The following is a 55485-nucleotide window of genomic DNA, read 5'->3' as shown; positions in this document are numbered from 1 at the left end:
ACCGCGACCGGGCGGACCTGGGCAAAGTGTCCGACGCGATCAGCCAGGCCGAGCGGCGCGCGATGGAGGCCGAACGCGACACGATCGACCGCTATGTCGCGGCCTGGCTTTCCGGCCGGGTGGGCGAGACGTTCGATACCCGCATCACCGGCGTGCAGCCGTTCGGCTTTTTCGCCACGATCGAGGGGCTGGGCGGCGACGGGCTGGTGCCGGTTTCCACCCTGGGGGCAGAGCATTTCGGTTACGACGAGGCCGCGCAGACGCTCGTCGGGTCGGACAGCGGGACGCGATACGCCCCGGGCGACCGCATCCGCCTGCGCCTGGGCGAGGCCAACCCGCTGACCGGGGCGCTGAAGTTCGAGCTGCCCGATGGCGAAGGGCAGATCGAACCGCGCGGCGAACGGCCCGCCCCGCGCCGCAGGAGCCACGCGCGGCAGGGCCGGCGCGGACGGCCCGCCAATATCCGCCACCAGGGGCGCGGCAAGCCTAAGCGGTAGCCGCCCCTTGCGCGAGATCGGCCAGGATCGCGCGCGAGGCCTCGTCCGAAGGGAAGAAGGCCTCGATCGCCAGTTCCGACAGGGTGATGTCCACCGGGCTGCCGAAGACGGTCGTGGTCGATATCAGCGACAGGCGGCCCTGCTGCAGGTCGAGCACGAGCGGTACGGCGATCGCCTGGCCGCTGCCTGCCGGCGCGGGGCCGGCCGTGCGCGGCAGCGGCAGTGCCCGCAGTTCCCGCTCCAGCGCGGCCAGCGCCGGGTCGCCGCTCGCGTCGACCTGCGCCGAAAGGCGTGCGAGGAGATGGGCCCGCCACTCGGCGAAATTGGCAATGCGCGGCGCGATCCCGCCGGGGTGAAGCGCCAGGCGCAGGACGTTGACCGGCGGCGCCAGCAGCTCGCTCTCCACGCCGGACAGCAGCGGGGCGAGCGCGGCATTGGCCGCGACGAGGTTCCACGCCCGGTCCACCGCCAGCGCCGGATAGGGCTCGTGCCCGGCGAGCAGGCGCTCGACGATCTCGCGCGCCCCGGCGAGCTGCGGGTCGTCCAGCGGACGCTCGCGATGGGCGGGCGCGAACCCGGCCGCCATCCGCAGGACATTGTGCGCCCGCATCGGCATCGCGAGTTCGCGGGCGAGGCGGTCCACCACCGCCGGGCTGGGCGCGCTGCGGCCGGTTTCGATGAAGCTCAGGTGGCGCTGCGAGATCTCGCTCGCGAGCGCGAGGTCGAGCTGGCTGACTTTCCGCCGCGCGCGCCATTCCTTCAGGATCACGCCGGGGCGCGCCGCCTCGCCCGCGGCATCGGGGTGGGGGAGGGTTGCCTGTTCCATGGTTGCGATCCTAGCCGCCGGGGCCGGGAAAGCCATTACCTGCGGGGTAATCGACCCGCCGCAGCCGCGCTGCGAGGCTGGTCTTCGTCACTTCAACGGAGAAAGACCATGCCGAAAATATCCCTGCGAACCGCCCTCGTCCTCGATGCCGCCAGCTGCGCGCTGTTCTTCGCGCTGTGCGTCGGGCTGACCGGCGCCGTTGCCGCCATCCTCGGCCTGCCGGCCGGCCTGGTCGCGATCGCCGGGTGGATCTGCCTGCCGGTGGCCGCGATGCTGGCTCTCCTCGCGATCCGCCCCGTCGCGCCGCTGCTGGGGCTCGTCGCGCTGGGCAATGCCGGCTGGGTCCTGGCGAGCCTGGCGGTCTGGCTGACGCATTTCGGCGCGCTTACCGCCGCCGGCCACGCGGTGATCCTGGCCCAGGCCGTCGCGGTCGAGATCTTCGCGGTGGTGGAATGGCGCGGGTGGAAGAACCTGCGGCACGTGCCGGCGAAGGCTAGCTGAGCTGGTCGATCGCCTCGACCGGCAAGCCGCCGGGAATCACGAACAGCGGGCAGGGCAGGGAGCCGGAGTGAGCCGAGAAATGGGTCACCAGCGGTCCCGGCCCGCCTTCCGGCGCCGACCCCAGGACGAGGGCGGCGACCTCGGGGTGTTCGGCCAGGTATTCCTTGATCACCGCCTGCCCTTCGCCCACGCGCACCGCGATCGTGGGCATTCGCCCGCTTTCGGAATAGAGGTTGCCCGCGGCGCTGCTGGCCATGACTTCGGCCCGGTCGCGCGCCTCCTGCTCGATCGTCGCCTGGACGCCGCCGAAGGCGTTGAAGCTCTGCGGCTGGACGAGCGCGAGGATATGGACCGCGCCCCCGGTCGCCTGCGCGCGGCGCGCGGCGAAGCGCAGCGCTTTGCGCGCTTCTTCGGTCTCGTCCATGATCACGAGGTAGACCCGCATCCCGTATCCTCCGCGCCCGGGTATCCGATGAAATCGTATTCCGCGCAAGGACCTTGCCCGCGCGCGCCAAATTGGCCACAGCGGGCCGCGCAAACTCGCGAGGACCCGACGTAAACCATGCCCACCCCGATCAAGATGCCCGCCCTTTCGCCGACGATGGAAGAAGGCACTCTCGCCAAGTGGCTCGTGAAGGAAGGCGATCAGGTCAGTGCCGGCGACATCATGGCCGAGATTGAAACCGACAAGGCGACGATGGAGTTCGAGGCCGTCGACGAAGGCACGATCGTCGCCATCGACGTGCCCGAGGGCACCGAAGGCGTGAAAGTCGGCACCGTGATCGCCACGCTCGCCGGCGAGGACGAGGACCCGGAAGAAACCAAGGCCGCCGCCGGCAGCGATGCCGCGAGCGAAGACACGAACGAAAGCGCGAACGAAAGCGAAAGCAAGGATGCCGCGCCGGCCGATTCGCCCGCCGGCGCAGGCGGCGACGAGGCGCCGGCCAGCGGCAATGGCGGCAATGGCGCTGCCACGTCCGCCCGGCGCGATCCGGCCAAGGCCCCGCCGGTGCCCCGCGCCGATGGCGAGCGGGTGATCGCGTCACCGCTGGCGCGCCGCATTGCCGAGCAGAAGGGGATCGACCTGTCCTCCGTCACCGGCAGCGGGCCCAATGGCCGGATCGTCAAGGCCGACGTCGAACAGGCCGAAAGCGCGGCCCCGGCCGCCGCGGCGCCTTCGGCCGCGCGCGAGGCCCCCGCCCCCGCCGCCCCGCAGCAGCAGGGCGAGTTCGGCGCGCCTTACGAGGAAGTGAAGCTCAACAACGTTCGCAAGGTCATCGCCCGCCGCCTGACCGAGGCGAAGCAGTCGATCCCGCATATCTACCTGACGGTGGACGTGCGGCTCGACGCGCTGCTCAAGCTGCGCGGCGAACTCAACGCCAGCCTCGAGGCGGATGGGGTCAAGCTGTCGGTCAACGACCTGCTGATCAAGGCGCTTGCCCGCGCCCTGCAGCGGGTGCCGCAGTGCAATGTCAGCTTCCAGGGCGACGCGCTGCACCAGTACCAGCGGCAGGACATCTCGGTCGCCGTCGCCGCGCCGAGCGGGCTGATCACGCCGATCGTCACCGATGCCGGGCGCAAGGGCCTGGCCCAGATCTCGACCGAGATGAAGGAACTGGCCGGCAAGGCGCGCGAGGGCAAGCTGCAGCCGCACGAATATCAGGGCGGCACCGCTTCGCTGTCGAACCTCGGCATGTTCGGCACCAAGCAGTTCGACGCCGTGATCAACCCGCCGCAGGCGATGATCCTGGCCGTCGGCGCGGGCGAGAAGCGCCCCCATGTGATCGACGGCGCCCTGGGCGTGGCCACGATGATGACGGCCACCGGCAGCTTCGATCACCGCGCGATCGACGGGGTGGACGGGGCCCAGCTGATGGACGCGTTCCGCCAGCTGGTGGAAAACCCGATGGGATTGCTGGTCTGACGTGGGCCTGCTGCCTGCCATAGCTCTTGCGCTTCAGACGGTCGGCCCTCCCGCGCCGGACGCCGCCCCGGTCAGCAACGTTCGCGTGCCGATGATCGGGCTCGAGGGCCCCGCTTTCGACGCTTGCGGCGGAATTGCCCGCGTCGCTACTTACGATGGAGAGGAGCCGGTGCGCGAGAGGCCCGAGGCCGGCGCGCTGGAAAGCGATACCCTGCCGCACCGCGCGCTCGTGTGGCTATGCGACGCGGAAGGGGAATGGCAGGGGATCGTCTATCCTTCGGGCGAATTCCAGGAGCTCGGCGATTGCCGGGTCAGCAGCCCGGTCGCAGAATCGCGGCCCTACGACGGGCCCTGCCGCCACGGATGGGTCATGGCGGTGAACCTCCAGCTGGTGGCGGGGTAGGGCGATGGCGGAAACGCGCGAGCCGACGATCCGGGTCACGGCCATGCCGGCCGATACCAATCCCTATGGCGGCGTGTTCGGGGGCTGGTTGATGAGCCAGATGGCGCTGGCCGCCGGATCGCTGGCCAGTCGCACCGGGCGCGGCAAGGCGGTGGTCGTTTCGGCGAGCGATTTCGCCTTTCCCGGGGCAATGGCGGTCGGCGACGAGCTGTCGGTCTATTGCGAGATCGCCGCCACCGGCACGACGTCGCTGACGATCGCGGCGGAGGCGATCGCGCGCGAACGCAACGGCGAATCGCAGGTGAAGGTGGCGCAGGGCCGGTTCAAGTTCGTCCTGCTCGACGAGAACGACCGCCCGCGCGCGGCCGCCGCACCATCGAAAAGTTTTCACCCGAGGTAGTCCAACGGCGCCCGATTTCATGCTTTCCTACACGGCCATCGCCGCGGCAAGGGACCGGACGCGCCACAATTTTCTGCGAGGCATTTCGACCCATGGCTGACAACAAGTACGACGTCATCGTTCTCGGCTCCGGCCCCGGCGGCTATGTCGCGGCGATCCGGGCGGCCCAGCTGGGCCTGAAGACCGCGATCGTGGAACGCGAGCTGCTGGGCGGCATCTGCCTCAACTGGGGCTGCATCCCGACCAAGGCCCTGCTGCGTTCGGCCGAGATCTTCCACTACATGCAGAGCGCCGGCGACTACGGGCTGAAGGCGAAGGAAATCGAGGCCGACCTGGAAGCGGTGGTGAAGCGCAGCCGCGGGGTTGCCAAGCAGCTGAACCAGGGCGTCACCCACCTGATGAAGAAGAACAAGATCGCCGTTCACATGGGCGAGGGCACGCTGACCGGCCCGACCAGCCTGACCGTGAAGGGGGAGAAGGGCGAGGAGAAGCTCACCGCCAGGCATGTCATCGTCGCGACCGGCGCGCGGGCGCGCGACCTGCCTTTCGCCAAGGCCGACGGCAAGCGCATCTGGACCTATCGCCACGCGATGACGCCGCCCGAAATGCCGAAGAAGCTGCTGGTGATCGGCAGCGGCGCGATCGGGATCGAGTTCGCCAGCTTCTACAACGACATGGGCGCCGACGTGACCGTGGTCGAAATGCTCGACCGGATCGTGCCGGTCGAGGACAAGGACGTTTCCGCCTTCCTCGAGAAGTCGCTGGCCAAGCAGGGCATGACGATCATGACCGGGGCCGGGGTGGAAGACATCAAGGCCTCTGCCAAGGGCGTGAAGGCGAAGATCAAGGCGAAGGACGGCACGGTTTCCGAAACCGAGTTCACCCATTGCATCGTCGCCATCGGCATCGTTCCCAACACCGAGAACATCGGGCTGGACAAGCTGGTGGAGATGGACCGCGGGTTCATCCGGATCGATCCGTTCGGCCGCACGAAGTCGAAAGGGCTGTGGGCGATCGGCGACTGCACCCCCGGCCCCTGGCTGGCGCACAAGGCCAGCCACGAAGGCGTCGCCGCGGCCGAGGCGATCGCGCAGGAACTGGGCAACAAGGACGTCCACCCGCACCCGCTCGACCGCAACAACATCCCCGGCTGCACCTACTGCCACCCGCAGATCGCCAGCGTCGGCATGACCGAGGCCGCCGCGCGCGAGGCCGGGCGCGAGGTGAAGGTCGGCACTTTCCCGTTCATCGGCAACGGCAAGGCGATCGCGCTGGGCGAGGCCGAGGGCTTCATCAAGACCGTGTTCGATGCCGCGACCGGCGAACTGCTGGGCGCGCACATGATCGGCGCCGAAGTGACCGAGCTGATCCAGGGCTACACGATCGGCAAGACGCTGGAGACGACCGAAGCCGAACTGATGCAGACGGTCTTCCCGCACCCCACGCTGTCGGAGATGATGCACGAGAGCGTGCTTGGCGCCTACGGCCGCCCGCTGCATATCTAGCGCGATCGCCGGAAGGAGGGCGAGATGACCGATTTCCTTGTTCTCGCCTTCATCATCATGGTCGCCGGGGTCGCGGCGGTGCCGCTGGCGACCCGGTTCGGGCTCGGCTCGGTCCTCGGCTACCTCCTCGCCGGCATGGCGCTCTCGCCGTTGCTCTCGGCCCTGCGCGTGGACGTGGAGGGGCTGCAGGTCTTCGCCGAGTTCGGCGTTGTCATGATGCTGTTCATCGTCGGGCTGGAGCTGGAACCGCGCAAGCTGTGGGACATGCGGCGCCAGCTGCTGGGCCTGGGCGGGGGGCAGGTCGTGGCGACGACGCTGGTTCTCGCCGGCGCGGTCTACCTGGCGGGCGAGGAATGGCGCACGGCGCTGGCCATCGGCATGATCCTCGCGCTCTCCTCCACCGCCATCATCGTCCAGACCCTGACGGAAAAGGGCCTGCTGAAGAGCGAGGGGGGCGAATCGAGTTTCTCGGTCCTCCTGTTCCAGGACGTGGCCGTGATCCCGATCCTCGCGCTCCTGCCGTTCCTCGCGCTGCCGGAAATCGCCGCGACGGCCGGCGCCGCCGCGGGCGAGGCGGCCCACGCCCACGCGGGCATCGACCTGACCGAGGGGATGCCGGTGTGGCTTTCGGGGCTGGTCACCCTGGCCGCGATCGGGGCCGTGGTGCTGATCGGGGCCTACCTCACTCGCCCGGTCTTCCGCTTCATCGCCGCCGCCCAGCTGCGCGAACTGTTCACCGCGGCCGCGCTCGTCTTCGTGATCGGGATCGCCCTGCTGATGACGCTGGTGGGCCTGTCGCCCGCGCTGGGCACTTTCCTCGCCGGCGTCGTGCTGGCGAACAGCGAATACCGCCACGAGCTGGAAAGCGACATAGAGCCGTTCAAGGGCCTCCTGCTCGGCCTGTTCTTCATCACCGTGGGGGCGGGAGTCGATTTCGCGCTGGCGATCGCGAACTGGGCCACCGTCCTGGGCTGGGCCCTGGCCATCATCGCGATCAAGGCCGCGATCCTCGCCATCATCGCCCGCATCGCCGGGCTGCGCCGCCAGTCGGCCTGGCTCTTCTCGCTCAGCCTCGCCCAGGCCGGTGAATTCGCCTTCGTCCTGATCAGCTTCGCGGTCGCGAACTTCGTGCTCGACGGCGAGACGGCGGACATGCTGCTGCTGATCGTGGCGCTGACCATGCTGGCGACGCCGCTGCTGTTCATCGTCTACGACAAGCTGATCGCCGCCGCCTATTGCCGGGGCGAACAGCGCGAGGCGGACACGATCGACGAGGACAACCGCATCATCATCGCCGGGCGCGGCCGCGTCGGCGGGATCGTGGACCGGATGCTCGATGCCGCCGGTTACCGGGCGACGGTGATCGATTACGATTCGACTCACCTCGAACACCTGAAGAAATTCGGGGTCAAAAGCTATTTCGGCGACGCCACCCGGCCCGACCTGCTCGCCTCGGCCGGGATTGCACGGGCGCGGCTGCTGATCGTCGCGCTCGACGAGCGCGAGCAGATCGACAAGCTCGTGCGCTATGCCATCCGCAACTTCCCGCAGCTGCACGTGATCGCGCGGGCGATCGATCGCGACCACGTCTATCACCTCTGGGCCATGGGCTGCCGCGACGTGATCCGCGAGACTTACGACGCCGCGCTGCGCATGGGCCGTTCGGCCTACGAGGCGCTGGGCGCCGACCGCCAGGCGGCGATCGCCATGCGCGACGCGTTCGAGGAGATGGATCGCAGCTCGATGCGCGAGGTCGCCGAACTCTATCGCGAGGATATGCCTGCCTGGGACAACGAGCCGCTCCTCGCCAAGGTCAGGGAGCTGCGCGCCGAGTGGGACCCGAAGCTGCGCGAGATGATGGACGACATCATCGGCCGCGGGCGCTAGCCGGGCGCGCACCGCTCGGCGCGAATTCCTCCCGGCCCGGCGCGCACCGGCGCACCCTTCGCCCGTTTCCGGCGTTCTTCATCCGAAGGAGAGGCCGGATGAAATTCGAGATCGACGACGACCCGCAGGGCGAAACGGGCCTGTGCGAAGGCGACCGCACCGGCGGCGTGCGCGAAGACCACCTGCTGCGGCGGCGCCCGCGCGAGATCGTCAACGATGCCGGCCGGGGCCGCTTCGGTTCCCCGGGCCGCCGTGTGGTGCCGTCCGGCCCAGGCGTTCCAGCGTCCGTTCCTCCCGCCGCCCCGCGAACCACGCATCCAGCACGGCGGTGAACGCGGGCGCGGGTTCGACCGCCTCGAATAGCGTCAGCGACGACCAGAGGCGCATCGTGTCGCAGGGACCGAACAGGCAATAGGGCGGCTTCGCCAGGTGCGGGGCAAGTTCGCCCACGCACCGGCGATAGCGCGCGCCCAGGACCGCGTGTTCGAGATAGGCCGCCGCCTCGTCGATCGAGCGCAAGGCAAATCGCTCGGTCGTCTCGTCGCGGCTCAGCCCGGCGAGGGGCGGGAAGATCGCGTGGGTCCAGTCTGCGTGGCAGGTGCCGCGCCGAAGACGTTCCACCGCGGTGTCGTAGACGCAGCCCTGCGCCCGCAGGAAACGGCACAGCCCGTGCGGGTCCTGCCCGGTCATGCCCCCGGCTCCGGCGCGCGCAATGGCCCGCCGCGCGCGCGACGGGCAGAACCGTTCCGGGCAGGGGCAGCGGCAGGGGCAGGGGCCAACATGTCTCGGCCCCCGAACGCCTCCAGCCATCAAATGTAAAGCGTAGTACTACGGCACGGGGCTTAACCCGCACCCGACCCCCGCGCCCTATGGAGGGCCGTGGAGGGTGGGTAACTTGCAATGTTTCAAAGCCTTGAAGCCGATTCGATCGAAGATCTGAACCGGATCATCGACGTCATTCCCAATCCGGTCATCGTGAAGAACCGCGATCACCGGATCGTGCTGCTGAACGAGAGCGCATGCCGGTTCTTCGGCCATTCGCGCGAGGTCGTTCTGGCCTTCACCGATTACGACCTCTTCCCCGATGCCGAGGTCGCGGTGTTCCATGCCGCGGACGACCGCGTCTTCGCGACCGGAGAGCTCGACGAGATCGAGGAACGGATAACCGATGCACGCGGTCGCACGCGCACGGTCGTGACGCGCAAGCAGCGGGTCCGCATCCGCGGCGAGGACCACGTCGTCGCGGTGATTACCGACGTCACCGCCTATCGCGAGGCGGAAGCGCGCAGCCGCTACCTCGCCTTTCACGACGCGCTGACCGGCCTGCCCAACCGCACCCTGCTGAACGAACGGCTCGACCAGATATTGCTGCGGGCGCCGCGCCGCCCCGAACCCGGTGCGCTGATCTACATCGACCTCGACCGCTTCAAGGAAGTGAACGACACTTACGGCCACCAGGCCGGCGACGAGCTGGTCCGGCAGTTCGCCCAGCGGATCGGCGGGCTCGTCCGCGCTTCCGACACCGCCGCCCGGCTGGGGGGTGACGAGTTCGCCATCCTCCTCCACGGCGCAGACCCGGGCTTCAGCCCTGCCGAAGTCTGCCGCCGGATCCTCCTCGCCGCCGAACGGCCTTTCGCGCTGGACGAGGGGCAGGCCTACGTCAGCGCCTCGATCGGGCTGGTCGAATGGAGCGAACCCGTGATCGGCCGGACCGAGCTGCACCAGCGCGCGGACATGGCGCTGTACCAGGCGAAACGCGACGGGCGGGCCTGTTTCCGGGTGTTCAACGCGGCGCTCGATGCGCGGATGCGGCGCCGGCGCAGGCTCGAGGTGGACCTGCGGGCCGCGCTCGCGGCGGGCACGGGCCTCGAACTCGCCTATCAGCCGCTGTTCGCGACCCAGGGCGAACAGCTGGTCGCGTTCGAGGCGCTGGTGCGATGGCAGCATCCCGAGATGGGGTATCTCCAGCCGGCCGACTTCCTCGACGTGGCCGAGGAAAGCGGGCTGATCGTCCCGCTGGGCGAATGGGTGCTGGAAGAAGCCTGCACCAGCCTTCGGGCCACGCCCGACATCTCGCTGGCGGTGAACCTCTCGCCCGCCGAACTGGGCAGCGAACAGTGCGTGCCGCGCATCCTGGCGGTGCTGGAACGGACGGGCTTCGACCCGGCGCGCCTGCAACTGGAAGTGACCGAGCACACGATCCTCGACCTGCGGCTGGCGGTCGAGCGGCTGCGCGCCTTGAGGGATGCCGGCATCAAGATCGTGCTCGACGATTTCGGCACCGGCTATTCCAGCCTTTCGCACCTCCAGCGGCTGGCGATCGACAAGGTCAAGATCGACCGCTCCTTCGTGCAGGATTTCCTCAACTTCGACGAATCGCGGGCCATTGTCCGGGCGATCGCGCGGCTCGGCCGTTCGCTGGGTGTCTCGGTTACCGCCGAGGGGGTCGAAACCGAGGAACAGCGCACGTTCCTGCGGCGCCTCGGGTGCGAAGAATTGCAGGGATTCCTGCTTTCGCGACCGTTGAGCACGTCCGATGCGATAGCACTGCTGCAATGTCGCTCCGAACAATCCGCGTCAATTGGCGGCCTGTCCGCCGCACCGTCTTAGGAACATTTTTACCACTCCGCCCATTCTCTCGAAGACCGATAGTAGAGAGAGGACGGTGAGTTTGGCGTGACTGGCAGAGCCGAGCGAGCCTATATTGTCGACGACGACGCCGGGATGCGCCGGTCGTTGCGGTTCGTTCTGGTATCGGCCGGCTACGACGCCCGCCCCTTTCTCTCCGGCGAGGACCTCCTCGACGAACTGCCCCACCTCCAGCCGGGGATCGTGCTGCTCGATGTCAGGATGCCCGGGATGGACGGGCTGGAAGTCCTCGCCCGCCTGCACGAGGATGCGAAACGCTTTCCCGTTATCGTGATGACGGGCCACGGCGACGTGCCCACCGCGGTCAAGGCGATGAAGCTGGGCGCCGCGGACTTCCTGGAAAAACCTTTCGTGGACGATGCCCTGCTGCAGGCGCTTGCTCACGTCCGGCAGCGGCTGGCCGCGGACGAGGCCTACGAACGGCGCCGGGCCGAGGCGGAACGCACGGTCGCCGAACTGACGGTGCGCGAGCGCGAGGTCCTGCAAGGCATTGCGGCCGGCTATGCGAACCGGCAGATCGCCGAAACGCTGGGGCTGAGCGTGCGGACGGTCGAATCCTACCGCGCCGACATGACCGAGAAAGTGGGAACGACCGCGGTCGCCGACCTCGTCCGGCTCGCGCTGCTCGTCAACCTGCCTCCGCTGGAGGGGGAGGAGAGTCCGCCGGCGCGGCAGGAACGGTAAAGGCGAAGACCGCGCCGCGCCCTGGCGCGGGTTCGGCCCAGATCCGCCCGCCGTGCGCCTCCACGATCGTCCGGCAGATCGAAAGACCCACGCCCAGGCCGCCCGCCTTGGTCGAAGCGAAGGCCGAGAACAGCCGATCGCTCATTTCCGGGGCAATGCCGCGGCCGGTATCGGAAACGCGCAGGCAGACGTCGCGGCCCGTGCGCTCGGCCTCGATCGTGATCGCTTTCTCGGCGCAGCCGCGCATGGCATCGGCGCTGTTGCGGATCAGGTTGAACAGGACCTGCTGTAACTGCACGGGGTCGGCCAGGACCTCCATATCGGGCGGGACGGCAACCGTCAGCGCCACGTCGGCCGCCTGTGACAGGGCAAGCCGCGCGGCTTCCCGGACCGGCTCCGCCAGGCGGACGGGCCGGGTTTCGGCGCTGCCGTGTTCGACCAGTCGCCGCAGCCGCCGAATGATCTCGCCCGCGCGGGTCACCTCGGCGTGCGCCTGGTCGATGCCGGACTGCACGGCCGCGAGGTCCGGCTCGCCCCCGGCCATGATCCGCCCCAGCCCGAGCAGGTAATTGCCCGCGGCGGCGAGCGGCTGGTTGATCTCGTGCGCCAGCGTCGATCCCATTGCTTCCATCGCGCTGACGCGCGAGATCTGGACCAGCTGCGCCTGCAGGCGATTGATCCGTTCCTGCGCCTCGATCCGGGGGGTGATGTCGCAGATCGCCCCGATCATCCGCGTCGGCGTGCCGTCGTCGTCGCGTACCAGGTATCCCCGGTCGAACACGATCCCGTGCGACCCGTCGGCCCGCCGGAACCGGTACTGGCGTTCCCAGCGCTGGTCGCCGCTTTCCAGGAAGCGCAGGATGCCGTTCACCACGTCCTCGCGATCGTCGGGATGGATGCGATCGCTCCACCAGTCGAGCGAATTGCCGGGTTTCTCGCCGGTCAGCGAGGCGGAGGAACTGCTCCATTCGATCGTCCCGCGCCGCAGGTCCCACTCCCAGATGGCGTCTTCGGTGGCGAGGGCGGCGAGGCGGAAACGCTCCTCGCTTTCGCGCAGGGCGGCCTCGCTCTTCACCCGCTCGGATATGTCGCGCGATATCGCGATGATCCCGCGGATCTCGCCGTCCCGCTGCCAGGGCACCTTGATCGTCTGGAACGTGCGCGTGCCTTCCGGCGCTGGGAACCGCTCTTCCACCACCAGCCGTTTTCCGCTGGAGATCACTTCGTCGTCCTCGGCCCGGAACCTGCCGGCTTCCTCTGGGAAACGGTCTCCTTCGTGTTCGCCGGGCATCACGCCGAATTGCGATCGCATGCGCTCGTTCGTCAGCACGAACCTGCCCTCGGTGTTCTTGACGAAGATCAGGTCCTCGGCGCTGTCCACCACCGATTGCAGGAGCGTGCGCGTCTCTTCCGCGCGCTGCTGCGCCTCCATTTCCTCGGTGATCTCGCGCGCGACCACGATCGTCGCCGGCTCCTCGGCTTCGCAGTAACGGACGAAGGACACCGCGACCGAACACCAGATCACCTCGCCATCGGGCCGGATATAGCGCTTCTTGATGTAGAAAGGCGTTTCCGTTTCCCGGTGCTTTGCCAGGATCGCCGCGCTCCACGGGATGTCGTCGGGATGGGTGAAGGCCTCCATCGGCAGGCCGTCCAGCTCCTCGCGCGTGCGGCCGAGAATCCGACAGAACTGTTCGTTGATCACGACCAGCCGGTGATCTTCGGCATAGTGCATGATGCCGACCCTGGCGTAGCTGAGCACGGTGTCGAGCTCGTTGTAACGCTGCAGCAGCGCCTCCGAGGCGCGCTTGCGCTTGGTCGTGTTGCGGAAGAACACCACGATCATGTCGTGAAACGGCACCGCGTGCACTTCGTACCAGGCGTCGAGCGGGTCGGGGTAATAGGCTTCGAACGTCTCGCTTACCCGGTTCTTCGCGACCCGGCGATAGACTTCCTCGAACGTCGAACCGGCGGTGTCGGGGAAAGAGGTCCAGATGGTCTTGCCCAGCAGGTCCTGGGTATCGAGCTCGTCCTGGGATCGCTCGTTGAAATAGATGAACCGCCAGTCGCGATCGAGCACCAGGACGCAATCGGTCGTCGCCTCGAACAGCGCGATCGGCAGCGCCCCGGCCGCCGTGCCCGTGGTATCGATTCTTCCGGAAAGTGCCGATCCGGCCATGAAGCAGCGATCCCTGCGAGGAAGCTATGGGGCAAGGTGCGCCGTTACGACCCGCATCGGAACGGCCACCATCTCGAACAGGGCAATAGCGAGGAACCCGCACATGACAATCGCGAAGGTCAGCGTCGAAAGCCACTGGAACAACCGCGCGAGATAGCGATGCGGCAGGGCGGCCGGGCGGCTTCGGCCGCTGCGGCGACCGCGCCGCAGCAAGGCATGGCGGATGAAACGGTCGCACCGGCGATCCCTTGCCACGAGGGCGGCCTTGGCCACCGGGTGCGTGCCGACCATGCCGAAACGGCCGTTCTTGCGCCAGATGACGCGGCCCTCCGTCGCGACGGGGCCGACGCGGATGATCACCGCCGCGCCCACCGGCGGGGGAATGGCGGTTTCCACCATCATCCCTTTCGACGACACGTTGCGCACGCAGGCGAGGCGCTTGCCGCCGCGATCGTGCAAGGTCGCGGGCAGGGCGACCGCGGACCGCGGCTCGCGCGCCCTGGGGGTGCCGGGGCGGGTACGGGGCCGCGACAATGCGTTCATCGCGGCCCCGTGTGCGGCCCGGCCGGGGTCAGCCGGGCGCACGGCTTCATGCCTCGGTCGACGCATTCGCCGGGCCGAGCGTGGCCAACAGCGTCGATCCTTGCCAAAGCTCGCCGGCAAGCTCGGTCGTCACCGCCTCGCCGTAAGCTTCGGCGCTGTGCAGGTCGCCGCTGATGAACTCGATCGATGCGAGCTTGCGCCCGCGTTTCGGATCCTTGAAGACCAGTTTGTATTTCAATGTTTTTCCACCCTCCGTGCTCGGCTCTGTTCGAGCTCTTCGCGCCAGCCCGGGTGAAGAGAGTGACTCTTGCGCCCACCTCCCGATCCCCCCTGCCGGCCTAGCCAAAGCGATCTTTCCGGAAGGCGAAGCTGAAAACCGTAGTCCTACGGTCAAACAGGCAGCGCCCCCGCCTTTCAGGGGAGGAGGGGCCTGGCGAGCACCGCGCCGAGATAGAGCCCACCCCCGAACACGAGGTGCGATGCAACGCTTTTCGCACGGGCCACGGCAGGGCGCGGCGCGCGCGACGCCGCCATGCCGAGGCCGAGCGCAGGCTGGAGCACGAGGAACGGCGCAGCGACCGTCGCGACGCCGAAGGCGAGGGCGGCCACCGGCGAGGGCGCGCGCGCCCATTCCCGCCCTGCCGCGGCCAGGAGCAACGCGGCGAACGCCACGCCGATCGCATAGTGGAGCAGCCAGCCCACCTGCCGCTCGCCACGGCGGGCAGGGGCCTTCGCGATCCCGTCGTGCACGAACCTGCCGGCCGGCATGGCCAGCACCCAGCGACCGACAAGGGCATAGTCCAGCGGGACCAGGCCGAGCAGATGCCTCGCCCCCAGGGCCCAGAGATCCATGACGAGCGTGGCGGTAACGCCCACCACCAGAATCCACGCGAACTCGGCCATTGTCTGCTCCTCAGGCCCGGTCGCCCTGGCTTGCGGGCGACGATTCGCCTAAGGAATGCCACTTCAAGCCGGCTTGAGGTAAAGGGCAATGCGACCACCCGACATAGCCGAGGTCGCCCGGCACTCGGGCGTCCCGGCATCCACGCTGCGGTACTACGAGGAAAAGGGCGTCATCGAATCGATTGGGCGCCGGGGCGCGCGGCGGATATTCGGGCCCGGGATCTACCAGCAGCTGGCGCTGGTCGCGCTGGGGCAGGCGGGCGGCTTCTCGCTCGACGAGATCGCGGAAATGTTCGCCCCCGACGGCCGCCCGCGGATCGAGAGGGCGAAAGTGGAAGCCAGGGCGCGCGAGCTCGAACGGACCATTCGCCGGCTCCAGGCAACGCGCAAGGCCCTGCTCCACGTCGCCGCCTGCCCGGCGCCGAGCCACATGGAGTGCCCGTCCTTCACCCGAATGCTGAAGATTGCCGCCGCCGGCCGCCTGAAGAGCGAGCGGCGATCGCGTGGCCGCTAGCTCTCACCGCCGCGCCGACCGCCGGTTCCGTCGGCTATGTGGCGCCAGAGCCGCTGCGCGACCGGCCGGACAGATTTCGCCCAGCACGAGGCGCAAGTGGACCAGCGTGGGACCGGCGACACCGCTGGCTCGCGCCGAGGCGGGGCGCCTGTCGTCCACGACATGCCCGGCGATCGAATGGAGCGCAAATTCAGCCGGACAGACTAACGGCGCCGGCACTCCCGCGTCAGGTCATCCACCATGGCGCGGGTGAGGGTCGAGAGATCAATCGCCATTTCGGCGAAGTAGCGCGTGCTGGACCCTTCTCTGGTCCTGACCTTGACCTCGAGGGGAACGTCTCTCGCCCGGGCCCGCCCTATCAACCTTCTTATCATGCGGTTGAAGTAAGGAAACGCTGTGGCAACGCCGGTGTCGCTCGTGTCACGATCGAAGAGTGTACCGGAAACCTTGCCGTCGATAAAGAACTGGACTTCGACCTCGCCCCCCTTCCTCAGGGGGATGGAGCCGCGCTTTGTTATGACGACGAAATCGAAGGAGCCGTATTTCGGCCTCACTGCACTGCAGACCACGCCAAAGGCCATTTCCCCGTTCTCTGCCATCATGAACGGGTGTTTTCCGCGGTCGTTCCACTCGAGCGGAACAGCCTTTTCTGCTTGGGCGGGCGCGCTGCCCGCCAAGGCTGCGGCGGCTAGACCATAGAGCCAGGATCTCACGTACTTTCCTCCCTGTCTGGATCCGGGAGCATAGCTGGAATCTGCCTGAGTTCCACCCGTCCCCAGCGCACATTGTGCCAGCTACGGCTTCTCCGAATGCAGCGATGCGGCAGACGACGCGCGTATGCGACCGCTTACGGTCCAGGCTGGTTTCTCTTCCCTATGTTCCCGCATTTTCTCGATCGGGCGACGATGGAGCGACAGGACAGTGAGGAACGATCTCGGCAGGCAAGCCCGGTGAAACACCGGCTTCTTCCGGAAGCCATCGCAATGCTAGCCGCAGGGGATAAAGCGGTTCCTCTACGATGGCGATGCGCTGATCTGGTTTGAGGGAAGCGCGGCTACCGCCGCTGCTCGTCGCTATCTGCATGGCGATGCGCGTGGCTCGATCGTGGCGGTGACCAATTACCAGGGCACCTCGATTGCCACCAACAGCTACGATGAGTACGGCATCCTCGACAATGCCAGCATCAACAGCAACGACATCGGGGCCAAGGGCCGGGAATGACTATTCCAAAGTGTCGTCTCAAACTGCCGGCACTCTTGAGGATGGACGAAAAGTTGAAATACATGGCTATCGAAACGAGGTCACCGGCGCACTGTTTGATGAAAAGATAAAGCTCCGAGGCAGGCCAAAGTTTTGATTATTTATATATTACAATAAATGGTCAGTTATGTCTATAAACGAGGATAAAATTGTTTCAGCGAAGCGCTCTTTGATTAATGCATTGAGTCGTAGTCCAGAAAATGGGCTGGAACTTTATCAGATATCCCGCGATATCATCTCTAGTGCAATTGGCGCTCGCATCGATTACACCCATGCTAGCTTCAATTCTATCGTTGGTATTGAGAGCGAGTTATCCAGCGACAATGGCGCTGGGCTCGAAGTCCAAGATGTCTTATTCCAAAAATACGCGATCTCTCTTCAGAGAGCCCAATCCGCAATACTTGAACTTCTCAAGAAAAATGGATTTGAAAATAGAGAATAAGTTGGCCTGAGCTCTGCCCGAGAGCGCCGGCCTTATAAGTTGCTCGTTTGCCGAAAGAGGTCGGCTCATTGCATGCGCAACGTCATCTCCGCCCATGCCAGCCCAGTGGGCAGATGGTATTTGTAATGGTAGTGCTCTGCCACCTGAAAACTGGACCATTCGCAGTTAGAGTTCTCCACCGTAGATATCCTTGGCTGGGGAGGGGTGATGTCATGCACCATCAGGATGGCCACGCCCAAACAACTAAATCGGGAGCTCCAGAGAATTATAACATAGGTGTGTTCGCGAATCCCGAAGCACCGATATTTTAGATCGGCGGCTATCACGCGGTCGATTCATCGACAGAACGAACAACAGAAGTGGGGCCCACAATGGGACCGATGCTCATGCTAGTTGATATTCGTAAATTTAATCAATGGATTAAGCCATAATAGTGGCGGACAGGGTGGGATTCGAACCCACGGTGGGCGTGAACCCACGGCGGTTTTCAAGACCGCTGCCTTAAACCACTCGGCCACCTGTCCGCGTTCCCCGCAGCTAGCGTCTGGCGCGCCGCTTGTCATCAGGGCAGCGCGCGCCGGGCCTTCGATCCGGCGCCGGACTGGCCGCAACCGTCGAAAACCGTTTGCGGTTCTCGGCCGAACTGCCAGACTGGCCGCATGACCATACGGACCTTGAGCTTCCTTCTCGCCGCCATCGCCGCCGTCCTGACCCCGCCGCCCGCCGCGGCGCAGGACATGTCGTTCGATGCCTATCTGCAGCTCCTGATCGCCCGTGCGCGGGCCGAAGGGGTCAGCGAGCCGACGATCCAGCGGATGACCCGCGGTCTGGAACCCAGCCAGCGCGTGATCGAACTTGACCGCGCGCAGCCGGGCACGCCGACGCGCAGCGGCTATCCCCGGCTGGCGCCCTATATCGCGCGCCATGTCGATGCGGCGCGGATAAACGGGGGGCGAAGCGCCCATGCCTCCTCGCTCGGGACGATCCGCGCGATCGAGCGCGAATATGGCGTCCCGGGCGAGATCCTGGTCGCGATCTGGGGGCACGAGACGGCCTATGGCCGGGTGACCGGCGGGTTCGACCTGGCGCAGGCGCTCGCGACGCTGGCCTGGGAGGGGCGCCGGCGGGAGCTGTTCTCGGCCGAGTTCGTCGATCTGCTCAAGGTCGCCGACAAGGGCTTTTCCCGCTCGCAGCTCAAGGGCAGTTGGGCCGGGGCCTTCGGCAACCCGCAGTTCCTGCCGAGCGTCTACCTGCGCCTCGCGACCGACGGCGATGCCGACGGGCGGGCCGACATCTTCGGCAACAGCGCGGACACGCTGGCTTCGATCGCCAACTATTTCCGCGACGCGGGCTGGCGGCAGGGGCAGCCGTGGGGCGTGCGCGCCTCGGTTCCGGGCGGGTTCGACTGGAGCGCGGTCGAAAGCCGCATAGTGTCGCCGGTGTGCCACCGCGTGCACGAACGCCACAGCCAGTGGCGCACGGTGGGCGAATGGCGCGCGCTCGGCGTCCAGCCTCAGCGGCCGCTGGCCGAGGACGTGATGGCCTCGCTCTTCCAGCCCGACGGGCCGGGAACGCCGGCCTGGCTCTTAACCACAAATTATAGGGTCATCCTCGAATACAACTGCTCGAACTACTACGCGATGAGTGTGGGGTTGCTTGCAGATGAGATTGCCCGATGATCGTTCAGGCGCGCCGCTCGCGCTGGCGCTAGGCCTGGCCCTGGCCGGCTGCGGCGTTGTCGGCGGCGGCGAACGCCCTGCCGCCACGGCCGCCGCGAACCCGGCCGATGTGGCCAACGGCCCGGCGGCCGACTATCCCGTCGTCCTGGGGGAGCCGTTTACCATCGAGGGGGTCGAACATGTCCCTTCCGATGCGCTCAACCACGACGAGGTCGGCTTCGCGACCGTCGATCGCGAGGCGCAGGCAGGCGTCACCGTCGCCCACAAGACGCTGCCCCTGCCGAGCTATGTCGAGATCACCGCGCTCGATACCGGGCGGACGATCCTCGCACGGGTGGAGCGTCGCGGACCGATGACCAACGCGCGCGTCGTGGCCCTCTCGCCCGATGCCGCGCAGCAGCTCGGGGCTGGGGAGGGTGCTGCCGTGCGCGTGCGGCGGGTCAACCCGCCCGAGGTCCAGCGCGCCGAACTGCGCGCCGGCCGGACCGCGCCCCTGCGGATGGACACGCCGGAAACGCTGCTCGGCGTACTGCGGCGAAAGCTGCCGGCCGCAGGCTCGGCAAGCCTGGCCGACGCGCGCAAGGCGCCGGTGCCGTCCGGCGTTCGCCCTGCCGCGCCGGTTGCCGGCGTCGAAGCGACCCGTACGCCAGCGCGATCGAGCGCCCCTGCCGCCGCCGCTGCGGGTGCCCCTGCCGGTTATGCCCTCGCGCCGCTCGACGGGGCACCCGCGACGCGGCCGGAAGAGGCATCGCCGCCGGCCGCGGCAGTGCAGGGCGGTCTCGTCGTGCAGGCCGCCGCCTTTGCCAACCGGGCCAATGCCGATCGCGCGGCCAGGGCGCTGGGCGGCTTCGTCTCGCGCGCCGGGCGGTTCTACCGTGTACGAACCGGGCCGTTCGCGACGCGCGCCCAGGCGGAAGCCGCGCTCGCCAAGGTCCGCGCTGCCGGTTATAGCGACGCGAAAATCTTCTCAGCAGGTTGAACCGCCGGCTTTCGCCCGGCGGGCGGGAGCGCAATTGACCAGGTATCTTCGACATCTCGCCGTCTTGCCGGCGCTCGCCCTCGCCACCGCTTCGCCCGGCGCGGAGGTGGCGCCGGCGGCAAGCGACGAACCTTTCGCCGAGGCGCCGATCGCACTCCTGCTCGATATGTCGTCCGGCCAGGTCCTGTTCGCGCGCGACGCCGACCGGCGGTTCATGCCCGCTTCCATCACCAAGGTCATGACGCTGTTCCTCGCGTTCGAGATGATCGAGGAAGGCAAGCTTTCGCCCGGCCAGTCCTTCGCGATGAGCGAGCAGGCCCACCGCGACTGGTATGGCCGCGGCTCGCGCATGTTCCTCGAACTGGGCGAAGCGGTGACGGTGGAGACGCTGCTGCTGGGCATCGCCAACGTCTCGGCCAACGACGCCTCGGCCGTTCTCGCCGAGGGGGCGGCCGGATCGGTGGAAGACTGGGTCTCGCTGATGAACGCCAAGGCGCGCGAGATCGGCATGGACGATACCCATTTCGGAACGCCGAACGGTTGGATGGACGAAGGGCGCACGTTCACCACCGCCCACGACCTCGCGCTGCTGGCGCGCGAGATGATCTCGCGTCATCCGCAGCTCTACCGCTATTATCTCGGGCGCGAAGGGCTCGCTCACCGGGGCATCGCACAGGCGAACCACGACCCGATCCGCGGCAAGGTGGAGGGGGCAGACGGGATCAAGACCGGCTTTACCAACCAGGCCGGGTTCGGCTTCCTCGGCAGTGCCGAGCGCGACGGGCGGCGGCTGGTCATGGTCGCGGCGGGGGCCGGTTCCAGTCGCGAGCGGGCGAAAGTCTCGATCGCGCTGATGGAATGGGGTTTTGCCGCGTTCGATACCCGCAACCTCTATGACGCGGGGGCCCATGTCGGCCACGCGCTCGTCCAGGAAGGGGCGCAGCGCACCGTCCCGCTGGTTGCGGCGGCGCCGATCAAGGCGACTTTCCCCAGGGGCGCGGCCGGCACCCCGACCCTGACGATCCGCTACGAGGGGCCGCTCCAGGCGCCGCTCGAAGCCGGCGAGCCCGTGGCCGAGCTCGAAATCGCGCTGGGCGACGCGCCACCCTCGCGCGTTCCTTTGCTCACCGGCGCGGCCGTGCCGCAGGCGAACGAATGGCAGCGGCTGCTCAACGGCCTGGCGAGCCTGTTCCAGTGACGCGGGGCCGCTTCATCGCCTTCGAAGGGGGGGAGGGGACCGGCAAGTCCACCCAGGCCCGGCGCCTCGCCGAATCGCTCGCCGCGCGCGGGATAGACGCCGTGCTGACGCGCGAGCCCGGCGGCACTGTGGGAGCCGAGGCGATCCGCAGTCTCCTGCTATCCCCGCCGGGGGAAGGCTGGGACGCGCCGGCCGAGGCTCTGCTGTTCGCAGCGGCCCGGGCCGACCACGTGGCGCGCCTGATCCGCCCCGCGCTCGCGGCTGGGCAGTGGGTCGTGTGCGATCGCTTCGTCGATTCGAGCCGTGCCTACCAGGGCGGGGCAGGGGGCATCGGCGACGAGGCCGTGCAGCAACTTCACGCGATCGGCAGCGGCGGCCTGCGGCCCGACCTGACGCTGCTGATCGAGGTGCCGGCCGAGGTGGCGGCGGAGCGGATCGCCCGGCGCGACGGTTCGCGCACCGACGCGATCGGGGGGCGCGATGCCGATTACCATGCCCGCGTGGCCGATGCCTTCCGCGCCATCGCGGGCCAGGCCCGCTCCGTCCGGGCGATCGACGGCAATGCCCCGGCCGACGAAGTGCACGACCGCGTGCTGCGCGCGATCGAACCGCTGGTGGAGGATAGCGGCCGATGAGCCTGCTCGGGCACGAGAACGCGTGGCGACAGTGGCGCGAGGCCCTTCGCGGGCAGCGCATGCACCACGCTTGGCTGCTTGCGGGGAAGCGCGGGCTGGGCAAGATGACCTTTGCCCTGGCGGCCGCGCGCGAACTGTGCGGTGCCGACGCCGGCGATCCCGCCCCGCATCCCGACATCCACGTCCTGACCCGCCAGCCCAAGGACGACAAGGAAGAACGCAAGCGCGACGAAGGCAAGCCGTTCGAAACCCGGCGCAACATCGCCGTCGCGCAGATCCGTGCCATGCAGCAGCGCCTGACGACCCGCCCGACGATGGGCGCGCGCCGGGCAGTGATCATCGACCCGGCCGACGACCTTGAGCCGAGCGCGTCGAACGCCCTGCTGAAAAGCCTGGAGGAGCCCCCTGCCGGGACATATTTCCTCCTCGTCGCGCACCGGCCGGCAAAGCTCCTGCCGACGATCCGTTCGCGCTGTCGGCTCCTGCGCTTCGCTCCGCTGGACGATGACGCGCTCGACCGGTGGCTGGCGTCGGAGGCGCCGGAAGCGGACGCGGCGACCCGTGAAGCCGCCGTGCGCGCCTCGGGCGGATCGCCGGGGCTGGCGCTCGATTTCCTCCAGCGCGACCTCGGTCCGCTCGACACGCTGATGGCGCGGATCGTGCGCGAAGGCGACCCGGGCTTTACCTTGCGCGGCCAGCTGGCCGAGGCGGTGGGGGCACGCCCGGACCGCGAGAGGATCGCCGCGATCCTCGACCTCGCGCGCTCGGTGCTGGCTACCGAGATGAATCGGGCCGGCGAAATCGACCGTGGGCGGCGCGTAGGCTGGGCTGCCCTGGTCGATGCCCATTCGCGGCTGGTCCAGCTCGCGGGGCAGGCGCCGACCTACAACTTCGACCCCGGACTGCTGGTGATGGAAATCGGCACCTTGCTCGCCTCCGCGGCGCCCGCTAGCGAGCGGGCCGATGTCTGAACCATTCTATATCACCACCGCGATCAACTATCCCAACGGTCGCCCGCATATCGGCCATGCCTACGAGGCGGTGGCCGCCGACGTCGTCGCGCGCTTCCAGCGGGCCATGGGGCGCGAGGTGCGCTTCCAGACCGGGACCGACGAGCACGGCCTGAAAATGGCCCGCAAGGCCGCCGAGCAGGGGCGCACCGCACGCGACCTTGCCGACGAAATGTCCGGCTATTTCAAGGAAATGGCCGATACATTGAACATTTCCTACGATCGTTTCATCCGCACGTCCGACAGCGACCACCATCGCGCCAGCCAGGCGATCTGGCGCGCCATGGAGGCCAAGGGCGATCTCTACCTCGACCGGTACGAAGGATGGTACTCGGTTCGCGACGAGGCCTATTACGACGAGAAGGAACTGGTCGCGGGGGAGGGGGGCGAAAAGCTCTCTCCGCAGGGCACGCCGGTCGAATGGACGGTGGAGGAAAGCTGGTTCTTCCGCCTTTCCCGCTACCAGGACCGGATCCTCGAACTGCTGCGCAGCCCCGGTTTCTGCGAGCCCGAAAGCCGCCGCAACGAGATGATCGCCTTCGTTTCCGGCGGGTTGAAAGACCTCTCGGTCAGCCGGACGAGCTTCGACTGGGGCGTTCCCGTGCCGGGCAGCGACGGCCATGTCATGTACGTCTGGGTCGATGCGCTGACCAATTACATCACCGGGCTCGGCTACCCCGACGAGACCGATCTCTGGCGCAAGTTCTGGCCGGCGGACCTGCACCTGATCGGCAAGGACATCGTCCGGTTCCATACCGTGTACTGGCCGGCCTTCCTGATGAGCGCGGACTTGCCGCTGCCGCGGCAGGTCTTCGGCCACGGTTTCCTGCTCAACCGCGGGCAGAAGGAATCGAAGTCGCTCGGCAACGTCACCGATCCGCTCGACCTTGCCGCGCGTTTCGGGGTCGATCCGCTGCGCTATTTCTTCCTTCGCGAGATCGCTTTCGGACAGGATGGCAGCTATTCGGCGGAAGCCATCGTCACCCGCTGCAACGCGGAACTGGCCAACAGTTTCGGCAACCTGGCGCAGCGGACCCTGTCGATGATCTTCAAGAACATGGACGGCCGGCTTGCCGCCTGCGCGCTGGATGCGGCCGACGACGCCCTGCTGGCCACGGTGAAAGAGGCATGCGCGGTCGATCTGCCGCGCGAGTTCGGGCGGCTGGCGTTCTCCGCCGGGCTCGAGGCATGGATGCGGGCCGTTTTCGCCTGCAACCAGTACGTTGACGAACAGGCGCCCTGGGCGCTGCGGAAAACCGACCCGGCGCGGATGGAAGCCGTGCTGATGACCCTGCTGCGCTGCGTCCGCGACCTGGCGATCGCCGTGCGCCCGGTCGTGCCGGGCGCGGCGGACGCCCTTCTCGACCAGGTTGGGGCTGCACGCGAAGAGCGCGATTTCGCGGCGATCGGGAACGAGGCGTGGTTCGCCGCGCTGGTGGAAAGCGGGTTCGCGATCGCAAAGCCGGTCGGCGTGTTCCCGCGCCTGGAACTGCCCGAGGGCCCGGAAAGCGACGCTGCCTGATGCTGATCGATAGCCACTGCCACCTCGAATACGACGGCCTGGCCGAACGCCAGGGAGAAGTCCTCGCGCGGGCGCGCGGGGCGGGGGTGGCCGGGTTCCTCAACATCTCGACCCGCCGCAGCGAATGGGATCGCGTGGTCGGCACCGCGCGGCGCGAAGGGGATGTCTGGGCCAGCGTCGGCATTCACCCGCACGAGGCCGACGGCCACCACGACATGGGCGCTGCCGAACTGCGCGAGGCGGCCGAAGGCGCGCGCGTGATCGGGATCGGCGAAACCGGCCTCGATTACTATTACGACAAGTCCGACCGGGCGGTGCAGCAGGACCTGTTCCGAATGCATATCGGCGTGGCGCGGGAAACCGGCCTGCCGGTCATCATCCACACCCGCGATGCAGAGGCCGATACCGCGGCGATCCTTGCCGACGAGATGGCGCGCGGGGCCTTCCCGGCGCTGATCCACTGTTTCACCGCGTCGCGCGACTTCGCCCGGACGGTGCTGGACCTCGGCCTCTCAATCTCCCTGTCGGGTATCGTGACCTTCAAGAACGCGGCTGAACTACAGGAAATCGCGAAGGAATTGCCGCGCGACCGGCTTCTGGTCGAAACCGACAGCCCGTTTCTCGCCCCGGTCCCGCATCGCGGCAAGCCGTGCGAGCCGGCCTTCGTGCGGGACACGGCGCAATTCGTGGCCGACCTGCGCGGCGAGACTCTGGAGGAACTGGGCGAGGCGACGACGGCGAACTTCTTCCTCCTGTTCTCGCGAGCGGCGGCATGAAGTGCATCGTCCTCGGTTCGGGGACATCGACCGGCGTTCCGCGGATCGGCGACGACTGGGGCGACTGCGATCCGGACGAGCCGCGCAACCGCCGCACGCGGGTTTCCATCCTGCTCGAAAGCGCGGAAGGCCGCCGGATCCTCGTCGATACCTCGACCGACTTGCGCCAGCAGCTCCTGGCCAACCGGATCGATGCGATCGACGCGGTGTTCTGGACCCACGATCATGCCGATCACTGCCACGGCATCGACGATCTGCGGGTCCTGCGATACGGGCGGGGCGGCTCGATCCCGGGCTACGCCTCCGGCTTTACCGTCGAACGCCTGCGGCGGCGGTTCGACTATGTCTTTGCCGGGCAGCACGGTTACCCGACGATCGTTTCGCTCGAGTCGCTCGATCGCCTGAGGCTCTGCGCCGGCTTCGCCGTCAACTGGTGCCAGATGCCGCACGGGCCGGCGCAATCGACCGGTTTCCGGTTCGAATGCGACGGAAAATCAGTCGCCTATGCGACGGATTTCAGCGAGATCCGCGACGAGATGGTCGACACCTTCTACGGCGTGGACCTTCTCGTCACCGACTGCCTTCGCCGCGAGCCGCATCCGACGCACGCGCACCTGGCCATGGCGCTCGAACTCGCCGAGCGTTGCCGCGCGCGCCAGACCGTTCTGACCCATCTCGACAAGAGCATGGACTATCGCACGCTGGCGCGCGAGATACCGGACGGCGTAATGGTCGGTTACGACGGGCTGGAGGTGAGACTGTGAGCGAGTTCGACGGTGTCAGGCTGGTCGCGCTGGTCGGTTGGCTGATCCTCGCGGCCAGCGCCTTTGCGTCCTACCGGCTCGACTGGAAGAAGGGCCTGCGCCTGGCGCTCGTCTGGATCGCGATCTTCACCGGGGCCGCGCTGCTGTTCGGCCTGTTGCTGCCGTAGCTCCACGCCTGTCCGCCCACCCCGAACTTTACATAATATATATTATCATTTCTAGATGACCCAGCAACTTCACCGCCTCCTCGACATCATGGCCACCCTGCGCGACCCCGCCCGGGGATGCGAATGGGATCGTGCGCAGACGTTCGATACGATCGTTCCGCACACGATCGAGGAAGCCTACGAGGTCGCCGACGCGGTCGAACGCGGCGACCCGGCGGACATTCGCGACGAGCTCGGCGACTTGCTGTTCCAGGTCGTGTTCCAGGCGCGGATCGCCCAGGAAGCCGGCCTCTTCGCGTTCGACGACGTCGCCGCGGCAATCGCCGACAAGCTGGAGGCGCGCCATCCGCACATCTTCGGCGATGCGGACATGCCCGGCGGCATGCGCGAGGAACGCTGGGAAGCGATCAAGGCGCAGGAACGCGCATCGCGCGGGGCGCAGAGCGCGCTCGACGGCGTGGCGGCGGCGCTGCCGGCGCTCTCCCGCGCGGAGAAGCTGCAGAAGCGCGCGGCCCGCGTCGGTTTCGACTGGCCGGACACCGCCGGTCCGCGGGCCAAGGTGGTCGAGGAACTGGACGAGCTCGAACAGGCCACGCCCGAGGAACGGCTCGCCGAAGCGGGCGACCTGCTGTTCGCCGCGGTCAACCTCGTGCGCGCGCACGGCCTCTCGCCCGAAGACGCCTTGCGTGCCGCCAACCGGAAGTTCGAACGCCGTTTCCGCGCTATGGAAGACCTGGCCGAAGGCGGGTTCGAAAGCCTGTCGCTGGAAGAGCAGGAGGAGCTCTGGCAGCGCGTCAAGCGCGGCGAAGCGGCTGGCGAAGGCGACTAGTCCGCGAGGCTTTCGAAGCGGCCGAATTCCTTGGGGGTCAGGCGGACGAGCAACCTGCGTCGTGGCCCCTCGCCGCCTTCGGCCTCGACATCCTCCAGCACCTGGCCGTGGGCGTGGAGCCAGGCGATCTTCTGTCCTTCGCCAGCGTCGAGCACGAACTCGTGCACTTTCGCGCCGGCCGTCAGCAGCCGATCGACCCGGGCAAGAAGCGCATCGACGCCCTCGCCCGTCATGGCCGAGATCGGCACGATCGTATCCTTGCCCTCGGCCGCCTCGCGCAGCCGCTCGCGGTCGGGCTCGGCCAGGAGATCGAGCTTGTTCCACGCCTCGACGATCGGGATCGTGCTTTCGCCCCCCTCCCCTTCGACAAGGCCCAGTTCGCCGAGCACCGCCAGCACTTGCGCCTTCTGCGCGGCGGCGGCCGGGTTCGCCATGTCGCGCACGTGGACGATGACATCGGCGCCGGTCACTTCTTCCAGCGTGGCGCGGAAAGCCGCGACAAGCTGGGTCGGCAGGTCGGAGATGAATCCGACCGTGTCCGACATGATCGCCTTTTCCACGCCCGGCAGCCGGATCGCCCTCATGGTCGGGTCCAGCGTCGCGAAAAGCAGGTCTTCCGCCATGACAGATTCGCCCGTCAAGCGATTGAAAAGGGTGGATTTTCCTGCGTTGGTATAGCCGACCAGCGCGATCACGGGCCAGGGCGCCCCCCCCCGCCGTTCGCGGTGCAGGGCCCGGGTCTTGCGAACCTGCTCAAGTTCCTTGCGGAGGCGTGCCATGCGCTGGCGGATCATCCGCCGGTCCGCCTCGATCTGCGTCTCGCCAGGGCCGCCGAGGAAGCCGAAACCGCCGCGCTGGCGTTCAAGGTGGGTCCACGACCGGACGAGACGGCTCTGCTGGTAATCGAGATGGGCCAGTTCGACCTGGAGGCGCCCTTCCGCCGTCGCCGCCCGCTCGCCGAAGATCTCGAGGATCAGGCCGGTGCGGTCGATCACCTTGCGCCGCAGCGTTTCCTCCAGGTTGCGTTGCTGGATCGGCGATAGCGCGCCATCGACCACGACCAGTTCCGCCTCGTGCTGTTCGCAGGCAATCGCGATGTTTTCCACCTGGCCCGCCCCGAACAGCGTGCCGGGCCGCACCTGGCGCACGGGCACGATCGTCGCATCGGCGACGACGATGCCGATCGCCAGCGCCAGGCCGCATGCCTCCTCAAGCCGCGCCCCGGGATCGAGGTCGTGCTTCTGCCCGCGGATATCGGGGCACACGACGAGGGCCCGCGCCCCGCGCGAGACCTCGCCCAGGAGGTTGTCGTCGAAGCTCAGTCGCCCTCGCCTTCCCAGTCGTCGCTGAGATCGACCGGCGTCGCAGGCTGGATCGTCGAAACCGCGTGCTTGTAGGCGAGCTGCACGTAGCCTTCGCGTTCGAGCAACATGCAGAACAGGTCGTAGGCCGCGATCGCGCCCTGCAGCATCACGCCGTTGACGAGGAACATCGTCACTTGCGCCTCCGCATCGCGCACGCGCGAAAGGAACACGTCCTGCAAGAGGCGCTGCTTCTTGCTCGAATCCTGGCTCGCGAACTGCTTCGCATCCATCGGCTGGGCCGGCATGATGGTGGAGATCGCGTGCTTGTAGACAAGCTGCGACTGCCCGTCGCGGCGCAGCAGGATCGAGAAGTTGTCGAACCAGGTCACGATGCCCTGAAGCTTGACGCCCTTGACGAGAAACATCGTGACCGGCGTCTTGTTCTTGCGCAGGATATTGAGAAACGCGTCCTGCAGGTTGGGCTGGCGTCCCTGTTTCGGCTCCTCGGCCGGCTTGGGCTTGGGACGCGCGGAAAGTGTCTGTCCGCTAGGCATGTCTGCTTCCTTCTTGTTGGCGGCCGCCCTTGCGGTCCGCATTCTGGCGGGCGCTTTCGAGCCCGCCGGATAGTCAACCGATTATGCCGCGCTTGGTGCCCGCGGGCAACGATATTTGATCGCCCCTGCCGCGGGCGCCGGCATCAGCCCTTGCGCTCCGCCGTGCTGCGTTCGCCCATGCCCAGGAGCTTGAGCTTGCGATGAAGCGCCGACCGCTCCATCCCGATGAAGCTCGCCGTCTTCGAGATATTGCCGGAGAAACGCCGGATCTGGATGCTGAGATATTCGCGTTCGAAGGTCTCGCGCGCCTCGCGCAGCGGCACGCCCATCAGCGACGACAGGCCGTTCGCCGCCCCAAGCTTGCCCCCGGTCACCTCGCTCGGCAGCATGTCCGCTTCGACCGTGTGCAGGTCGTCGCGGGGGGACAGGATCACGGTCCGCTCGACCACGTTGCGCAACTGGCGCACGTTGCCCGGCCAGTCGTAAGCCTGGAGCGCGGCCATCGCCTCCTCGGAAATCTCGGGCGCGGGAATGCCCTGTTCGGCCGCGTAGCGGGTGAAGAAATGCTGCGTCAGCGCGGGAATGTCGTCGCGCCGCTCGGCCAGCGACGGGATCGCCACCGGAACCACGTTGAGCCGATAGAACAGGTCCTCGCGAAAGCGGCGATCCTCGATCTCTTGCGCGAGATCGCGCGACGTGGACGACACGACGCGCACGTCCACCCCGATCTGCCGGTTGCCGCCGACCCGCACGAAGCTCTGCTCGGTCAGGACGCGCAGGATCCGGGCCTGGGTGGAAAGCGGCATGTCGGCCACTTCGTCGAGGTAGAGCGTGCCGCCATCGGCCAGCTCCAGCAAACCGGGGCGCACGAGCTTTCCGTCGGCCTCCTCGCCGAACAGTTCCTGTTCGAACCGCTCGGGCGTGATCCGTGCCGAGTTGACGATCACGAACCCGCCGTCGGCCCGCCCGCTCCAGCTGTGCAGCAGGCGCGCGGCGACTTCCTTGCCCGCGCCTGCCGGGCCGCTGATCAGCACGCGGCTGCCGGTGCCCGCCACGCGCTTGAGCGTCGCGCGGACCTGGTTGATGACCGGGGAGTTGCCGGTGAATTCCTCGCCCCCGGTGAAGCCCTGGCGCAGGCGCGTGTTCTCCCGCCGCAGGCGCTCGGTCTCGGTCGCGCGGGCGACGAGGTGGAGCAGCTTTTCCGCCTCGAACGGCTTCTCGATGAAGTCCATCGCCCCGCGCCCGACCGCCGAAACGGCGGTGTCGATATTGCCGTGACCCGAAAAGATGATCACCGGCAGTTCCGGCTCGCGCTTCTTGATCTCGTCCAGCACCTCGAGCCCGTCCATCGGGCTGCCGTGGAGCCAGACGTCGAGCAGGACCAGGCTGGGGCGGCGCTCGTCGATCGCGGCCAGGGCGGAGCCGCTGTCGCCGGCGGTGCGACATTCGTAGCCCTCGTCGCTGAGCACGCCGGAGACGAGTTCGCGAATGTCGCGTTCGTCGTCCACGACGAGAATCTCGAGGGTCATCGGCAGTTCTCCTTGCAAGCTGTCATTCGGCGGCCTCGCTTCCCTGCGCCCCGGGCTTGCGGGCGAAGCGAAGCGTCACCCGCGTTCCGCCCCCGGCCGTGGTAGCGAAAGCCATTTCCCCCCCGTGTTCCTCGACGATCTTGTTCACGATCGCGAGGCCGAGCCCGGTGCCTTTCTCGCGAGTGGTGACATAGGGTTCGACGATCCGGTCGCGATCCTGCGGCAGGCCGACCCCGTTGTCCTCCACCACGACCGTCACGTCGTCGGCCCCCGGCGCGATCGACACGGCGATCCGGCCGCGGAAATCCGCCTCGGCATCGCGGGCGCGCGCCTCGACCGCCTCGACCGCGTTCTTCAGCACGTTGGTCATCGCCTGCCCGACCTGGTGGCGGTCGCAGGCCAGTGGCACCGGGCCCTGGGTGGCGGAGGCGAAGCGGAAATCGATCTCCGGGTGGGCGACTTCCTGCAGGAACAGCGCCTGGCGCACGAGGTCGAGCACGTCCTCCTCGCGGAAGACCGGCTTGGGCAGCCGCGCGAAGGAGGAGAACTCGTCCACCATCTTGCGCAAGTCCCCCACCTGGCGGACGATCGTGCTGGTCAGTTCGTCGAACAGTTCGCCGTCGCTTTCGATCTGCGATCGGTAGCGGCGCTTCAGCCGCTCGGTCGCGAGCTGAATCGGAGTCAGCGGGTTCTTGATCTCGTGCGCGATCCGCCGCGCCACGTCGGACCAGGCCGCCTGCCGCTGATCGAGCAGCTGGCGGGTGATATCCTCGAACGTGATCACCTTGCCTTCGGAGAAGTCGGCGATCTTGACCGCCAGGGTCAGCAGTTCGCCGCCGACCGTCTGGTTGACGATGCCGCGATCGATCCCGCCCCGCAGGAGGGCCGCGATGGGCGGGGTAAGCGCCTCCAGCGTCAGCCCCACCGGCGGCGGCGAGCCTTCGTCCAGCAGCAGCGCCTGGGCCGATCCGTTCATCAGCAGGACCTGCCCGTCCTGGTCGACCGAGATCACGCCGGCGGTCACCGATTCGAGCACGGTCGCCATGAAGGCGCGGCGGTTTTCCAGCTGGCGATTGGCGGCAACGAGGGCGTCGGTCTGCTTCTCGATCTGGGCCGTCATCCGGTTGAACGCACGGTTGAGCAGGCCGATTTCGTCGGGGCCGGTGCGCCCTTCCACGCGCAGCGCGAAGTTGCCCGCGCCGACCTGGCGCGCCGCGCCGACGAGATCGGTCAGCGGCTCCACCTGGCGATCGGCGAAGCGCAGCGCGAACCACACCGCCAGCGCCAGCAGGCCGAGCGAGACGACGAACAGCGCCAGGTTGAACCGCAGCTGGAGCGCCCGGCCCCGCTGGGTCAGCGCGGCGTAGTTGGTCGAAAGGGCATTGGCGCGATCCCACAGGTCGAACGCAAAAGCCTTGGAGTTGCGGGCGTTGTAGAGGAATATCCCGCTCTCGCGATCGATCGCGGCGACCGCCTCGATCCGTTCGGCCTGGCCCTGGACCACGACCGGCTCCTCGCCCCCGATGGCGTCGAAGATCGCCGGGTCGAGCTCGGTCGGATCGTTGTCGGTCATCAGGCCGAACATCGCCGCGGTGCGCAGGCTGCCGTCGGCCACCCGCTGCAGGATCGCCGATTCGTTGATGTTCCGCCCTTCGGCCTGGTAGCGGTAGAAATCCTCGAACCCGCCGTCGGTCAGCGTGCCGCGTTCGAAGTAATAGCGCAGATCGCCCGCCATCGCGATCGTGTGGTTGGCGACTTCCAGCTGGTTTTCCTCGTAGTAACCGCGCGCGAACTCGTCCGCGTTGCGCATCAGGCCGCGCGAATCGTCCGAGAACCAGAAATCGACCCCGGACTGGAACAGGACGGCGGCGAAGGCGGCGACGAGCAGGGTCGGCACGGCCGCCACGAGCGAGAAGAAGAACACCAGGCGCACGTGGAGGCGCGCGGTGCTGCCCGCGGCCCGACGCAGTGCGAGACGCCGCCCGAACAGGACGACGAGGGCCATGGCCGGCAGCAGCGTGCCGATCAGCAGGCTCGCCACCTTCCCCGCCGGCACCAGTTGCCCGTCGCCGGGGGCGTTGTTGAAGGTAAGCCAGGTGGTGAGAACCATCGCCGCCAGCGCGAGGGCCGAGGCGATCTCGAGCAGGCGGAAGAAATTTGCGCGGCGCGAGGCGACGACGAAGCGTCGCCACCAGCGCGGACTGCGCCTCGTCAGGGAAAGTGTCGATTCCGCCACAGTTGCAATACTACAACTGCGCTGTTGCGGATTTGCAAGGGGCAATCCGTCCAAGGGAGGAATTTGTCGGACGGGCGGCTATTCGGCGCGCGCGAAGCTGTCGGCGTTTATCTGCAACTCGCCCAGCCGCTTGCGCAAGGTGTTGCGATTGATGCCCAGCAGCTTGGCCGCCCGCAACTGGTTTCCGCCGGTCTGGCCGAGGGCATATTCGAACAGTGGCCGCTCGAAGGCGGAGACGGCGCGGTGATAGAGCGTTCCGTGGGCCGGCGCATTGTCGCCCAGCCACGCCGCCAGGGCGGCGCCCAGCGCGTCGTCGCGCCCGCGCATGACCGCTTCCGCCGGGTCGCCCAGTACCGCGGTGACCGTGCCCGCGTCGATCACGTCGTCGCGCGCCATCAGCGCCAGGCGATAGACCGCGTTCTGCAACTCGCGCACATTGCCCCGCCACGGCTGCTGTTCCAGCAGCGCGAGCGCCGGGCGGTCGATCCGCCGTTCGGGCAGGCCCTCGCGCGCGGCGAGCCCCAGGAAATGCTTGGCCAGCGCCTCGATGTCCTCCACCCGGTCGCGCAGCGGCGGCAGCACGATCGGCACGACGTTCAGCCGGTAATAGAGGTCTTCGCGGAACTGCCCCGCCGCGATCATCGGCTTGAGGTCGCGGTTGGTCGCCGCGATGATCCGCACGTCCACCGCGATTTCCTGCCGCCCGCCGACCCGCCGGATGCGGCCGGATTGCAGTGCGCGCAGCAGGCGCGTCTGCGCCTCGATCGGCATGTCGCCGATTTCGTCGAGGAACAGCGTGCCGCCATTGGCCTGTTCGAACTTGCCGATGGCCTGGGCGATCGCGCCGGTAAAGGCGCCCTTCTCGTGCCCGAACAGCTCGCTTTCGATCAGGTCGGCGGGAATGGCGGCGGCGTTGACCGCGACGAAAGGGCCGGACTTGCGATGGCCCAGCTGGTGGATTGCCTCGGCCACCAGTTCCTTGCCGGTGCCCGATTCGCCCAGGACCAGCACGGTCAGGTCGTTGCGCAGGACCCGCGTGATCATGCGGTATACGGCCTGCATCGCCTGGCTGCGGCCGACCAGCGGCAAGCCGTCGCCGGCCTCGGCCTCCTCGCCGCGCTTGTCGCCCGACCCCCCGGCCTGGACGACCGCGCGCACGAGATCGTCGAGGTCGAAGGGCTTGGGAAAGTACTCGAAGGCGCCGGTGTCGCTCGCGCGGACCGCGGTATCGAGCGTGTTCTGCGCCGAAAGCACGATCAGCGGCATCTGCGGGCAGGCCGCCCGCACGCTGTCGATCGAGGCAATGCCGTCGCCGTCGGCCAGCATGACATCGGTCAGCATGACGTCGTAACGGTCCGACGCCAGCGCCCGGTCGCGCGCGGCGATGCTCTCGCACCGGTCCACCGCGAACCCCTCGTCCTCCAGCGCGGAGCGGATCACCGTGGCGATGGAGGCGTCGTCCTCCACCAGCAGGACCTTGCCATTCATGCCGGTTCTCCTTCCTCGCGCGCCAGCGGCAGGTGAATGCGAAAATGGGTCAGGCCCGCGCGCTCGTCGCGTTGGTGGCCGATCCGGCCGTCCATGTCGCGGACCAGCTTCCGCACCAGCGCGAGGCCGAGCCCCTGCCCGCTGGACTTGGACGTCACGAACGGTTCGAACACGTGATCGCGCAGCGACGGATCGACGCCCGGGCCATTGTCGCTGACGGTCACCTCGATCGGCAGGCGGATCGCCCGGCCCAGCTTCAGGTTGGACACCAGCCCGCTGACGAAGCGCGTGCGGATGACGACGCGCGGCTCCTCGCCCCCCGCACAGGCATCGCGCGCATTGGTGACCAGGTTGATCAGCACCTGCTCCAGCGCGTCGCGGCTGGCGAGAACGGGGGGCAGCGACGGGTCGAATTCCTCGACCAGTTCCACCCCGCCGCCGCCCGCCGCGCGAACGGTGGCGATGGCGCTGCGGATCGCCTCGTGCAGGTTGGTCGGTTCGACCGGGTCCGCGCGCTCGCTGCCGAGGCGCTGCATCCGGTCGACGAGCCGCGCGATCCGGTCCACCTCCGCGGAGATCATCGCGGCCAGGGGGCGATCCTTCTCGTCCAGCTTGCGCGCCACGAGTTGCCCCGCCCCGCGAATGGCGGCGAGCGGGTTCTTGATCTCGTGCGCGAGGATCGAGGGCGCGCGCAAGGTCGTCTCGTCGCGCCCCTCGTCCCCCAATTCGCCCTGCCCGACCTCGGAGAAAGTCATGACCCGCCAGCCCGGGTGGGTCGCCAGCGGCGAAACGGTGACATTGACCTGCATCGCCCGCTCGCCGCACCGCATGACCATGCCGCGCACGGTCAGCCGGGCGTCGGCATCGCCCAGCCGGTGCGCGACCCGCTCGTCGTCGAGCCCGATCACGTCGAGCAGCCGCTCCCCCACCAGGCGCCGTGCGCTTCGGTGCAGCAGGTCTTCGGCAGCCGGGTTCGCCTCGCGCACGACCATGTCCGGGTCGAGCAGGAGGACGGCGAAGATCAGTCCGGCGATCTGGGCCCCGGGATCGGGCCGCTCCTCCACCGCGATCACGCCGCGCGGCGGTGGAGGAACGGTTCGTAGAACCGCTCGATCTCGCCAAGGACCTGGTCGGGGTCGTCGATGAAGTTCGCGCGGTTCCGAAACTCGGCCGAACCGTGCATGCCCTTGGTGTACCAGCCCAGGTGCTTGCGCGCGATCTTGGTCCCGACCTCGCGGCCGTAGTGATCGAGCATGGCGCGATAGTGTTCGACCAGAACCGCATACTGTTCGTCGAAACTCGGGCTGTCGAGCCTCTCGCCGGTGCGCCACCAGTGCATGACCTGGCCCAGCAGCCACGGCTTGCCATAGGCGCCGCGTCCGATCATCACCCCGTCGGCCCCCGATTGCTCGAGCGCGGCGGCGGCGTCCTCGATCCCGCAGATGTCGCCGTTGACGATGACGGGGATCGAGACCGCGTCCTTCACCTTGCGGATGAAGGCCCAGTCCGCCTGGCCCTTGTACATCTGGTTACGCGTGCGCCCGTGGACGGTGATCATCTTCACCCCCAGGTCCTGCGCGATGCGCGCCAGTTCGGGCGCGTTCAAGCTCGAATGGTCCCACCCCATGCGCATCTTCACCGTCACCGGCACGGACACGGCCTTGACCGTCGCCTCCATCAGGCGGGTCGCCAGCGGAACCTCGCGCATCAGGGCGGAACCGGCCATGCCGTTGGTGACCTTGCGCACCGGGCAACCGAAATTGATGTCGATGATCTCCGCCCCGCGATCCTGGTTCAGCTTCGCCGCCTCGGCCATCGAGTCCGGGTCGCAGCCGACCAACTGCATCGACACCGGCTCTTCCACCGGGTCCCAGGCGGCCTTCTGGATCGACTGGCGCGTTTCGCGAATGGCCGCCTGGCTCGCGATCATCTCGGTCACGTTGAGGCCCGAGCCATAGCGTCGCACAAGGGTGCGGAACGGCATGTCGGTCACGCCCGTCATCGGCGCGAGCACGACCGGGCAGTCGATCGTGACGGGGCCGACGTGGATGGGCCGGAGCGGCGGGGGAGCGGGAAGTTCGGTCATGGGTACTGGTGCCTAAAATTTGGGCAGCGCATAGTGGATTGCCCGCCCCCGTGCAAGGCGCTAGCGCCCACGGCCATGTCGGCCGTCCCGCCCCCGCCCCTGTTTGCCGCAGTTGTCGTCGCCGCGGGCAAGGGGCTGCGCGCAGGCCAGGCGATTCCCAAGCAGTTCGTTCGCTGGCGGGGCAAGCCGGTCGTGCGCCATTCGGTGGAGGCGCTCCTGGCGGCCGGCGCGGCGCCGGTCGTCGTGGTGATTCCGCCGGACGGCGAAGACAGGGCGCGCGATTGCCTGGCGGGGCTGCAGGGATACGCGCTGGTCACCGGGGGCGCGACGCGCCAGCAATCGGTCGCGAACGCGCTGGAACGACTGGCCGGCGCAGCGCCCGACGCCGTGCTGATCCACGACGCCGCCCGCCCCGCCCTTTCGCAGGCCGTCATCGCGCGGCTGCTGGCCGCGCTGCCGGCTCATCCCGGTGCGATCCCCGTCCTGCCGGTGGTGGACAGCCTGGCGGAGGCGCAGGGCGACGTCATGGCCGGTTCCGCCGATCGCGAGCGCCTGCGCCGGGTGCAGACCCCCCAGGCGTTCCGCTTCGAGGCGATCCTGGATGCCCATCGCGCGTGGCATGGCGCGCGCGAGGCGGGCGACGATGCGCAGGTCCTGCGCGCCGCCGGCGGAAGCGTCGCCCTGGTGGAAGGAGACGAAGCCCTGGCAAAACTTACCGTGGCGGAGGATTTCATGGATCAAGGCCCGCCGGTTCGAACCGGCCTGGGATTCGACGTCCATCGCCTGGCGGAGGGCGAGGAGCTGTGGCTGGGGGGTGTCCGGATCCCGCATGACAAAGGCCTCGCCGGGCACAGCGACGCCGACGTCGTGCTCCACGCGCTCGTCGACGCGCTTCTCGGCGCGATAGGCCAGGGTGACATCGGGACCCACTTCCCCCCGTCGGACCCGCAATGGAAGGGGGCACCCTCGTCGCGCTTCGTGGAACACGCGGCGCATCTGGTGGCGGAAGCAGGCATGAGCGTAGGCAACGTCGACCTGACCGTGATTTGCGAAGCGCCCAGGATCGGCCCCTGGCGCGAGCCGATGCGGGCGAATATCGCGCGCCTCTTGGCCATTGCGCCCGGGGCGGTTAGCGTCAAGGCAACCACGACCGAACGGCTCGGCCTGACCGGCCGCGGCGAAGGGATCGCGGCCCAGGCCATCGCGACGCTAGTCGCCGCGGCCTGAGCGACAACGCGACCACCGTGCCCGTGCCGGGGCCGCCGGCGGAACGGGCCAGACCGAAAGGAACGATCGTGAACGCTTGCCTGCCCCAGCCTGCCCTCCGACCGGGACGCTGACGATGTCCGACACGCTTCTGCCCGACGATATCGAGACGCTGGCCCGCCGCGTGATCGAGGAAAATGCCCGGGCCGGGCGCAGCGTGGCCCTGGCCGAAAGCTGCACCGGCGGGCTGGTATCGGCGGCGTTGACCGAAGTGCCCGGCTCCTCGCGCGTGCTCGACCGCGGCTTCGTGACTTACTCGAACGAGGCGAAGCGCGAGATGCTGGGCGTTTCGAGCGAGATCATCGAGACTTTCGGCGCGGTGTCGATCGCCTGCGTCTGGGCCATGGCGCAAGGGGCGGTGGAACGCAGCGGGGCGGACGTCGCCGTCGCCATCAGCGGCGTTGCCGGCCCGGACGGCGGGACCGACCTGAAACCGGTGGGCACGGTCGTCTTCGCCCGCGTCGTGCGCGGGCAGGACGGCGATCCCGAAGGCGAGCTGCGCAGCTTCGGCAATGTCGGCCGGGCGGAGATCCGCCGTCAGGCGACGCTGTGCGCGCTGGAACTGCTGCTGCCGTAGAGATCGCGCGCGCGATCCTCGAAGGCGGCGACCATCTTGCGGAACGCGCGGTCGAAGTACTGGCCGGCCAGCGCCTCGAACACGCGGTTCTTGAACGTGAACTGGACCGAGAAATCGATCCGGCTCCCCCCCTCGGGCAAGTCGGTGAAATGCCACTCGTTGTCGAGATCGCGCAGCGGCCCGTCGACGTAGACCACGTCGATCATCTCCGGCCGGCGCTTCGTCACGCGCGAGGTGAAGCTTTCGCGGAAGCTCTTGAAGCCGACGACCATGTCGGCGATCATTTCGTCCTCGCTGTCCGAACGCACGCGGGTGGCAATCACCCAGGGCAGGAACTCCTTGTAGCGGGCGACGTCCGCGACGAGGTCGAACATCTGCTCGGCGCTATAGGGAACGGTGCGGCTTTCGCGGATTCCGGGCATCAGGCCTTCTGCTTGGCCAGTCGCGCTTCGCGCGCGGCTTTCATCTCGGCGAAATCGTCGCCGGCGTGGTAGCTCGAACGGGTCAGCGGGCTCGACGCGACCTGGAGGAAGCCCTTGGCCCGGGCAATCGAACCGAAGGCGGCAAAGGCCTTGGGCGTGACGAAATCCTCCACCCTGGCATGGCGCGGCGTGGGCTGGAGATACTGGCCCATGGTGATGAAATCGACATCGGCGCTGCGCATGTCGTCCATCACCTGGTGCACCTCCAGCCGCTGCTCCCCGAGGCCGAGCATGATGCCCGACTTGGTGAAGATCAGCGGGTCGTGCGCCTTCACTTCTTCCAGCAGGCGCAGCGAGGCGTAATAGCGCGCGCCGGGCCGGATCGTCGGATAGAGGCGCGGAACGGTCTCCAGGTTGTGGTTGAAGACGTCGGGCCCGGCCTCGCAGATCGCCTCGATCGCGGGGCGCATCTTGTTGCGGAAATCCGGGGTCAGGATCTCGATCGTCGTCTCGGGCGTCTCGCGCCGCAGCGCCTTGATCACCTTGACGAACTGCCCCGCCCCGCCGTCGGGCAGGTCGTCGCGGTCGACGCTGGTGATGACGATGTGCTGCAGGCCCATCTTGCCGGCCGCGATGGCGACGTTTTCCGGTTCCATCGGATCGACCATCCGCGGCATCCCGGTCTTGACGTTGCAGAAAGCGCAGGCGCGGGTGCAGACGTCGCCCAGGATCATCACCGTGGCATGCTTCTTGGTCCAGCACTCGCCGATATTGGGGCAGGCCGCTTCCTCGCACACGGTGTTGAGGTTCAGCTCGCGCATCAGCTGGCGCGTTTCGTGATACCCCCTGCTGATCGGGGCCTTGACCCGGATCCAGTCGGGCTTGCGCTGGCGCTCCGGCCGGGGCGCGTCGGGTGCGGGTGCGGCGGAAAGGTCGTTCATGCCGGCCCATCTAGTCCGCGACATGCCGTCTTGCCAGCCCTTTCCCGACAAGGCATTGGGAAGCCCATGAAAAGCTTCGACGACCTTATCGATGGATATCGCAAGTTTCGCAGCGGCGCCTGGATCTCGCAGCGCGAACGCTGGAGCGAACTGGCCGAGGGACAGTCGCCGCAGGTGATGGTCATCGCCTGTTCCGACAGCCGGGTCGATCCCACGCAGATCTTCGACGCCGATCCGGGCGAGATCTTCGTCGTGCGCAACGTCGCCGCGATGGTCCCGCCGTTCGAGACGACCCCGGGGCACCACGGCGTTTCCGCCGCACTCGAATTCGCGGTCCAGTTCCTGAAAGTGCGCGAAGTCGTCGTCATGGGCCATGGCCTGTGCGGCGGGTGCAAGGCCGCGCTGACGCAGGACCTGCACGGCAACGACCCGGGCCAGGGCGGCTTCGTCGCCAACTGGATATCCATGCTGGACGAGGCCCGCGCCCCGATCGCGGCCAGCCTCGGCACCGAAAGCCGCGAGGCGGAGCGCGCGATGGAACTGGCGGCTGTGAAAGTGAGCCTCGCGAACCTGCGCACGTTCCCCTGCGTGCAGGAAAAGGAAGGGGCCGGCGCGCTGAAGCTGCACGGCGCCTTCTTCGCGATTTCCGACGGCGTGCTGCACCTGCTGGACGAGGATAGCGGAGAGTTCAGCCCGGCCGCCTAAACCGCTTGCGCCCCCGCCCGCGGACGGCCATCTAGTCGCGCATGTCCGACGAGCTACAGCACCGAAACATCGCCCTCCTGATCGATTCCGACAATGCCAGCCCGGCCGGGATCGACCCGGTCCTGACCGTGCTTGCCGAACTGGGCCAGGTGAACATCCGCCGCGCTTACGGCAACTGGCGCAAGCCGGCGCTCAAGAGCTGGGCGGATCTCGTCCACCGTTACGGGATCGAGCCGCAGCAGCAGTTCGACCTGACGCGGGGCAAGAACGCGACCGACATGAAGATGACCATCGACGCGATGGACATGATGTATCGCGGGCGCGTGCATGGTTTCGGCATCATGTCGAGCGACAGCGACTTCATGCCGCTCGCCATGCGCATCCGCCAGGACGGCTATCCCGTCTATGGCTTCGGCAGCGCGAAGACGCCCGAGGGTTTCCGCCAGGCCTGCACCCGCTTCATCGATGTCGACGCGCTGATCCGCGCCGAAAAGGAAGAACGCGCCAATGGCGGCAACGATGGCGGCAAGGGCACGCTGGACGACGACATGCTGCACCTGCTGTTCGAAGCCTACAACGCCAGCAAGCGCGACCAGAAGGGGTTCGCGAAGCTTTCCGAAGTCGGCCAGCGCGCGGGCAACCGCTCCAGCTTCGACACGCGCAACTACGGCTATGCCCGGCTGATCGACCTGGTCGAGGCGATCCCGAATTTCGCGATCGAACGGCGCGAGAACGACCAGATCTGGATCAAGCGGCTGCGCTGAACGGGGGCCGGCGCCGCGCCGGCTTCCCGCGCCAGTCAGGCGCACATCCGATGCAAAAGGGCGCGAGGACCGAAGTCCCCGCGCCCTTTCCTTCTGCAGGGGCGAGACGCTTACTGCGCCGTGGCGCCTGCCGACATCTGCTGCTCGGCATAGATCGACCAGAGATCGGCGATCATCGCGCGCTCGCCCTCGACCTTGTCGAAGTTCGCCTTCGCCTCGGCGTACTGGCCCTGGTCGGCCTGGGCGATGCCGAGACGGATCAGGACGCGCCCGCGATCGACACCCGGCCGCGTCAGCGCCAGTTCGTACATCTCGATCGCTTCGGCGGTATCGCCGAAGTTGAGATACATGTCGCCGGCCGCCGCGGCATCGAGAGCGGTCGCGCCCGAACCGCGCGCATCCTGCGCCAGCTGCGCCACGTCGGCCCGGGCGGGCCCGGCCTGCGCCTGCGCGGTGGCCTTGGCCTCGGTCACCAGGACGTCGCCCGGGTTCAGCATGTTGGCCGCCAGGCCTGCTTCGACCACCCGCCCGACTTCGGCCGGCAGGCGGCGGGCGTCGGCAGCGGAGATGTAATCCACGTAGTCGCGTTCCGAACGCAGGCTGCCGGTGCGGTCCGAAAGGCGCATCAGGTCGAGCAGTTCCTGGTCGTCGTATTCGAAGAAGCTGCGCTGGACCGCGATCGCGTCGCCCCAGACGTTCGCCGACGGGTAATGCCGGAGGTAGATCTCGGCGAAATCGGCGGCATGTTCGGCCAGCTGGTTGTTGTAGGCGATGGCGAAGCCGCGCTTGATCCAGTCTTCCTCGACCGTCTGGCCGGCCTCGTGCCGCGTCGAGATCGCCTGCTTCAGCGTCGCGAGCCCGGCGTCGTAGTTTTCCTCGGCGAAGTACGATTCCGCCATCAGGCCCTGCAGGGCCGGGTCGTCGTAGCCGGCGGCTGCCGCTTCCTCGAAGCGCTCGCGCGCCTTGGCGTAGTCTTCCGCGTTATAGGCCAGCTGGCCCGACGCGAAGAGGCTGAGGCCCAGGTTCTCGGCGCCGACCTTGCCGCTTTCGAGCATCATGTCGAGGCCCTGGCGCTGGAGCGCCGTGTCCTTGGCGCGGGTGCCGATCGTGTAGATCGCCTGGCCGGCGACGAACTTGTCGTCTTCCGACTCGACCGCCGCGGTGATCGTGGGAATCTCGGCCTTCAGCGCGGCCGGGTCTTCCTGCGCCTCGATCCGCTTGGCCAGCGGCTGGTAGGCTTCGATGAAGCCCTTGGTATAGTTCGGCTTGCCGTTGTCTTTCTTCTTCTGCGCGGCAGCCGGCGCCTCCAGCGCCGTGGCGCCGACAACGCCGCCGGCAACCAGCGCGAGGGCAAGGGCGAAATGCGAACCGATGCGCATGCGGCGCGCGTTCGGGTTGCGGACGAAAGACTGCATCAGGGTATCTCCCATTTGGATGAATTCTGCCATTCAGGCTGAAGAAACGCGTTGCATGCGCGCTAGTGCCGCCTCGAAGCGGCCATTGCAATTCCTTCTAGGGCAAGGCTGCTGAACCGCCATTGAATGGCCCCCGCGCGCAGGCGAGGCGCAAGCCCGTGCGGAAATGTGGAAAAACCGCGCGCCAGACCCCATCTGGGCAGTATCCCGGTGGTGCTGCCCCGCGCTCTCGCCTAGGCTGACCCGCACAAGTTCCAGACCACAGAACGAAAAAGAAAAGAAGTCCGTTGAGCGACGATAGCGATACCCTTGCCCCCCCGGCGCCCGCCGGTGACTTCGACCGCGTCGACATCGTCGACGAGATGAAGACGAGCTATCTCGATTACGCGATGAGCGTGATCGTCAGCCGCGCGCTGCCCGACGTGCGCGACGGCCTGAAGCCCGTCCATCGCCGGATCCTGTTCTCCAGCCAGGAAGGCGGGTTCGTCGCCGGCCGGCCCTATCGCAAGAGCGCCAAGATCGTCGGCGACGTGATGGGTAACTACCACCCGCACGGCGACAGCGCGATCTACGAGGCCCTGGCCCGGATGACGCAGAGCTGGTCGATGCGGGTCCCGCTGATCGACGGCCAGGGCAACTTCGGTTCGATGGACCCGGATCCGCCGGCCTCAATGCGGTATACCGAGGCGCGGCTGGCGAAAGTCGCCAACAGCCTGCTCGACGATCTCGACAAGGACACGGTCGATTTCGCCGAGAACTACGACGGTTCGCGAAGCGAGCCGACCGTCCTGCCCGCGCGCTTCCCCAACCTGCTGGTCAACGGCGCAGGCGGGATCGCGGTCGGCATGGCGACCAATATCCCGCCGCACAACCTGGGCGAGGTGATCGACGGCTGCCTGGCCTTCATCGAGAACCCGCGCATCAGCAGCGAGGAACTGTTCGAGATCATCCCGGGGCCCGATTTCCCCACGGCCCCGCTGATCCTTGGCCAGTCGGGCGCCAAGGCGGCCTATACGACCGGGCGCGGATCGATCCTGATGCGGTGCCGCCACACGGTTGAAACCTCGCGCGGGGACCGGCAGGCGATCGTGCTGACCTCGATCCCCTACCAGGTCGGCAAGTCGAACCTGGTCGAGAAGATCGCCGAGGCCGCGAAAGACAAGCGGATCGAGGGCATCGCCGACATCCGCGACGAATCCAGCCGCGAGGGCGTGCGCGTCGTCGTGGACCTGAAGCGCGACGCGACCGCCGAAGTCGTCCTGAACCAGATCTGGCGGCACACGCCGGCCCAGGCGAGCTTTCCGGCCAACATGCTCGCGATTCGCGGCGGCCGGCCCGAAGTGCTCAACCTGCGCGACATCATCCAGGCATTCGTCGCCTTTCGCGAACAGGTCATTACCCGGCGCACGAAGTTCGAGCTGAACAAGGCGCGCGAGCGGGCCCATATCCTGCTCGGCCTGGTGGTCGCGGTGTCCAACCTGGACGAAGTCGTGGCGATCATCCGCGGTTCGTCCAACCCGGCCCAGGCGCGCGAGAAGCTGCTCGCGCGCGAATGGCCGATCGGCGACATCGCGCAGTACATCCGCCTGGTCGAGGCGATCGAGCCCGACGCCGAACAGCGCGGCGGCACCTATCGCCTGTCCGAACGGCAGGTGAAGGCGATTCTCGACCTGCGGCTGCACCGCCTGACGGCGCTGGGGCGCGACGAGATCGGCGACGAGCTGAAGGAACTGGCCATCGCGATCGAGGAGTACCTCGCGATCCTGGCCGACCGGCAGAAGCTCTACGCCGTCATGCGCGAGGAGCTGGAGGAGATCCGCGATCTCTACGCCACGCCGCGCCTGTCGGAGATCGCCCCCGCCTGGGACGGGATCGACGACGAGGACCTGATCGAACGCGACGAGATGGTCGTGACGGTCACGCTCGACGGCTATATCAAGCGCACCCCGCTATCGACTTTCCGCGCCCAGGCCCGCGGCGGCAAGGGCCGCGCCGGGATGGCGACCAAGGAAGAAGACGCGGTGATGGACATGTTCGTCACCTCGACGCACAACCCGGTGCTGTTCTTCTCCACCGCGGGCAAGGTCTATCGGCTGAAGGTCTGGAAGCTGCCCGAAGGCGGCCCGGCCACGCGTGGGCGGCCGATCGTCAACCTCCTGCCTGCGCTCGACGACGGGGAAACGATCCAGACCGTCCTGCCCTTGCCCGAGGACGAGGATAGCTGGGGCGCGCTGTCGGTCGTCTTCGCCACGGCCCGGGGCAACGTACGCCGCAACTCGATGGACGCGTTCACCAACATCCCGTCGAACGGCAAGTTCGCGATGAAGTTCGAGGAAGGGAGCGACGACCGGCTGATCGGCGTCGCCCTGCTCGACGCGACCGACGACGTCCTGCTCGCCAGCCGCAACGGCAAGGCGATCCGCTTCGCGGGGGAGGACGTGCGCGAGTTCACCAGCCGCACCTCCACCGGTGTGCGCGGGATGAACCTGAAGGACGGCGACGAGGTCGTCTCGCTTTCGATCCTGCACCGCGTCGGCACCGATGCAGAGGAACGCGAACGGTACCTGCGCTTCGCCCCGTGGAAGGGCGAGCGCGAGGGCGAATGCGAGCTGCCGGCCGAACGGTTCGAGGAACTGGCCGGGAAGGAACAGTTCATCCTGACGGTCTGCGCCAACGGCTACGGCAAGCTTTCTTCCGCCTACGAGTATCGCCGGATCGGCCGCGGCGGCCAGGGCATCCTCAACATCGACAATATCGAGCGTAACGGTCCGGTCGTGGCGAGCTTCAACGCGACCCAGCGCGACCAGCTGATGCTGGTGACCGACCGGGCCAAGCTGATCCGCATCGGGCTCGACAGCCTGCGCGTGATCGGCCGCGGTTCGGCCGGGGTCCGCCTGTTCAAGGTCGCCGAGGGCGAGCACATCGTTAGCGCCGTTCGCCTCGACGAGGAAGAAGCGCCCGAGACCGAGGCCGAGGAAGCGATCGTCGAGGAAATGGCCGCGCGGGGCAGCGTCGAGACGGAACCGAAGACCACGCTGCATTCCGACGACAATCTGGCCGACGACAACCTGGCCGACGACAACCTGGAAGACGGGGCCGAGGGGGAATGACCGCCCCCTCCGCGCCCGGCCGGCCGGGCCGTGCGCGCGGCTAGCGCGTGGCGCGCAAGGTCTGGATCACCCCGGTGGCGATCAGTATCTGGCCGGCGAAATAGGTCGGCCAGATCAGCATGTCGGGGAGCGCGCTGCCGGCCAGCGGGCCGAAACGGGCGAAGATCAGCCAGTCCGACACGACGAACAGGATCGCCCCCATCCCGACGCGATAGCGCGGAAACCGGCTCATCCAGGCACAGGCGGCCATGCCGCCGAGGGCGAGCGCATAGAGGGCGATGCTGGAACTGCCCGAGACGAGCCAGGACACCAGCGGCGTCGCGACCAGCAGCGCGACGGCCAGGCCCTTCTGGCTCGGCGCCGGATCGGCGCGCAAGTTGCGCAGGTAAAGCGACATGGCCGCGAGGTGCGAGGCGAAGAACGCCGCCCCGCCCCATAGGAAATCGAGCTCGATCAGCATGTCCCCCAGCGCGGCGAGCGCCATGACGAGCGCCAGCAGACGGGCGTCGCCCCCGCCGTGCCGCGCGAGCGCATAGTTGGCGAGGAACAGGCAGCCCGCCCCCTTCAGCAGGATCAGCCAGAGCCCGCCGATCTGCCAGTCGCTGACGAAGTAGTATAGCGTCGCCGCCGCGATCGCGGCCAGCAGCCAGGGCCTGTGTTCGACCAGTGCCTGCCTTGCCATCGTCCCGTTCACCCCCGAAAACCCCATTCTTGGACTTGAACCCGGGGTGGCGCAACCACTAGGTCACGCGCGCAATGACCCACGATGTCCACATTATCGGCGGCGGCCTGGCGGGAAGCGAAGCGGCCTGGCAACTGGCGCAGCGCGGCTACCGCGTGCGCCTGTCCGAAATGCGCGGAGGCGGCGGCACGACGCCCGCGCACCAGACCGACGGGCTGGCCGAGCTCGTGTGTTCGAACAGCTTCCGCTCCGACGACGACGAACGCAACGCGGTGGGCCTGCTGCACCACGAGATGCGGCGGCTCGATTCGATCGTCATGCGCGCGGGGGAAAAGGCCCGCGTGCCCGCCGGCTCCGCGATGGCCGTGGACCGCGACGTCTTCTCGGCCGAAGTCGAACGGACGCTGCGCGAACATCCCCAGGTCACGATCGTGCGCGAACGGATCGACGCCCTGCCGGCCGAAGGGCCGACCATCGTCGCCACCGGCCCGCTGACGGCGGAAGCGCTGGCGGGCAGCATCGTGCGCGCGACCGGGCAGGACCGGCTGGCCTTCTTCGACGCGATCGCCCCGATCGTCCACCGCGATTCGATCGACATGGACATCGCCTGGTTCCAGAGCCGCTGGAACAAGGGCGACGGCAAGGACTACATCAACTGCCCGATGACGAAGGAGCAGTACCTGGCCTTCCACCAGGGCCTGCTCGACGGCGAGAAGACCACGTTCAAGGACTGGGAAGCCGACACCCCGTACTTCGAAGGCTGCATGCCGATCGAGGTCATGGCCGCCCGCGGCGTGGACACGCTCCGCTACGGGCCGATGAAACCGGTCGGGCTGGACAACCCGCGCGATACGACGCCCGAGTTCCCGCAGGGGCGCTGGCCCCATGCCGTGGTGCAGCTGCGGCAGGACAACAAGCTCGGCACGTTGTGGAACATGGTCGGCTTCCAGACCAAGCTCAAGCACGGCGCCCAGGTCGAGCTGTTCCGCACCATCCCCGGGCTAGAGAAGGCGGAATTTGCCCGCCTCGGCGGCCTGCACCGAAACACGTTCCTCAACTCGCCGCTGGTGCTCGACCGGCAGCTGCGCCTGCGCGGCGGCGAACACGTCCGTTTCGCCGGCCAGATCACCGGTTGCGAAGGCTACGTCGAAAGTTCCGCGGTCGGCCTCCTCGCCGGGATGATGGCCGCCGCCGAGCTGGGTGGCAGGGGCTGGACGCCGCCCCCGCGCAGCACGGCCATGGGCGCCCTCCTCGCCCATATTACCGGCGATGCGGAGGCCGAGACGTTCCAGCCGATGAACGTCAACTTCGGCCTGTTCCCGCCGCTTCACGACGTGAAGAAGAAATCGCGCAAGGAAGCCTATACCACCCGCGCCAAGGCCGATTTCGGCACTTGGATGGAAACGCTCGAAGCGCTGCCGGCATAGCGCCGCGCGGGCTGCGCTTCAGCAACGACAGGCCGGCTTCTTGCGCCGTTTCGGCGCGGTCGTGGCGAATTCGGCCGGGGTCAGCTCGCCATTGCCGTCGGCATCGGCGCCCTCGAACCGGCGCGAGGTGGTGACGGCCCATTCCTCGAACGTCAGCAGGTTGTTCCCGTCGACGTCGAGCTTGCGAAAGGCGTCGGTTCGCGTGGACAGCATCTCGGTTCGCGTGATCCTGCGGTCGCGGTTGCGATCGTAGCGGAAGAAACGGCGCTCTTCGCGGGTGAGCTCGGTCGCCTCGGGCGGCTCGGGGCCGATCATGTCGCCCGGATCGATCTCGGGCAGGGCTTCGGTCTCCGGCTCGCCCGTCTCCTCGACCAGCGGCGGAGGGGCGCCCCGCTCGACTTCCGCCCTGCCCTGCCACCAGAACAGGCCCAGCCCGACCAGCGCGAGCGTGGCGATCGCCGAGAGCACGACACGTTGCATGGTTAACCCCCTCTGCCGGGGGCACCATAGCCTAGCGGCCGAACATGCCAAGCCGCATGGCGACGAGGATATCCGCGCGGCCCGCGACCAGCTTGCCCCCGCCCCGTGCCACCGCGCGGTGCCCCAGGCCCGCCAGCACCGCCAGCGGGCGCAGTGCGCGCGGCATCGCGGGCACCGGCCCCGCAGCATCGCGGGCACGCTCGATCGCGCCGGAATGCTCGCGCGGGTCGCTCGCGTTCGCGGCGAAATCGGCCAGGGCCCAGAGGCGGCCCGCGGCCCGTGCATCGTCGGCCGCCGCGCCATGGGCGGCAAGCCGCGCGAGCGCCGCGAAGGCCCCGGCGCGCGCCGCCACGAAAACCTCGAGCGCCGCGTCGTCCAGCGGGGGTTCGGCCACGAGCTGTTCCCACCCGTCCACCAGGCCTTTCAGCGCGTCTTCCTCGCCGTTCCACGAAGCGCCGATCGCGTCGAGCACCGGGTCGCCGCGCGGCCGGTCGGCAGCGGGCTTGCCCAGCTCGTCGCGCCACCAGGCGAGGCGCATCTGCGCCAGCAGCGGTTCGCTCGCCCGTGCCAGCAGCTCGCCGAGCCGCGCATCGAGCGCGAGCATGGCCGCGGTGGCCGTGCGCCGGCGCGCCGGCGCGTAGTTCACCGCCAGGCGTTGCGGCAGGGGCAGGAGATCGTCGAGCATGGTCGCGCCCGGCGATAGCATCGCGATCCGCCCCCGGCCACGCCCGCGCTCGCCCTGCCCTCATTTGGAGTTTCTTAAGGCTGGCTTCCTAAAGCGATCGACGAGGAAACCACGGAATTCGGCCAGGCTATGATCACGGTTAATCCGCTTCGCGCGCTGGGGCGCGACCGACGGGGCAATACCCTGCCGATCTTTGCTGCCTCGCTGATTCCCCTGATCGCGATCGTCGGCGGCGGCGTCGATGCCAGCCGCGGCTACCTGGCCAAGACCCAGCTGCAGAACGCCTGCGATGCCGGCGTGCTGGCCGGCCGGCGGGCGATGGCCAAGAGCGGCGAGTACGAGACGGGCGAGCGGGCCAAGGCGCGCACGATGTTCAACGCGAACTTCGAATCGGAGATCATCGACGCCGACCTCATCAAGTTCGAGACCGCGGCGGGCAGCGACGGCGACGTCACCGGCACCGCCAGCGCGCGCATCCCGACGGTGCTGATGAAGATCTTCGGCAAGACCGAGCTGTCGTTCTCGGTCGATTGCATGGCCGAACTGCAGATCACCAATTCGGACATCATGTTCGTGCTCGACACGACCGGTTCGATGTCCGGCTCCAAGATCGACGGGCTGCGCGACGCGGTGGAGGATTTCCACAAGACGATCGCCTCTTCGGTCAACGACGACGACGTTCGCGTACGCTACGGCTTCGTCCCCTACAGCATGACGGTGAACGCCCGCGACCTGCTGACGAGCGGGGCCATGCCGGCGGACTATATCGCCGACACGGCGATCTACCAGTCGCGGCGGGGCCGTTTCACCGAGGCGGCCTGGCTGCCCAATCGAAGCGAGACCGACCGCGAGGTCGAAAGCGGCGGGAAACTGTCGCGCAATCGCTGCGACGAGTACCAGGACAATTACGGCAACAACCCCGAGCAATACGGAAGCCCGCCCGGCCGCACCGTGACCGTCCACTATGAGGGCTACGGCCGGGGCCGTAAACCTTGCCGCCGCCTGAAAGAAACGGTGACGGTTGATTCCTACCGCCAGGTCTATGTCAGCGATGGCGACAAGTGGCGCTACGAGGAAGTGGAGCTCGACGTTGCCGACCTGACATCGTTCGGGTCGGTCGAGCTGGCGACCTGGATCTCCGACGATGCCTACGTGCCGACCTCCGGCCTCTACGACCTGCGGACCCTGGCCGAGATGGAGGATACCAGCGGGATCTACACGACGTCCTACACCTGGGGCGGGTGCATCATGGAACGCGACACCGTGGTCGATGCCGACATGGACCCGGTGCCCGGCGGCGCCTACGACCTCGACATCAACAGCGCGCCCGACAGCGACGCCACCCGGTGGAAGCCGCACTTCGCGCCGGCGGTCTTCTATCGCAACAACTATTACAACGGCGTCAATTCGAACACGACCATCAGCCACACCTCGAACCGCTGCCCGGCACCGATGCGCCTGTTCCAGGAAGTGGACCTGACGCCGGACGAGGTTCCGGAATGGCTGGAGGACTACCTCGACGACCTCGATCCGGTCGGCAATACCTACCACGATATCGGCATGATCTGGGGCGGGCGCCTGGCGAGCCCGAGCGGCATCTTCGCATCGACCGTCAACGACGAGCCCGATCGTTCGGTCAGCCGCCACATCATCTTCATGACCGACGGCAAGATGGAGCCGTCCGTCAGCGGCTATTCCGCCTACGGGATCGAGAAGTACGAGAACCGCGTCGCGCCGCGCTACACCGACGGCGACGATCTGGCCGACTATCACGACGCGCGCTTCGTCGCCGCCTGCAACGCGATCAAGGACGAAGGCTACACCGTCTGGGTGATCGGTTTCGGCGCCAGCCTGACCGACGAGATGCGCGCCTGCGCCACCGGGCACCGCGCGTACTTTTCCAGCGACGTCACCGAGCTGCGCGCGACCTTCCGCTACATCGCCTCGCAGGTGGCAGACCTGAGGCTGGGCCAGTGATGCGGGCCGCGTTCGCCAGGCTGCGGCGCGACCGCGAGGGCGTGACGATCATCGAGTTCGCGATCGTCGCGCCGGTCCTGCTGGTGTTCATCTTCGGCATCCTCGACCTGGGGCACGGGCTCTACATGCAGTCCGTCCTGCAGGGCACGGTGCAGAATGCCGGGCGCGACGCGGGCCTGGAAAGCGGGCGCGTCGGCCAGGCGGCGATCGACGCCGACGTCAGGGAACGCATCAAGGCCGTCATGCCCTACCTCGATGACGACGATATCGCGATCGAGCGACAGAACTACGAGACGTTCAGCGACGTGGACGTGCCGGAGGACTTCGACGACATGAACGGCAGCGGCGCATACGACGACAACGAGTGCTTCACCGATCGCAACAACAACGGGCAGTGGGACCCGGACGTCGGCGCGGACGGGCTCGGCGGGGCGGACGACGTCGTCCAGTACGAAGTGACGGTGACGTACGACCGGCTGCTGCCGTTCTGGCGCATGCTCGACCTTCCCCATCGCGGCGTGGCGCAGGCGACGACCGTGATGCGCAACCAGCCCTTCGGCCAGCAGGCAACCCGGCGTTCGGTGCGGATATGCCCGTGAAGCGCGCCCTCCTCCGCCTCCGCCACCGTTTCGCCGCCCTGGTGCGTGCGCGCGAGGGCGTGGCGCTGATCGAATTCGCCTATTCCCTGCCGATCATGATCACGCTCGGCTTCGGCGGGCTGGAGCTGATCAATTACACCACCGCGCACCTGCGGGTGAACCAGCTCGCGATCTCGCTCGCCGACAACGCATCGCGCGCGAAACAGGAAGTGGTCGGCGGCAATCCCCGCTTCCGCGAGCTCGATGCCAACGAATCGATCCGGGCCGCCTATCTCCAGGCCGGCGATCTCGACCTGGAGGCAAACGGCCGCGTGATCCTCTCCAGCCTCGAGGTGAACGGCGATGGCGGCCAGTGGATCCACTGGCAGCGCTGCGGAGGAAGCAAGACCTACCCGTCGAAATACGGGCCGGAAGGGACCGGCAGCGCCGGCACCGGCTTTCCCGGCATGGGCCGCGGCACGCGGCAGGTCCAGGCGGAGGAGAACTTCGCGATCATGTATGCGGAAGTCTTCTACGACTACCAGCCGGTCGTGTTCGGCGATCTCCTGCCCGAAGCGACGATCTACAAGACCGCCGCGATGTACGTGCGCGACGATCGCGACCTTTCGGGCATCTTCAATCCCGACCCCCAGGCGCCCGTCAACCGCTGCTGACGCATCTTTCGATCAAGCCGCTGTAACCATGTAAATTCGCGATGGGCTTACGCAAATGGGCCTATCGCGAAACCGTGGTAAACCATGTCATCACGAAAGGCGCGCGTGCCCTTCGCCTGCCGCGGCTGGCCCGCGACAGGTCGGGCAACACGCTGGCGATCATCGCCGCGGCGCTGGCGCCGATCCTCGCCATGGTCGGCGGCGGGATCGACATGGGCCGCTCCTACCTCGCGCAGAGCCGGCTGCAGCAGGCCTGCGATGCCGGCGTGCTCGCCGCGCGCAAGCGCCTCGGCTCCCAGGCCGCGGCGACGGGGGAAATCTCCGAAGACGTGGCCGATACCGGGCAGCGTTTCTTCAACATCAATTTCCGCGACGGGTCTTATGGCACCGAGAGCCGCTCGTTCGTGATGACGCTGGAGGAAGACTACGCCATCTCCGGCCTGGCGACGGTCGATGTCCCGACCACGATCATGCAGGTCTTCGGTTTCGCGCGCGTGCCCATCCGGGTGGAATGCCAGGCCCAGATCAACTTCCCCAGCACCGACGTGATGATGGTGCTCGACGTCACCGGATCGATGGGGCGCACCAACCCGGGCGACAGCATGCCGCGGATCGACGTGCTGAAGGAAACGGTGATGTCGTTCCACGCCCAGCTCGACGCCGCGGCGCAGGCGGGCGCCCCGGTCCGATACGGCTTCGTGCCCTACTCCACCAACGTCAACGTCCTCCACCTGCTGAAGGACGAATGGGTGGTGGAAGAATGGGGCTACCAGTCGCGCAAGGCGCGCACCGTCGAGGTCGAGTTCCAGCAGACCCGCTATACCGATGCCGCGCCGGTCTCCGGCACGCGGAACGAGACCACCGTCGAAAGCTATCCCGCCGATTTCAACGAGATCAACGGTTATCACTGCTCGTCCCGCCCGGCGAATACCGTGGTGAAGTCGGAGCGGGAGGTCAGCTCGCGCTCGGAAGTCGTCCTCGTTCCGCCGGGCACGCGCACGATCACGACGATCGAGCGGACCCGGAACGGCTCGGCATACGAGGCGCGGCTCACCGGCCGGCAATGCTCGGTCGTGGAGATCGCCTATACCGACTACGTCGACCGCTACGACGAGATCGTCGAGCCCGCGCTGCGGAACGAGGAACGCTGGAAATATGCCCAGTACCTGTTCGACGTCAGCGACTGGCGGGCCGAGGCCAATGGCTGCGTGGAGGAACGCAGCACATACGAGATCGACGATTTCGACAATGTCGATCTCGACCGGGCGCTGGACCTCGATATCGACCTCGTGCCCGGAAGCGATCCCCGCCATCGCAACGGCGGCCTGCTGCGCTCGCTCCTGACCTTCGGCGGCGGCTCGGGCGGCGGTGACGACGATGACGACGACGATGATGACGACGACGATGACGAGGGCGACGACGAGGGCGGTTCCACCTCGCTCCGGTTCGATTCGTCGAAGTGGCGGCCGATGTACCCGGAACGGGTCTTCATCCGCGCGATCAACTGGGACGGTTCGGGCGATTTCCAGCAGGAAAGCTCGACCACGACGGCCAACTATGCCTCCCCCGTGGAGCTGAACTCGGCCCCCTGCCCGCCCCCGGCGCGCAAGCTGGCGACGATGTCGGCCGACGAGCTTGGCGCCTATCTCGCCACGCTGCACCCCCAGGGGAATACCTACCACGACATCGGGATGATCTGGGGCGGCCGGCTGATCTCGCCAACCGGCCTGTTCGCGGAAGAGAACGCCGATCGCGGCGGTTCGCAAACGAGCCGGCACCTGATCTTCCTGACCGACGGGGAGACGGCGCCGCTCGACGTCGCCTATTCCAGCTACGGCGTCGAACCGCTCGACGGCCGGCGCTGGACGCCCGGCTCCCCGATGTCGCTGGCCGAGACGATAGAGCAGCGCTTCCTCTTCACCTGCGGCGAAGTGCGCCGGCGCAACATCACCGTCTGGCTGATCGGTTTCGGGACCGAGCTGACCGACGTCATGCGCCAGTGCGCCGGCGAGGGGCACTACTTCGAGGCCGCCGACGCGGCCGAGCTGAACGCGTCGTTCGCGACGATCGCCGACAGCATCAGCGACCTGCGGGTGAGCAAGTGATGCGCCGCCTTCCCCTTCTCCGCGACCGCCGAGGGGCGACGCTGGTCGAGTTCGCGCTCGTCGCGCCGCTGCTCCTCCTGCTGCTGCTCGGCATGTTCGACATGGGGTACAACTACTACATCCAGTCGCAGCTGCAGGGCGCGGTGCAGCAGGCCGCCCGCGACGCGACGATCGAGGGCGCGGCCGGGCAGGAATCGAAGATCGACGCCCGCGTTGCCCGCGCGGTCCGCCAGATCGTGCCGAGCGCGCGGATATCGTTCTCGCGCAAGGCCTACGCCACTTTCTCCGAGGTCGGCCAGCCGGAGGATTTCAGCGACATCGACGGCAACGGCACCTGCAACGACGGCGAACCGTTCGAGGACGCGAACGACAACGGCACCTGGGACCGCGACCGCGGAACCGACGGCTTCGGCGGCGCGCGCGACGCGGTGCTCTACGTCGTCAGCGTCAGCTACAAGCGCGCCTTCGGGGTCACGGCCTTCGTCGGCTTGCCGGACACGTTCACGACCCAGGCGACGACGCTGCTGCGCAACCAGCCCTATTCCGACCAGGTCGTCTCGGCGACGGTGAGACAATGCCTGTGACCCGCGCCCGCACGTTCCTTTCGCGGCTCGCGCGATCGGTCTCGGGCGCCGCGGTGACCGAGTTCGCGCTGGCCGCGCCGCTACTGATGATGGCGGGCCTCTGGGGCGTGGAATCGGCGCACCGCGCGGTCATGCAGATGCGGCTGAGCCAGGTCGCGATCCTCGTCGCCGACAACGCTTCGCGCGTCGGTGAAAACTCGCTCCTGGGCGAAACGAAGCTGTATGAAAGCGACATCAACGACGTGCTGTACGGCGCGCATGTCCAGGCCGGGCGCAACTTCGATCTCTACACCCACGGGCGGGTGATCCTCTCCAGCCTCGAGGTCGTGCCCGATACCGAGGACCAGCAATATATCCACTGGCAGCGGTGCAAGGGCGAAATGGCCCACCACTCCAGCTACGGCGAGGAAGGCGACGGGCTGGCGCAGGGGATAACGGGCATGGGGCCGCCGGGGGAGGAGATCATCGCGTTCAAGGGCGAGGCGGTGATGTTCGTCGAAGTCGCCTACGAATATCAGCCGCTGATCTCGACCGCCTTCACCCACGCCGAGACGCTGCACGCGACCGCGGCCTTCAACGTGCGCGACAACCGCGACCTGACGCAGGTGTACCAGCGCGATCCCGCGCAACCGACCCCGCGCGCGACCTGCGATCTCTACGAAGGCGTGTGACGCCTATCCGGGCGTGACACGTCCCATCCATGACCGGACGACTGCCGCGGCGGCCGCGACGCGGCGCACCGCCGGGTACACGATCAGACGTAGCAGACTTTCTTCGCCGCCTCGACGATGCGCTCCGCGTCGATCAGGGCCAGCTTCTCGAGGTTGGCCGCATAGGGCAGCGGCACGTCCTCGTTGCAGACCCGCAGGACGGGCGCGTCGAGATGATCGAAGCCGTCCTCCATGCAGATCGCGATCACTTCCGACGCGATCGAGCAGGTCGGCCAGCCTTCCTCGGCGATGACGAGGCGATTGGTCTTGGCCAGGCTTTCGAGGATCGCGTCCCTGTCCAGCGGGCGCAGGGTGCGAAGGTCGATCACCTCGGCATCGATCCCCTCGTCCGCCAGCTGCTCGGCCGCCTCGAGCGCGAAGCCAACGCCGATCGAATAGCTGACGATCGTCACGTCGGCGCCTTCGCGCATGATCCGGGCCTTGCCGATCGGCAGGACGTGGTCGTCCAGCTCGGGCAGTTCGAACGTGCGGCCATAGACCAGCTCGTTC

General features: G+C 67.8%; 55 protein-coding genes and 1 tRNA gene (2 of these 56 only partly in view). 33 read left to right on the top strand and 23 right to left on the bottom strand.

Annotated features, from left to right (window positions below; genetic code table 11):
- On the top strand, positions 1–497 hold the final stretch of the coding sequence (rnr, locus tag GRI72_RS05190) for a ribonuclease R (protein WP_237486803.1). The gene continues 1780 nt to the left of window position 1, outside the view; 497 of the gene's 2277 nt are visible here — the last part of the coding sequence; the start codon falls outside the window, past its left edge; the stop codon is at positions 495–497.
- Here rnr and GRI72_RS05185 read toward each other — a convergent pair.
- Positions 487–1323, bottom strand: coding sequence for a helix-turn-helix domain-containing protein (locus GRI72_RS05185; protein WP_160732870.1), 837 nt, complete (start codon positions 1321–1323; stop codon positions 487–489). The two genes, rnr and GRI72_RS05185, sit on opposite strands and share 11 nt — an antisense overlap.
- A gap of 108 nt (positions 1324–1431) precedes the next feature.
- Here GRI72_RS05185 and GRI72_RS05180 point away from each other — a divergent pair, with 108 nt between their 5' ends.
- Positions 1432–1824: a hypothetical protein gene (locus tag GRI72_RS05180; RefSeq protein WP_160732869.1), complete on the top strand. Its 393-nt coding sequence runs from the start codon at positions 1432–1434 to the stop codon at positions 1822–1824.
- Here the strand turns inward: GRI72_RS05180 and GRI72_RS05175 are convergent.
- Positions 1817–2269, bottom strand: coding sequence for a universal stress protein (locus GRI72_RS05175; protein WP_160732868.1), 453 nt, complete (start codon positions 2267–2269; stop codon positions 1817–1819). The two genes, GRI72_RS05180 and GRI72_RS05175, sit on opposite strands and share 8 nt — an antisense overlap.
- A 117-nt stretch (positions 2270–2386) precedes the next feature.
- Between GRI72_RS05175 and GRI72_RS05170 the strand changes: the two genes are divergently transcribed.
- The 5 genes from GRI72_RS05170 to GRI72_RS05150 all read left to right on the top strand — a co-directional run bounded on the left by GRI72_RS05170 (position 2387) and on the right by GRI72_RS05150 (position 7943).
- A complete protein-coding gene (locus GRI72_RS05170) occupies positions 2387–3748 on the top strand; it encodes a pyruvate dehydrogenase complex dihydrolipoamide acetyltransferase (protein ID WP_160732867.1) in 1362 nt (453 codons plus the stop codon).
- Positions 3749–3839: 91 nt separating this feature from the next.
- Entirely contained in the window at positions 3840–4151 is a 312-nt protein-coding gene (locus tag GRI72_RS05165; protein ID WP_160732866.1) for a hypothetical protein, read from the top strand.
- Between the two features lie 4 nt (positions 4152–4155).
- Positions 4156–4551 carry an acyl-CoA thioesterase gene (locus GRI72_RS05160; RefSeq protein WP_237486801.1) on the top strand — a complete coding sequence of 132 codons (396 nt, stop codon included), beginning with the start codon at positions 4156–4158 and terminating at the stop codon, positions 4549–4551.
- A 92-nt stretch (positions 4552–4643) separates the two neighbouring features.
- Entirely contained in the window at positions 4644–6056 is a 1413-nt protein-coding gene (gene lpdA / locus GRI72_RS05155) for a dihydrolipoyl dehydrogenase (protein WP_160732865.1), read from the top strand.
- Between the two features lie 24 nt (positions 6057–6080).
- Positions 6081–7943: a cation:proton antiporter domain-containing protein gene (locus tag GRI72_RS05150; protein ID WP_160732864.1), complete on the top strand. Its 1863-nt coding sequence runs from the start codon at positions 6081–6083 to the stop codon at positions 7941–7943.
- Between the two features lie 210 nt (positions 7944–8153).
- On the opposite strand, the gene GRI72_RS05145 is transcribed toward GRI72_RS05150, so the two are convergent.
- Entirely contained in the window at positions 8154–8633 is a 480-nt protein-coding gene (locus GRI72_RS05145) for a DUF1810 domain-containing protein (RefSeq protein ID WP_160732863.1), read from the bottom strand.
- A gap of 210 nt (positions 8634–8843) precedes the next feature.
- On the opposite strand from GRI72_RS05145, the gene GRI72_RS05140 reads away from it, so the two are divergent.
- Together GRI72_RS05140 and GRI72_RS14900 are read left to right on the top strand one after the other, a co-directional pair.
- Positions 8844–10553, top strand: a complete 1710-nt coding sequence (locus tag GRI72_RS05140; RefSeq protein WP_160732862.1) for a putative bifunctional diguanylate cyclase/phosphodiesterase — start codon at positions 8844–8846, stop codon at positions 10551–10553.
- A 66-nt stretch (positions 10554–10619) separates the two neighbouring features.
- Positions 10620–11276, top strand: a complete 657-nt coding sequence (locus GRI72_RS14900) for a response regulator transcription factor (RefSeq protein WP_337191137.1) — start codon at positions 10620–10622, stop codon at positions 11274–11276.
- On the opposite strand, the gene GRI72_RS05130 is transcribed toward GRI72_RS14900, so the two are convergent.
- The 4 genes from GRI72_RS05130 to GRI72_RS05115 all read right to left on the bottom strand — a co-directional run bounded on the left by GRI72_RS05130 (position 11221) and on the right by GRI72_RS05115 (position 14901).
- Positions 11221–13455, bottom strand: coding sequence for a PAS domain S-box protein (locus GRI72_RS05130; protein ID WP_160732861.1), 2235 nt, complete (start codon positions 13453–13455; stop codon positions 11221–11223). The two genes, GRI72_RS14900 and GRI72_RS05130, sit on opposite strands and share 56 nt — an antisense overlap.
- A gap of 24 nt (positions 13456–13479) precedes the next feature.
- Positions 13480–13998 carry a PilZ domain-containing protein gene (locus GRI72_RS05125; RefSeq protein ID WP_160732860.1) on the bottom strand — a complete coding sequence of 173 codons (519 nt, stop codon included), beginning with the start codon at positions 13996–13998 and terminating at the stop codon, positions 13480–13482.
- A 46-nt stretch (positions 13999–14044) separates the two neighbouring features.
- A complete protein-coding gene (locus GRI72_RS05120; protein WP_160732859.1) occupies positions 14045–14236 on the bottom strand; it encodes a hypothetical protein in 192 nt (63 codons plus the stop codon).
- 176 nt (positions 14237–14412) lie between these two features.
- Positions 14413–14901: a DUF2938 family protein gene (locus GRI72_RS05115; protein WP_160732858.1), complete on the bottom strand. Its 489-nt coding sequence runs from the start codon at positions 14899–14901 to the stop codon at positions 14413–14415.
- Between the two features lie 88 nt (positions 14902–14989).
- Here GRI72_RS05115 and GRI72_RS05110 point away from each other — a divergent pair, with 88 nt between their 5' ends.
- Positions 14990–15415, top strand: coding sequence for a helix-turn-helix domain-containing protein (locus GRI72_RS05110; protein ID WP_160732857.1), 426 nt, complete (start codon positions 14990–14992; stop codon positions 15413–15415).
- Between the two features lie 203 nt (positions 15416–15618).
- Here the strand turns inward: GRI72_RS05110 and GRI72_RS05105 are convergent, their stop codons facing one another.
- The gene (locus GRI72_RS05105) at positions 15619–16128 is read right to left on the bottom strand and encodes a hypothetical protein (RefSeq protein WP_160732856.1); all 510 of its coding nucleotides are present in this window, start codon (positions 16126–16128) and stop codon (positions 15619–15621) included.
- Positions 16129–16802: 674 nt separating this feature from the next.
- Here GRI72_RS05105 and GRI72_RS05100 point away from each other — a divergent pair.
- The gene (locus GRI72_RS05100) at positions 16803–17117 is read left to right on the top strand and encodes a hypothetical protein (RefSeq protein ID WP_160732855.1); all 315 of its coding nucleotides are present in this window, start codon (positions 16803–16805) and stop codon (positions 17115–17117) included.
- A gap of 434 nt (positions 17118–17551) precedes the next feature.
- Here GRI72_RS05100 and GRI72_RS05095 read toward each other — a convergent pair.
- Positions 17552–17641, bottom strand: a tRNA-Ser gene (locus GRI72_RS05095).
- Positions 17642–17776: 135 nt separating this feature from the next.
- Between GRI72_RS05095 and GRI72_RS05090 the strand changes: the two genes are divergently transcribed.
- Genes GRI72_RS05090 through mazG form a run of 10 tightly spaced genes read left to right on the top strand, consistent with a single transcriptional unit; the run spans position 17777 to position 26676 of the window.
- Positions 17777–18796, top strand: coding sequence for a lytic murein transglycosylase (locus GRI72_RS05090; protein WP_160732854.1), 1020 nt, complete (start codon positions 17777–17779; stop codon positions 18794–18796).
- Positions 18780–19775 carry an SPOR domain-containing protein gene (locus GRI72_RS05085; RefSeq protein ID WP_160732853.1) on the top strand — a complete coding sequence of 332 codons (996 nt, stop codon included), beginning with the start codon at positions 18780–18782 and terminating at the stop codon, positions 19773–19775. Before GRI72_RS05090 ends, GRI72_RS05085 begins: the two co-directional genes overlap by 17 nt.
- Before the next feature lie 34 nt (positions 19776–19809).
- Positions 19810–20973: a D-alanyl-D-alanine carboxypeptidase family protein gene (locus tag GRI72_RS05080; protein WP_160732852.1), complete on the top strand. Its 1164-nt coding sequence runs from the start codon at positions 19810–19812 to the stop codon at positions 20971–20973.
- Positions 20970–21608: a dTMP kinase gene (gene tmk / locus GRI72_RS05075; protein WP_160732851.1), complete on the top strand. Its 639-nt coding sequence runs from the start codon at positions 20970–20972 to the stop codon at positions 21606–21608. The genes GRI72_RS05080 and tmk overlap by 4 nt, the downstream gene beginning before the upstream one ends.
- Positions 21605–22579, top strand: a complete 975-nt coding sequence (locus tag GRI72_RS05070) for a DNA polymerase III subunit (protein WP_160732850.1) — start codon at positions 21605–21607, stop codon at positions 22577–22579. Before tmk ends, GRI72_RS05070 begins: the two co-directional genes overlap by 4 nt.
- Complete coding sequence (metG, locus tag GRI72_RS05065; protein WP_160732849.1) at positions 22572–24140, top strand: methionine--tRNA ligase; 1569 nt, start codon at positions 22572–22574, stop codon at positions 24138–24140. Before GRI72_RS05070 ends, metG begins: the two co-directional genes overlap by 8 nt.
- Positions 24140–24916 (top strand): TatD family hydrolase, encoded by a 777-nt coding sequence (locus tag GRI72_RS05060; protein WP_160732848.1) that lies wholly within the window; start codon positions 24140–24142, stop codon positions 24914–24916. The genes metG and GRI72_RS05060 overlap by 1 nt, the downstream gene beginning before the upstream one ends.
- The gene (locus tag GRI72_RS05055) at positions 24913–25680 is read left to right on the top strand and encodes an MBL fold metallo-hydrolase (RefSeq protein WP_160732847.1); all 768 of its coding nucleotides are present in this window, start codon (positions 24913–24915) and stop codon (positions 25678–25680) included. Before GRI72_RS05060 ends, GRI72_RS05055 begins: the two co-directional genes overlap by 4 nt.
- On the top strand, positions 25677–25847 hold the full coding sequence (locus GRI72_RS14555; protein ID WP_202389002.1) for a hypothetical protein: 171 nt from the start codon (positions 25677–25679) through the stop codon (positions 25845–25847). Before GRI72_RS05055 ends, GRI72_RS14555 begins: the two co-directional genes overlap by 4 nt.
- A gap of 55 nt (positions 25848–25902) precedes the next feature.
- On the top strand, positions 25903–26676 hold the full coding sequence (mazG, locus tag GRI72_RS05050; RefSeq protein WP_160732846.1) for a nucleoside triphosphate pyrophosphohydrolase: 774 nt from the start codon (positions 25903–25905) through the stop codon (positions 26674–26676).
- On the opposite strand, the gene hflX is transcribed toward mazG, so the two are convergent.
- The 7 genes from hflX to dusB all read right to left on the bottom strand — a co-directional run bounded on the left by hflX (position 26673) and on the right by dusB (position 35873).
- Complete coding sequence (gene hflX, locus GRI72_RS05045) at positions 26673–27977, bottom strand: GTPase HflX (RefSeq protein ID WP_160733224.1); 1305 nt, start codon at positions 27975–27977, stop codon at positions 26673–26675. The genes mazG and hflX overlap by 4 nt on opposite strands.
- A gap of 17 nt (positions 27978–27994) precedes the next feature.
- Positions 27995–28534 (bottom strand): RNA chaperone Hfq, encoded by a 540-nt coding sequence (hfq, locus tag GRI72_RS05040; RefSeq protein ID WP_160732845.1) that lies wholly within the window; start codon positions 28532–28534, stop codon positions 27995–27997.
- Positions 28535–28677: 143 nt separating this feature from the next.
- Complete coding sequence (ntrX, locus tag GRI72_RS05035) at positions 28678–30063, bottom strand: nitrogen assimilation response regulator NtrX (protein WP_160732844.1); 1386 nt, start codon at positions 30061–30063, stop codon at positions 28678–28680.
- 22 nt (positions 30064–30085) lie between these two features.
- Positions 30086–32299, bottom strand: coding sequence for an ATP-binding protein (locus tag GRI72_RS05030; RefSeq protein WP_160732843.1), 2214 nt, complete (start codon positions 32297–32299; stop codon positions 30086–30088).
- A 78-nt stretch (positions 32300–32377) separates the two neighbouring features.
- Positions 32378–33787, bottom strand: coding sequence for a sigma-54-dependent transcriptional regulator (locus GRI72_RS05025; RefSeq protein ID WP_160732842.1), 1410 nt, complete (start codon positions 33785–33787; stop codon positions 32378–32380).
- Entirely contained in the window at positions 33784–34860 is a 1077-nt protein-coding gene (locus tag GRI72_RS05020; protein ID WP_337191135.1) for a two-component system sensor histidine kinase NtrB, read from the bottom strand. Before GRI72_RS05020 ends, GRI72_RS05025 begins: the two co-directional genes overlap by 4 nt.
- Positions 34857–35873 (bottom strand): tRNA dihydrouridine synthase DusB, encoded by a 1017-nt coding sequence (gene dusB, locus GRI72_RS05015; RefSeq protein WP_160732841.1) that lies wholly within the window; start codon positions 35871–35873, stop codon positions 34857–34859. Before dusB ends, GRI72_RS05020 begins: the two co-directional genes overlap by 4 nt.
- Before the next feature lie 75 nt (positions 35874–35948).
- Between dusB and GRI72_RS05010 the strand changes: the two genes are divergently transcribed.
- A complete protein-coding gene (locus GRI72_RS05010; RefSeq protein ID WP_160732840.1) occupies positions 35949–37100 on the top strand; it encodes a bifunctional 2-C-methyl-D-erythritol 4-phosphate cytidylyltransferase/2-C-methyl-D-erythritol 2,4-cyclodiphosphate synthase in 1152 nt (383 codons plus the stop codon).
- A gap of 115 nt (positions 37101–37215) precedes the next feature.
- Complete coding sequence (locus GRI72_RS05005; RefSeq protein WP_160732839.1) at positions 37216–37716, top strand: CinA family protein; 501 nt, start codon at positions 37216–37218, stop codon at positions 37714–37716.
- Here the strand turns inward: GRI72_RS05005 and GRI72_RS05000 are convergent.
- A complete protein-coding gene (locus GRI72_RS05000; protein ID WP_160732838.1) occupies positions 37677–38138 on the bottom strand; it encodes a type II toxin-antitoxin system RatA family toxin in 462 nt (153 codons plus the stop codon). The two genes, GRI72_RS05005 and GRI72_RS05000, sit on opposite strands and share 40 nt — an antisense overlap.
- Positions 38138–39079 carry a lipoyl synthase gene (gene lipA / locus GRI72_RS04995; protein ID WP_160732837.1) on the bottom strand — a complete coding sequence of 314 codons (942 nt, stop codon included), beginning with the start codon at positions 39077–39079 and terminating at the stop codon, positions 38138–38140. The genes GRI72_RS05000 and lipA overlap by 1 nt, the downstream gene beginning before the upstream one ends.
- A 66-nt stretch (positions 39080–39145) precedes the next feature.
- Between lipA and GRI72_RS04990 the strand changes: the two genes are divergently transcribed.
- Positions 39146–39784, top strand: coding sequence for a carbonic anhydrase (locus tag GRI72_RS04990; protein WP_160732836.1), 639 nt, complete (start codon positions 39146–39148; stop codon positions 39782–39784).
- Between the two features lie 41 nt (positions 39785–39825).
- A complete protein-coding gene (locus tag GRI72_RS04985; protein WP_160732835.1) occupies positions 39826–40548 on the top strand; it encodes an NYN domain-containing protein in 723 nt (240 codons plus the stop codon).
- A gap of 110 nt (positions 40549–40658) precedes the next feature.
- Here GRI72_RS04985 and GRI72_RS04980 read toward each other — a convergent pair whose 3' ends face one another.
- Positions 40659–41963, bottom strand: a complete 1305-nt coding sequence (locus tag GRI72_RS04980; RefSeq protein WP_160732834.1) for a hypothetical protein — start codon at positions 41961–41963, stop codon at positions 40659–40661.
- Between the two features lie 287 nt (positions 41964–42250).
- Here GRI72_RS04980 and gyrA point away from each other — a divergent pair, with 287 nt between their 5' ends.
- Complete coding sequence (gene gyrA / locus GRI72_RS04975) at positions 42251–45073, top strand: DNA gyrase subunit A (RefSeq protein ID WP_160732833.1); 2823 nt, start codon at positions 42251–42253, stop codon at positions 45071–45073.
- A 40-nt stretch (positions 45074–45113) separates the two neighbouring features.
- Here the strand turns inward: gyrA and GRI72_RS04970 are convergent, their stop codons facing one another.
- A complete protein-coding gene (locus GRI72_RS04970) occupies positions 45114–45755 on the bottom strand; it encodes a lysoplasmalogenase family protein (RefSeq protein WP_160732832.1) in 642 nt (213 codons plus the stop codon).
- Positions 45756–45829: 74 nt separating this feature from the next.
- On the opposite strand from GRI72_RS04970, the gene trmFO reads away from it, so the two are divergent.
- A complete protein-coding gene (trmFO, locus tag GRI72_RS04965; RefSeq protein WP_160732831.1) occupies positions 45830–47182 on the top strand; it encodes a methylenetetrahydrofolate--tRNA-(uracil(54)-C(5))-methyltransferase (FADH(2)-oxidizing) TrmFO in 1353 nt (450 codons plus the stop codon).
- 18 nt (positions 47183–47200) lie between these two features.
- Here trmFO and GRI72_RS04960 read toward each other — a convergent pair whose 3' ends face one another.
- Positions 47201–47662: an EF-hand domain-containing protein gene (locus GRI72_RS04960; RefSeq protein WP_160732830.1), complete on the bottom strand. Its 462-nt coding sequence runs from the start codon at positions 47660–47662 to the stop codon at positions 47201–47203.
- Between the two features lie 31 nt (positions 47663–47693).
- On the bottom strand, positions 47694–48368 hold the full coding sequence (locus tag GRI72_RS04955; RefSeq protein WP_160732829.1) for a squalene/phytoene synthase family protein: 675 nt from the start codon (positions 48366–48368) through the stop codon (positions 47694–47696).
- 108 nt (positions 48369–48476) lie between these two features.
- On the opposite strand from GRI72_RS04955, the gene GRI72_RS04950 reads away from it, so the two are divergent.
- From GRI72_RS04950 to GRI72_RS04925, 6 genes are read left to right on the top strand one after another with little or no spacing between them, the layout of a single operon-like run.
- A complete protein-coding gene (locus GRI72_RS04950; protein ID WP_160732828.1) occupies positions 48477–50324 on the top strand; it encodes a TadE/TadG family protein in 1848 nt (615 codons plus the stop codon).
- On the top strand, positions 50324–50923 hold the full coding sequence (locus GRI72_RS04945) for a TadE/TadG family type IV pilus assembly protein (RefSeq protein WP_160732827.1): 600 nt from the start codon (positions 50324–50326) through the stop codon (positions 50921–50923). Before GRI72_RS04950 ends, GRI72_RS04945 begins: the two co-directional genes overlap by 1 nt.
- Positions 50920–51576, top strand: a complete 657-nt coding sequence (locus tag GRI72_RS04940) for a TadE/TadG family type IV pilus assembly protein (RefSeq protein ID WP_160732826.1) — start codon at positions 50920–50922, stop codon at positions 51574–51576. The genes GRI72_RS04945 and GRI72_RS04940 overlap by 4 nt, the downstream gene beginning before the upstream one ends.
- A gap of 41 nt (positions 51577–51617) precedes the next feature.
- On the top strand, positions 51618–53681 hold the full coding sequence (locus GRI72_RS04935; RefSeq protein WP_160732825.1) for a TadE/TadG family protein: 2064 nt from the start codon (positions 51618–51620) through the stop codon (positions 53679–53681).
- Positions 53681–54265 carry a TadE family protein gene (locus tag GRI72_RS04930; protein WP_160732824.1) on the top strand — a complete coding sequence of 195 codons (585 nt, stop codon included), beginning with the start codon at positions 53681–53683 and terminating at the stop codon, positions 54263–54265. Before GRI72_RS04935 ends, GRI72_RS04930 begins: the two co-directional genes overlap by 1 nt.
- Positions 54256–54936, top strand: a complete 681-nt coding sequence (locus GRI72_RS04925; RefSeq protein WP_160732823.1) for a TadE/TadG family type IV pilus assembly protein — start codon at positions 54256–54258, stop codon at positions 54934–54936. Before GRI72_RS04930 ends, GRI72_RS04925 begins: the two co-directional genes overlap by 10 nt.
- An 83-nt stretch (positions 54937–55019) precedes the next feature.
- Here GRI72_RS04925 and GRI72_RS04920 read toward each other — a convergent pair whose 3' ends face one another.
- Positions 55020–55485 carry the 3' end of a pyruvate dehydrogenase complex E1 component subunit beta gene (locus GRI72_RS04920; protein WP_160732822.1) on the bottom strand. It continues 917 nt past the right edge of the window, so 466 of the gene's 1383 nt are visible here — the last part of the coding sequence; its start codon lies off the right edge, out of view; the stop codon is at positions 55020–55022.

The sequence above is a fragment of the Pelagerythrobacter marinus genome (genome assembly GCF_009827515.1).
Classification (GTDB): domain Bacteria; phylum Pseudomonadota; class Alphaproteobacteria; order Sphingomonadales; family Sphingomonadaceae; genus Pelagerythrobacter; species Pelagerythrobacter marinus.
This window is presented reverse-complemented; position numbering and strand designations above follow the sequence as displayed.

What these genes read in the sequence shown, in the direction of transcription:
- GRI72_RS05140 (WP_160732862.1), top strand. Translation starts at nt 8,844, where the DNA reads ATGTTTCAAAGCCTTGAAGCCGATTCGATCGAAGATCTGAACCGGATC.
- GRI72_RS05060 (WP_160732848.1), top strand. Translation starts at nt 24,140, where the DNA reads ATGCTGATCGATAGCCACTGCCACCTCGAATACGACGGCCTGGCCGAA.
- GRI72_RS04935 (WP_160732825.1), top strand. Translation starts at nt 51,618, where the DNA reads ATGGGCTTACGCAAATGGGCCTATCGCGAAACCGTGGTAAACCATGTC.
- GRI72_RS05000 (WP_160732838.1), bottom strand. Translation starts at nt 38,138, where the DNA reads ATGCCCGGAATCCGCGAAAGCCGCACCGTTCCCTATAGCGCCGAGCAG.
- GRI72_RS05160 (WP_237486801.1), top strand. Translation starts at nt 4,156, where the DNA reads ATGGCGGAAACGCGCGAGCCGACGATCCGGGTCACGGCCATGCCGGCC.
- GRI72_RS05150 (WP_160732864.1), top strand. Translation starts at nt 6,081, where the DNA reads ATGACCGATTTCCTTGTTCTCGCCTTCATCATCATGGTCGCCGGGGTC.
- GRI72_RS05055 (WP_160732847.1), top strand. Translation starts at nt 24,913, where the DNA reads ATGAAGTGCATCGTCCTCGGTTCGGGGACATCGACCGGCGTTCCGCGG.
- lipA (WP_160732837.1), bottom strand. Translation starts at nt 39,079, where the DNA reads ATGAACGACCTTTCCGCCGCACCCGCACCCGACGCGCCCCGGCCGGAG.
- trmFO (WP_160732831.1), top strand. Translation starts at nt 45,830, where the DNA reads ATGACCCACGATGTCCACATTATCGGCGGCGGCCTGGCGGGAAGCGAA.
- metG (WP_160732849.1), top strand. Translation starts at nt 22,572, where the DNA reads ATGTCTGAACCATTCTATATCACCACCGCGATCAACTATCCCAACGGT.
- GRI72_RS04985 (WP_160732835.1), top strand. Translation starts at nt 39,826, where the DNA reads ATGTCCGACGAGCTACAGCACCGAAACATCGCCCTCCTGATCGATTCC.
- GRI72_RS04930 (WP_160732824.1), top strand. Translation starts at nt 53,681, where the DNA reads ATGCGCCGCCTTCCCCTTCTCCGCGACCGCCGAGGGGCGACGCTGGTC.
- GRI72_RS05115 (WP_160732858.1), bottom strand. Translation starts at nt 14,901, where the DNA reads ATGGCCGAGTTCGCGTGGATTCTGGTGGTGGGCGTTACCGCCACGCTC.
- GRI72_RS04945 (WP_160732827.1), top strand. Translation starts at nt 50,324, where the DNA reads ATGCGGGCCGCGTTCGCCAGGCTGCGGCGCGACCGCGAGGGCGTGACG.
- GRI72_RS05025 (WP_160732842.1), bottom strand. Translation starts at nt 33,787, where the DNA reads ATGAATGGCAAGGTCCTGCTGGTGGAGGACGACGCCTCCATCGCCACG.
- GRI72_RS04960 (WP_160732830.1), bottom strand. Translation starts at nt 47,662, where the DNA reads ATGCAACGTGTCGTGCTCTCGGCGATCGCCACGCTCGCGCTGGTCGGG.
- ntrX (WP_160732844.1), bottom strand. Translation starts at nt 30,063, where the DNA reads ATGACCCTCGAGATTCTCGTCGTGGACGACGAACGCGACATTCGCGAA.
- lpdA (WP_160732865.1), top strand. Translation starts at nt 4,644, where the DNA reads ATGGCTGACAACAAGTACGACGTCATCGTTCTCGGCTCCGGCCCCGGC.
- GRI72_RS05110 (WP_160732857.1), top strand. Translation starts at nt 14,990, where the DNA reads ATGCGACCACCCGACATAGCCGAGGTCGCCCGGCACTCGGGCGTCCCG.
- mazG (WP_160732846.1), top strand. Translation starts at nt 25,903, where the DNA reads ATGACCCAGCAACTTCACCGCCTCCTCGACATCATGGCCACCCTGCGC.
- GRI72_RS05125 (WP_160732860.1), bottom strand. Translation starts at nt 13,998, where the DNA reads ATGAACGCATTGTCGCGGCCCCGTACCCGCCCCGGCACCCCCAGGGCG.
- GRI72_RS05010 (WP_160732840.1), top strand. Translation starts at nt 35,949, where the DNA reads ATGTCGGCCGTCCCGCCCCCGCCCCTGTTTGCCGCAGTTGTCGTCGCC.
- dusB (WP_160732841.1), bottom strand. Translation starts at nt 35,873, where the DNA reads ATGACCGAACTTCCCGCTCCCCCGCCGCTCCGGCCCATCCACGTCGGC.
- GRI72_RS05130 (WP_160732861.1), bottom strand. Translation starts at nt 13,455, where the DNA reads ATGGCCGGATCGGCACTTTCCGGAAGAATCGATACCACGGGCACGGCG.
- GRI72_RS05005 (WP_160732839.1), top strand. Translation starts at nt 37,216, where the DNA reads ATGTCCGACACGCTTCTGCCCGACGATATCGAGACGCTGGCCCGCCGC.
- GRI72_RS05100 (WP_160732855.1), top strand. Translation starts at nt 16,803, where the DNA reads ATGTCTATAAACGAGGATAAAATTGTTTCAGCGAAGCGCTCTTTGATT.
- GRI72_RS05175 (WP_160732868.1), bottom strand. Translation starts at nt 2,269, where the DNA reads ATGCGGGTCTACCTCGTGATCATGGACGAGACCGAAGAAGCGCGCAAA.
- GRI72_RS04980 (WP_160732834.1), bottom strand. Translation starts at nt 41,963, where the DNA reads ATGCAGTCTTTCGTCCGCAACCCGAACGCGCGCCGCATGCGCATCGGT.
- GRI72_RS04990 (WP_160732836.1), top strand. Translation starts at nt 39,146, where the DNA reads ATGAAAAGCTTCGACGACCTTATCGATGGATATCGCAAGTTTCGCAGC.
- GRI72_RS05090 (WP_160732854.1), top strand. Translation starts at nt 17,777, where the DNA reads ATGACCATACGGACCTTGAGCTTCCTTCTCGCCGCCATCGCCGCCGTC.
- hfq (WP_160732845.1), bottom strand. Translation starts at nt 28,534, where the DNA reads ATGCCTAGCGGACAGACACTTTCCGCGCGTCCCAAGCCCAAGCCGGCC.
- GRI72_RS05185 (WP_160732870.1), bottom strand. Translation starts at nt 1,323, where the DNA reads ATGGAACAGGCAACCCTCCCCCACCCCGATGCCGCGGGCGAGGCGGCG.
- GRI72_RS04950 (WP_160732828.1), top strand. Translation starts at nt 48,477, where the DNA reads ATGATCACGGTTAATCCGCTTCGCGCGCTGGGGCGCGACCGACGGGGC.
- GRI72_RS05085 (WP_160732853.1), top strand. Translation starts at nt 18,780, where the DNA reads ATGAGATTGCCCGATGATCGTTCAGGCGCGCCGCTCGCGCTGGCGCTA.
- GRI72_RS04925 (WP_160732823.1), top strand. Translation starts at nt 54,256, where the DNA reads ATGCCTGTGACCCGCGCCCGCACGTTCCTTTCGCGGCTCGCGCGATCG.
- GRI72_RS05070 (WP_160732850.1), top strand. Translation starts at nt 21,605, where the DNA reads ATGAGCCTGCTCGGGCACGAGAACGCGTGGCGACAGTGGCGCGAGGCC.
- GRI72_RS04970 (WP_160732832.1), bottom strand. Translation starts at nt 45,755, where the DNA reads ATGGCAAGGCAGGCACTGGTCGAACACAGGCCCTGGCTGCTGGCCGCG.
- GRI72_RS05145 (WP_160732863.1), bottom strand. Translation starts at nt 8,633, where the DNA reads ATGACCGGGCAGGACCCGCACGGGCTGTGCCGTTTCCTGCGGGCGCAG.
- GRI72_RS05180 (WP_160732869.1), top strand. Translation starts at nt 1,432, where the DNA reads ATGCCGAAAATATCCCTGCGAACCGCCCTCGTCCTCGATGCCGCCAGC.
- GRI72_RS04955 (WP_160732829.1), bottom strand. Translation starts at nt 48,368, where the DNA reads ATGCTATCGCCGGGCGCGACCATGCTCGACGATCTCCTGCCCCTGCCG.
- GRI72_RS05165 (WP_160732866.1), top strand. Translation starts at nt 3,840, where the DNA reads ATGATCGGGCTCGAGGGCCCCGCTTTCGACGCTTGCGGCGGAATTGCC.
- GRI72_RS05170 (WP_160732867.1), top strand. Translation starts at nt 2,387, where the DNA reads ATGCCCACCCCGATCAAGATGCCCGCCCTTTCGCCGACGATGGAAGAA.